Here is a 57,671-nt window from a genome sequence, read left to right as displayed (position 1 = left end):
TACAGCATATTCAAATTGAGTAGCCCACTCAGGAATAGGAATCCTAGAAAGAGCGGTTGATGAATGAAGTATATGAGCAGAGAATGTTGCCCCACTCTGGAAAACAGCCTGATGAGAGGATCTTTTCCAGTACAGGGAACTTCAAACTTCCTTTTTCCGCCTGCGTACAGGAAATTTCCCAGAATAACTCCTGCCAGCAATACCCCAAACCACGGAAATATAGGAAAGTAATCAAGGGTGCTGAAATTTTCGGGAGTGAAGCCCAACCAGAGCAGGCTGGAAAAATCAAAAGTTATATTCATGAGGTAAAGCCCTGACAAGCCGAAAAACAGGCTAAATAAAATATTTTCTTTCCCATATTTCAGGAAGGGATAGACGAGCACTGCCGAAACCCCAAAAAAGTGCAGGATCCCAAAGACAATATACTCTTCAGGTAAAAAGATCCAGGTTATACCTGTGAGTAAAAGCCCCATTAAATATAGTTTGATTCCTCTTTTCAGGTACCTAGAAAAGTTTTCTGTTCCGTTTCCAGAAAGCTCTTTATTAGGGGCTCTTGAATGGCTTATAGAAAGGACAGTTCCTGAGATCAAAATAAAAAGTAAAGCTGAGAATCTGCCTGCATATAAGATAAGGCCGGACCTGAGCTGAATATCCGCAAGCTCGAAAAAGTCCAAGTCATAAAGAAAATGATACAGGAGCATCAAGAGGACGGCAAACCCTCGTAGACAATCAATCTCCCAGAAACGATCTGCATACACGGCCATAAACTTTTCTCCGGAGCACATCGAATTACATTCATATAGAGTGGCAGTCTCCTTTTAAAGATATATATTTATAATTTCTGTTTATAATTTCTGGTTCTTCTAGGAAAAGGTAGCAGGTCTCTCAATCTTTAGTCTCTTATTTTCTTCTTATGCAGTGATAATATAGGTTCGGTCCTTTCCAGAATTCCGATCAGCAAGTCTGCTCTGCCGGATGATTTCTCTCTCGCAACAGGAAAAAACCTTGTAAGTAAAGAGCTCTGCGTAAGCGATCAGGACTGAGGTTTTACCTCACTTGTATTGAGACCGAATACGCTAACTTTCATGGCTTTTTCAAGGCATCTTTGCAGCTTTTTATATCAATCCAAGCATGGGTCCTGTATGTGGGAATATTCCAAATAAGAACACATTTATCGAGCCATGAATCATTACCACAAGGGGAAGACTTCGGGTTCTATAAAATAAGTATCCTAAAAAACCTCCTAAAAGGAAGGTATATGCCATTTCGTAGGGCGTGCCGTAAGCAGAATGCATTATCCCGAAAAGGAGACTTGAAAGGAAAATTCCCCAGGCTGATCCCATAAATTCTTCCAGGCTCGTCTGCAGAATCGACCTGAAGATGAGTTCTTCTATAAGTCCTACAATGAAGAACATTATAATTATAAGTATCAGCAGGTTTGTTGGTGAGAAATCCGGTATAAGTTCTCTGGCCCCTATCAGTGTGTATTCTACCTGGCCGAAAACCAGGCCTGTAAGGATAGATAGAGGAAGGTAGATCCATACCTTCTTCAAAGTGTCTCTTTTTCTTTCATATTCCACTTTCTGATGAACGGTAGCAAAAGTTATTGGAATTGCCAGAGGTGCGTAAATAAACACGAAAGAATAAAGATTACTCTCAAAAAAAACTGGCATTGAAAAATTTACCAGCCTGAAAATTGTCAGAAGCAAGAAGGCCTGGTAGATTTTACGTATCTCAGGCTTTTTTATAACTGCTATTGAATATGAAAGCGAGAGCAGAAGCAAGGTATAAGCTATTGAGGCTTCTCTTAGCCTTCCTCCGAAAATCAACAATTCGATAAGAGTAATTGCAGCTATAGGGACTCCTGCATAAATCATCTTTTTCAGAAATCCGGTTTTTTCTTCAGTTTGCATTTTAAGCATTTTCCCGAGCTCCGGCAGAGAGACCTTTCCTGCTTCCAGCTCTGAGGATGGAAGGTCCAAAATTGCCATCTTCAGGCCTCCTTAGTAACATTAATCCAGAGATGAAGGTTCCTGTAAGGTATGGTTTTTTCAGTTTCATTAAAGAGCAGAAACTCTAGCTTCATATTCTTTCCTTCAAGAGGTGGAGTAAAAGTAACTGGTTGTTCCCAGGACATATTCTGCCCAAGGCTTATTTTTTTCTGACTTCCCGAGAGAGACCTGTTTTCAAGCCTTACGTCTATTGTATAATCCACTGGCCTGTACTCGTGGTTTACGATGCCTACAGTGACTGTTCCTTTTTCTCCCTGTACAAACTCAGTAGGATAGTCTCCTATCGTACTGTTGTTTCCAAGAATATAAAATTCGGTAAAGTGCTCTCCCTCTTTAGGGTTTCCTATAATGTAAGCGAGGCTCCCCATAGAGGCCAGAATAGAAAGAACAAGGATAAACGTAATAACCTTATCAGTTTTCGATTTAGAGTTTTCAAAAGTTTTGGCCTTCATGCTAAGGTAACATGTTTTGAATGAAACTCCAAAGGCTTCGGTTTCAGACAGCAGTCTTCTTCTGTAATACGCAATTGCACACATAAGGAGAGTAAAAACTGAAAATTCTGTCAGCAGAGGAATCTCTCTGATCCCCCAAGTGGAATAGTTCAGGCCAAGTCCCAGTAACGGGGCAATTGCAATACTTAGTCCGAAAGAGATTGCAGCTCTCTCAGCTCCTTCTAAATCTTTTTTTGCCGGGAAGAGAGCTCCAGTGAGGGCATAGCCTGGCAAGAAAAGCACCAGAATAATGCCCAGGTACGTGCGGAGGAAACTGTCGCTAAGTACAGGCACGAGTATGAAAATGTTAGTAATAAGCACAAAACCTGCAACAAGCAACAGGTCCATAGAGAGTTGTCTATTTCCGGCCATTGTACCACTGATATAATTATTTTATATTGTGTCCTCTTTGAATTTATATCTATGTGATCCTTCTATCAACCAACTTTGTGTATTTTATTCCAAAGGTTGGATTATCCTTTCAGGTGGTCCTTTCAGGTCGCTCTTGCAGGAAAAATAAGGGAGAACATACCTTTACTTTTGAATCTAATCTTTGCTGGTATCATTCTCTATTTCCGAAATTTAGTTTCGCGGATGATTCAGTTCTTTATCAGGTCCAATTTTCTAAAAATACCCTCAAGTTTCCAAATTTTTTAGATCCCCCTTTATCCATAAGGTTTCTTTGTATGAGAAATTTTCCCTCTTTTGAAGGACGCTTTTCCTCTTTTAAAAGAAACCCTTTCCAGTCTGTACCATATTTTGCATACTTCAGGAACTTTCAACTTTACCTTATAAACTCCTGGGCGCGCACAGAAAATTTTATTTTGTATTTTTCCCTTTCTGCAAGCATGAAAGTGCTGGTTACTGGAGGAGCAGGTTTCATAGGCTCCCATATAGCTGAATATTTTGCAGAAGCAGGACACACTGTCAGGATTCTGGATAATCTTGCCACAGGTTTTTTCAGAAATATCCCGCAGTATAAAAATATCGAGTTCATTCAGGGAGATATCTGTGACCTTCCCTCAGTTGAAAAAGCGATTTCTGGCATGGATTATGTCTTTCACGAAGCTGCCCTTGTATCCGTGCCTTTAAGTTGCGAAAAACCTTCTGAAGCTTTCCAGATTAATACTCTTGGAACCCTTAATGTGCTGCAGGCCTGCGTTAAAGCCGGAGTCGATAAGTTTGTGACAGCGTCTTCAGCTGCGATCTACGGAAATAATCCAATCCTTCCAAAACGAGAGGATATGTATCCTGAACCGGGTTCTCCTTATGCTATTTCCAAACTCGATGGAGAGTATCTGGCAAGGATGTTTTATGAGAATTATGGGCTTCGTACCACTTGCCTGCGTTATTTCAATGTCTACGGCCCTCGCCAGGATCCAAAATCCCCGTACGCAGCCGTTATTCCAATTTTCCTTGAGAGGGCGAAACTGGGAAAGGACCTTGTTATTTATGGAGATGGACTTCAGAGCCGAGATTTCGTTCATATTAAAGATGTAGTCAGGGCAAACGCCGCGGCTCTTGATTATGGTGATGGTCAAGTCTTTAATGTGGCTATGGGAAAAAGCGTGACAGTTTTGGAACTTGCTGAAAATATTATTAAGTTAACTGGCTCTTCTAGCAGGATTGTACATGCCGCTTCAAGGGCAGGTGATGTTCGGGACTCAAAAGCCGATGTCTCAAAAATCTCAGGCTGGTGGAGAGGAGAGGTCGAACTCCAGGAAGGGTTAAAAAGCCTGGTTTAAGCCTGATTTAAGCGATTTAAAGGCTTTTTACGTTGGAGTAAAGAGGGTTGACTTTCTTAGCTACAAACCAGATTATTATGTAGTTTTAAAAGCAACTCTCTCTAAATTTTGAAAATAAATTTTTTAAAAAAAGAATAAAACAGAAGATTTTTATCTCCTGTTTTTACTGTTTAGAACACTACCTTTTATTGCTCAGGTCTTTTTTCGAATTACAATTATACCAATAACGAGGACTAAAAGGAATCCTAAAAACAAACTGGTAATTTTCAACATCACCTGGTTTTTATTTTCCTGAGAAGCAACTGCAGTCTCAGCCTTTGTCCTTTTTTCGTTCTCTGCCACCGTTTCATGAGGTAGCTGACTATTCCCTGTTTTCTCCTCTAACATCAATGCATTCTTTTGGGCCGTAATCGCAAACGGAGAAAAGCTAGGAGGTTTAGCTTCGAAGTAAATATATTCTTTATCTTCGTTTATTTTTGTGGTTGGAAGCGAGTTCCATTTTTTGTCACTGAAATGTTGAAGGGTTAATGAATCAGTATTGATGTTGTTTTCATTAATCCATTCCTTACTAACCTTAAAGCCTACTGTGGCGTTCTCAATATTTTTCAAATTTGCAAAATCGCTATTTCCAATCCGGATATTTAAGTATTTGTAAATTTCTCCTACTGGCTCACTAGATGTAAGGGCAGACTTTCCTTTTAGTTCCTCAACAATTGCTGTTATCTTTCCGACAGTTTTCTTGGCCGTAAACCCTACATATCCGACACAGGTAGCTCCTTTTGTGAACTCAAACCTTATTCTATTGCCTTTTGAAATAGATTGCTGGCAGAGCTCTTTTGAATCGATGTTTTTGGTAGATTCAGGAGAGATGCTGCATCCAGAGCTACCATGGCTTCCGGAGCTTCCGCCACTTCCAGACCCGTTATTTCCAGATTCATCATCTCCTCCAGATCCGTTGTCTCCAGATTCATCATCTCCTCCAGATCCGTTGTCTCCTCCAGAGCTTTTTGATACAATCGCAACTTTAAGCTGAGTAAGCCCTACAAGCCCTTTTCCCGGATAATATGCTCCCACAAAGAGGTAATAGTTGCCCTTAGACAAATCAAGAGTGGTAAGTGATAGTATTTTCTGGCCTCTTTCTCCTATTGCTATGGCACCGTTTTCTTCTCCTATCAGGGTTTGGATTTCTTTCTGCAGCTCGTTTTGAGTTAGCTTTGACCTATAATTTGAAGAGTTTATGCCAAACTTATCAATGATGTCCATGTCATTTACTATTACTGATGTGCCGTTTCTTTTGCCGTCGGTATCTACCTCTATTTTTGCCTTGTATGCCTGTTTACTGATCAGTACTGCTCCATAGGTACAGTTCCTTTCATCGGAAGCATTTACAAGATCAACATTTATTTTCAAGTCTTCCTTTTTTACTACGCTTTTTGGACTTGAGACTAACAATTTGTATTCTGCAACCATAAAAGCTGTCGTGGAAAGAGCTGTCAAGCTGCCGTCTTCATTTTCCTGAATCATAACTATGTTATACTGTCCAGGACCGAGCGGTCCTAAACTATAATTTAGCAAATCCCCATCCTTTCCGAGTACAGCAGAATATTTTTTGTAACTTTCTTTCACACTGCTGTTAAAGAGTCTGTTTAGGTTTCCTGTATCTTTTGCTTCAAAAGCGTTAAAGACTCCAAAAGCAGTTTCCGGTGTCACTTTGATAAGGAATATATTTACCTTTCCTTCTAGGCCGGATTCCCCATAGAAAGACATCGTTGCTTCTTCCCCGGGCAGGTAAATAGGAAGGGTGCTATAGGCATTAGCTGATGGGTAATCTATAGTGAAGCTTTTATTCTCGTCTTTATACAGAGTTCCAGAAGTTCCCCCAAATTCAACATGTTTCGGACCAGTGTATGTGAGTTTTATCGGGTGGGGAAGTTTGATTCTTGTCCCTGTATGTGGGTTTCCCATTATAATCCAGTTTCCTTCTTCCGAGCTGCTGGTATGATCTAGGACGTTAACAACACTATCTGTAAAATTTATACTTCCAATAGGGCTAATATTTTTTTCATTACTGTCGGCAATTGCTGTTGCAGAAGTTAATATGAACACAGTTAGCGCAATTATTAATAGACTATTTTTCAAATATATACCCCCATTCTATTTACCAAATATTTTTAACCGATCCATTCATGATAGCAAAATTTCTTTATGTTTTATCACCAGGGATTCGCATCTTTTACCTCATTTTTTTCTTAAATACACAATTAGGATCAGGACTCCTGCTCCCATTCCTGTCAGCAGATAAAACTTATCTACAGATGATCCGAAAAATTCGTGTTTTTGGATGCTTTCTTCCGAGGCCTGTACAGGAGTGTTCCTCTTTTCTAAATTTTTGTCTGGAGCTGAAACTTTGGAATTATTTTCGCCTTCCAGGGTTTTGGAAGCAACTGATTCTGGAGAAGGCTTAGTCTCTGGCAAAAGAGACAATTTGTTTTCAGCAGATGGAGAAAGCTTGGTCTTTTTAGAAGATGAGCCTGAGCTTGAATCTGAGTTTGAGTCCGATTTATAGTCTGAGTTTGAATCTGAGTTTGAGTCTGAGTTTGAGTCCAATTTATAGTCTGAGTTTGAATCTGAGTTTGAACCTGAGCCTATTTCAGAGTGAATAGTTACTTTTTTTGTTATGTCCCCAACTTTTATCTCAAAGTCTCCAGAGGGGGCAGCTTTTGTATTATAAGAGTAACTGAAATCTCCATTTGAATCAGCCTCTATTGCTTGAAAAGCTGTAATCTTCAGATTAACCTCTGAGGATCCTTCTCCAGCATCTCCATCGATCTTTATTGTATAGGTTCCCGGAGGTACTCTTGATTGAGATACGGTTGCAGTATCTCCTGAAGCCTCTGAACTTTTTGTTACCCAGACAACCATTTTTACCTTTACATTGAGGTTTTTGACTCCTCTGGCCTCAACTGTAAAGAGATTATTAAAACCCCCAGGAATTTCTACGTCTTCAAGGACATATTCAAACTTTCCCGATGACACAGGAACGGTTTTCTCAAAGTTCACGAAAACATCGACTTTCTCTTCCGGAGATGCATTCCCTTTTATGCTAATGGTGTCTCCACAAACAGGCTCCTGAGGAGAAAACTCCCAGTTATTAACGGACGCAGCTGCAGGAAAAATTAGTAGTAAACCCAAAATCGAAATGTAGGTAACCATCAAGGCCAATTTATTCCTTTTCTTAAGGAGATTAGTTAACTTGCACACTGGAGTTGCCTCTTTTCAAATTAGATTTAATTTAATTTCTAAACATGTATTGCTAACTTAATTACAATTTATTCACAGAGTAATCTTTCCGAAGCACAGTACTTTCAAAAAAACTTTGTAATCTTTTTCAATAACATACTATATATTTTTATCTATTCTACTCTGACTCTGTGGCAAAAACAGAAACTTTTCTAAGTTTTAAATTTGAAAACAGTTTAACTAACAATAACCAGTGAACACTCAAATCCTCAAGGTAATTTTATACTTATGCTGCTAAAGAATTCTCATAACTATTTTTCATAATTGATAAGTTATCTTTCACTAATTTCCAATATAAATTTCAGAATCTTTACATCACCCAACTTATTCAATTACTTATAAAAGATAACGGTTAACTCTTATATTTAATTTAGAATTTTATCTTTTCTTACTGGTTATTTTAATGATTAATAATATACTATTGAGCCATATACACACATGAAAAGTTTTTTATATGTTGTGGTTATTTTATACAATGCTTTTTCAATAAATAAAACAAATTCCTTTATTTATGGGGGCATTAATATATTATTGAGCGTTATTTCATCAAGTGCTATCTCTGCAAGTGCGATTTCCATGGTCACAACTCCTGGACTTCCTCAGTATGGAATTTCAGCTGCCGTAGGACTTATAGGCTTTCTTTCTTTGAAAGAGGTTCTTTCAGCGTCCCCAAAATGGAATAGCTCCCTTAGCAGTTCGTTAAATTTGGTAATACTGCCTTTACTTTTAGTTTTTGCAGGAGGTATCCTTTTCAAAATCTCAGAGATTATCTGATCCTGGATTTCCGTCCGGGGTTTACTCTTTAATTTCTTATTTTTATACGACTGATTGCTCTAATTCTTATTTTTCTAATTTTTATCTTTTAGACCTTTTTACAAGTTTTTCTCTCTTCATGCAATCAAATTATTCATTGAGCCTGTCCCAAAAGCCACTTTATTCTTAATCGTTGGGAATTTTCAAAGTTGTTTTCATGATCTTGGGCTTGATTGATTATTCGAAATACAAGGCTCAAGAAGCGAGTTTTAAGTTTTGGAATAAGTTCCTTCAAATTTTATACACAGTTTTTAACTTTTTGCATGTCTTTTAGGTTCTCAAGTTCAATTTCCAGTCTCGGTATTCGCAACTTTTCAGATTTTCTGCGGGTGACAAAAGTTGGGAATGAAGTGCATCGAGAAATTGAGAAAAACTCAGTTACCAAACTCTCTGGAATTACATAAATAGAGTCTATCCCATAACTCAAAACTGCTTCTGTATATCTCAAATTAGGAAATAACCAATAAGTTTCTGATTACGGAAAAAGTGAAAAGTGTTCTGAAATTCTTATCGACCTGAGGATAAAATTAGTTTTGGGATGAGTTCATAATGAAAAAAGGATTGAAATAATTTAAGATTAATTTACAAGCTAATTTTGGAAAGTATTAAAATCCTATCCCGCAAAATCCTACCCCACCAGTCATATAGTGAGGCAGGATCCCGAAAAGAAAAACATTGATAAAGCCGTGCATGACCACAATAAAGGGCAGGCTTTTTGTTTTGTAGAAGGCCAGTCCTATAAAGAATCCTACAAATCCGGTATATAATATTTCATAGAAGGTGCCGTATCCTGAGTGCATAAGTCCAAACAGGAGAGTTGTAATTAACAGTGACTCACGAATACCTAACGTCTGTTCAAGCCTGGTCTGGAGGATTGACCTGAAAGTAAGCTCCTCAACTAAGCCCACGAAGAAAACCATTATAAAAGTTAGTTTAAGTAAGTTTTCGAAAGTGAGATCCGGAATCAAGTATCCTGCTCTTATTGTCAGGTATTCTCCAAATCCAAGAACCAAACTTAAAGGGATTGAAAGAACCATATAAGTTTTTATATTCTTCATGGAGATCCCTATCTGCTCAAGAGAATAACGCTGGTGAATAATTATAAATGCAATCGGGATTGTCAGGGAACCATAGATAACAATAAATGTATAAAGAGTTGTCTCAAAAAAGACAGGCATTGAGAGATTTATAAGTCTCAGGAGAGGGAGGAGGATCAATACCTGGTGGATTTTCTGAACTTCAGAATCTTTTATGAACACGTTGGAAAGAGAAAGTGCAACCATGATTCCAATATGTATCCATATAGCAATTCCCACTTTTCCCAAAAACATTAAAATCTCGGCAAGGGCTATACACAGGATCGGTATTGCAGTAAGGAATCTACGTCTCTTGAGCTCCAAACTCTTCTGAGTTTCTTCTTCAGCTTCGGCTATTTTCCAGATTTTAAGCGAATTATGAGAGTTAATTGACTTTTGCATGAAATAACTCCTTTCAATGGGCGACTTTAGGTCTATTTGTATACTCCTTGACCATAATTTTGTTTTTTATAGGGAGTTATCAACGATTGTACACACCGATAACTGTCTAAACTATTAAACTATGTATATATAAGTTTTTTCACCAGTCATCGCTTCAATAATAACCTAATCATGAGGCTCTCAGACATCTATAAAAATAGAGTTTTTTACCGGCGTTTTTCGGTAGATCTAAATAACTTTTCTTATTAGCTCTCGCGAGAAGTAAAGATTCCAAGGATAAGTCTTAGTTTTATTATTCAAATTATTATTAAAAAATTTTATATAATTAAGTGAAATTTTTCTTAGAAAAAAGATTTAGGCTAATGATTAAACAGTATGAGCAGAAACTCTTAAATTGCAGGTTTTTAACTGAAGGGTATGTGGATTAAAAACCTGCATCAGAGGGTATTACTTCAAAATTTAAAAGCTCTTCCTATTAAATTGCCTTTTTAGTCTAACATTCAAGTTTCCAGTTGTTTCGTTGCATTTACATTTATCCACAGATGAAGGTCTCTATAAGGCACACTTTTCTCAGTATCATTAAAGAGCAGGAACTGAAGCTTCATGTTCTTTCCCTCAAAGGGAGGCATAATAGTAACCGGTTCTTCCCAGGTTTCGTTATGGGCAAGATTGATATACTTCACATTTTCCGGAAGGGACAGTGATTTATTTTCAAGCTTTATTTCCATTGTATAATTTACAGGCCTGTATTCATGGTTTACAACTCCAACTATTACGGTTCCACTTTGTCCGAGCGTGTAATTTGTAGTATAATTGTCTGCTTTTCCTTCAGATCCAAGAAGATAAAACTCTGTAAAATGTTCTCCTTCTTTTGGGCTCACAATCACATAAGCCAGGGTTGCTACAGACAGGAGAATGGAAATAATCAGGAAAACCGTGAGAGCTCTATCCAGTCTTGACTCTGAGTTTTCCATAACCTCGGCTTTGAGTGAAAGTGCTGCTGCTCTGAAGGAGATATCAAAAGTTTCGATGTCTGGGAGACTTGCCCGTCTCAGATATGCAAGCCCACACATGATAAAGGTGAAAACGGACAGGCTTGTGAGAATTGGCAGAAGCCTGATTCCCCACGGAGTATAATTAAGACCAAGGCCTATTAATGGCACAACCGCAATACTCAGCCCGAAAGAGAGAGCCACCCTTTCAATCCCGTCAAGATCAGATTTTGCAGGAAAAAGTGCTGCAATCAGAGCATATCCTGGTAGAAACAGCACAAGAGGCAGCCCAAGTATATTCCGGAACATTGTTTCATTTATTCCGGGAGTGAGCACAAAGATATCTGTTAGGAGCACGAGCCCCATAACAATAAACAGATCTGAGGGAATTTTTTTTCCAGTCATGCAGGTCATCCAGCTTATAATCAAAATTATATTTTTTAGTTTCTTTTAGATGAGTAAGTATTTTTCTAATCCATTTTATTCTTTCGATCTTTTTTTCCAGAACATGGGATACTCAGATTTTTCTCTAATTTTTGTGCCCATCTTTTTCTATCCATTCCAGTTATCTGCCATTCTACTACATGCACTTTCCTCTTTATTTACAGCTTCCCTTTTATTTCTTTTCCTAAATCTTTTTCTCAACTTCTCTGGCTTATACCTTTCTAATTAGATAGCTTAATTATTTTACATAAAACATTTTTGATGCTGCTTCACTTTTAATAACTCTCTTCTACTCCAGCTAAAACAAGCTCCGTAATTTGTCTTATCTCTTATAATTTTCGTCATTTCTTATTCTTAAATCTTAAAAATTGCGGCAAGTGGTGAGCAGGAGTAATATAGTTTTAAGACTTATAGTATTTCTAAAAAAATTCTCAAGGAGATCATAACTTTGCGGGACTCAAATCCTGAAGGTCTGAATTTCCGTAATATTGATTTTCAAGTATACTTTTCTATCCATTTATTTATATTTTTTATAATCTTTTAGTTAATACAGATTTTCAACAGCCAATATTTCAATTATCCAATTTTATATCTGTTATTGTATAGAGTCGCAGCATATCGATACATATTATACCTTATTTTACCAAAGTTGAACTATCAATAAATTTATATATGTATTTTCCAGATTTCACTTTAAAAAACTAATATTGTGGTAGCGTTAAAAAAGATCTAATCTCTTCCAGATTTAACAACTTTAAGGATTTTCATACCTAAACTTACTCTAAATATATGCGTAGCTACACAAGGGGGTTATAAAGAATGAGTGATCAGCTACTTATGGGAAATAGCACAGAGCCCATAATAAATAAAATAAATAAATGTACCATAAGCAGAGCCTCTAAAAATGTCACAGTGGTTCTTTCTGCCTACAATGAAGAAACGTCTATAGGAAGCATTATCCTTCTCACGAGACTCTATGCTGATAGAGTGATTGTAGTTGATGATGCCAGTTTAGATAAAACAGCCGAGATAGCAAAAAAAGCCGGGGCTGAAGTAATTATAAACAAGACTAATAGGGGAAAAGGTGCTTCTCTCGAAACAGGTTTTAAAGCTGCAGTTCATCTAGGCGCTGATATAATTGTGACAATGGACTCAAGAGGTCATCATAACCCTGATGACATCCCTAGGCTCATTGATCCGATAATAACAGGAGGTGCAGATGTGGTTCACGGGGCTCGGTATTTAAACAGCATGAGTGAGGGTGCTCCTATTTACCGCCGTGTTGGGCAGACGATTTTGGGCAGATTCGCCAATAAAAAATCGGGCAAAATTAGAGATTCTCAGATTACTTTTAGCGCCTTTGCAGCCTCTACAAAAGATACTATCCACTTCGATGCCCAAGACCTGGAAATAGAAAGCGAAATGCTTGCAGATGCAGGTAAATCCGGCCTCCGCATGAAAAAAGTCGAAATAGGTACACATTACAACTTTGAAGATCCTGTACAAGCTCCAATAAAGTATGTTCTTGGAGTCCTGAAAACTGTAGTCAGGGATATAGAGGTCAATAAGCAGCTGTACTTCTATGCAGTGCCAGGTTTTGCCCTTGCTACATGCGGTTTCTACATGGGTTTGAAATTTCTTGAAGCATCCTTCCTTGGAATAGAAAGTCTTCATTTCTGGTCTATATTTCTGATGGTTTTTCTATCTATTGCCGGAGTGTATATGACAGTGAGAGGAATTGTAATGCATTCCCTTATAGAGGTGGCCCAAACTGAAACTACATAATGCACAATTATTTAGGAGCATATTCTGGGGAAATCGTCAAGAAGAGCCTGTTATAACGAAAAAATGGATAAGGGAGCCGCTTTTAACAATGTGGGAAGTAAAAGAGTTAGTTCTCTTTGGTCCGCTTGAACAGAAGAAGCGAGTGAAACTGACTGTCTCCAAGTTGAGGATCCACCACATCAGGCTCGAAATTCTCTTATCATTTTTTTTATTTGTTTATCGGTTTTCAAAATATAAAGGTAATAAATGCCGATTATTATGCCGGAAAAGACAACAAGCAGAATCTGATTTATTTCTGCTGTTTTCAGGGCAATAACGACAATTCCTGCAGGCACAAAAAGAATAAAATTTGAGAATACGATTTTCAGGGCTCTTGAAGCTTTAACTCCGGAATAGGACATCATCTTCAGGCAAAGGTAACCATATACCGCAATTCCTGATATTGAAAAAAGAATAAGTGCTGTACGTGCACTTCCAAGCAAGCCGCCTATTGTAAGGGAAAGGAGGCGTGTGATTAGGTTGAAAAAATTATAATGAAAACCGAAGTGATATTTTTTTACTACTACGTATATAGCAGTTAATGGGGAGGAGATAAACCATACAAAAGCCCAGAGGCTAAGAATCTGGGCGTAGACGCCTGCTTCTGCCCAGGCTTGTCCGAAAATAACAGTAAAGACATCGCTGCCGACAATTGTCAGGATAAGTATCGGGAACATGCCTATAACCACAAGCATTTTGAACACATTTTCAACAAGGGTCGGAAGAGTACCCTCGGAGAAAGCTCTTGAAGCTCTCTGGAAGAATACCTGTGAAATCGAACCTCCAATAAAACTCATTGGCAGCTGCAGGAGGCGAAAACCGAGGGAATAGAAACCTACCACCACAGGCGTGAAGAAAGCCGAAAGAAGGAAAGCAGGAAGCTGCCAGGAGATTGAGTTCATGAGGGCAGCCCCGGTATCTACAAGTGAAAATTTGTGGTACTTCTTAAACCCCTCATAGATTTTTTCCCAGCTCAGGCTTTTCACAATTAGTTTCTTATCATCTCTCCAGATCTGTCCTCCAAGCACAAATGTTGCAATAAATTGACCGGCAAGGCTTCCAACTATCAACCCGCCTGCCCCAATTTTTTCTATAAACCCTAGGCCTATCTGTGTTGCAGTACTCGAGACCGAACTGAAGACTCTTGAAAGGGAAAGCCTTTTAAAAAGTTTTGTTCTTGAATTCCAGCTATTCAGTGCAAGAAATAACCCATTCACAAAAATAAAAGGAGGTACAAGCCAGAGATAGTCTCCTATCTGCTGAGAATTCAGAATATTAACTATAGGCTCTTTAAAATACCATATGATTGGGAAGGTTAAACCACCTACAAACAGTACTGCCAGAAAACTCAACCCTAACAAATTTACAGCCTCTTTATCCGATTCAGGCAGCATTATGGAGTATTCGTACCTCATACACGCGATGACACTAATTATACTGGTAATAGAAATGTATAAAGCCCATATTCCGAAATCCTCAGGCCCATAAAGGCGGGTTAACACAGGAGCAGATAGAATTGTGAGGATTTGAGCAAAGGTTGTTCCTCCTGCGAGTGTCAGCACATCGAAAGCAAAGCTTTTCTTCTTACTGTTATCAGATCGTTTCTCTAATGCATCTGCTGTTGTCTCATCCATATCAAGTACCTTAAATGAAGTTTCCTTAAGAGCTAAGCTCCATATATTCCTGGTTTTTCAAGCTGTTTTTATGGTGAAAACTCAGTTTCTGGGGGATGAAATTTTCAAACTGATGTTGGAGATCTGACTTTTCCCCTTCTAAGCCCCCCTATAAATAAACCTTCTTGAAATATATTTGTCTTCTTCCTTACTTTATATACACTATAATAACTGAGATAATTTGACCTATTTTCACTTCTCCTTAACATTGCTTTGCCATGGGTCTTTATGGGTTCTGAAAAGGAGTGTCATTTATGAGCAGAATTTGAACAGAATGTTATTGTTATTTTAAACTAACTAAGTCTCCCTAAACTGGAATTAATCTCTTTTCTACTTTAAAAACTTCACACAAATATAAAAAAAGTTTATTAACCAACCTATCTGTGGTGTTGATTAATGTTATTGATTTGATTATATGTCTTATTCCTAAAGAAAAACTTAGTTTATTTTAGTGTCGCTGGTAATTATCAGCGGAATATTCTCCGTGCCGAGATACTTTTTCACTCTCTTGGTTCAATGTTAGTAGACCACCAATTGTATATTTCCTCTCCGCTTGCAATCCAGGCTTTTTTGTCGGAAACATATTTGAGGAATTTCTCGTAATATTTAAGACCTTCTCCTTCAATTGATGTATTGTTGTGCCACAGAATTGTGATTACACCGTTATACTGTTCAACCTTATTTGTAAGGCTTTTTATGAGCTTCCATGCCTTTTTAACGTCAAGTCGCATGTAATCTCTTAATAAAGTCCGATCCATAACTATGAGAGGAAGCTCAATGATATCGATCTGTTTTCCGGTGCTTATATTGTAAGGCCTGAAAGGATGGCACATACCATTTCTAAAGCCGGCACAATCCGGATACCCGAATGTTGTGTCATATTTAAAGTTTGCTTTGCTTAACAGTTCCCATGTATCCGGTACTTTAAACCTTAAATAATGATTCCTGTATCCTATAATTTCTTTGCCTAATACTTTTTCAAGTCTCTGTTTTTTTTCCTTTATATCTTCCAAGTTACTGTAAGATTTGTGCCCTCCATGCAATCCGACTTCCCACCCATGAGAGGATATAAACTTCAATTCGGCTTCAAGATCCTCAATTTCATAGTTGAAGTCTTTCTCTCCAGGCCTCAAGGCAAGAAAATAAAAGCTGGATTTTGCATTATATTTTGCTTCCAGCTCCATTATTTCTCTAAAGTTCCAGTAAGGGTTCCACTTCTTGTTAATTCTGCAAAAAGGTGTCTTTATAGCATCCCTTATATTCCCTTTAACAAAGGCTTTGGCAGTTCCAATGATAGGATAGAGCTTTTCCGGATATACCACATCAATATCATGAGTAAGGCAAACCGCGAATTTTTTCCCGTCTGGATACTCAGGATGTAACCCGTTTTCTACCAGAAATCTAGAAATACTGGGGTCAAAAACATTCCTCTGGCGGCTTAAATAGTAAGGAAATCTATCGTACTGGTCAGAAAAGGTCAGATTGTATTCCTCTTTTTTGCTAAACAGATCCCAGAGTTCCTCGTTTAGTTTTAGTTTTTCGATCATTTTTTCGCCCCTTTTCCCAGATTCGAAAGACTGAACTAATCTTTCAGAGAGAGTTTATGTTCGAACTATTACATGTTCGTTCTTATCGCCCCTCCCAATCCCCTTATAGACAAATCCCTTGCCAATAAACTCATCCGGTTCAATTACATTTCTTCCGTCCACAATAACTGGGTTCGCCTTACCTGTAACTTCCTTTACCCAATCAGCCTTTAGACTAAGGTATGCGCTGTGCCCTGCAAGAACAACCACAGCATCTGCATCCCTGATAACATTTTCAAGATTATCTGAAATTTTAATTCCTGGGTAGTTCACAACATAAGGGTCGTGTACCGTAACTGTCGCACTTGCCTTAAGGCAGAGGTCTCTGTAAGGTTCTGAAGGTGTGTTCCTCGCATCGTCCGAGTCCCGAATGAAAGCCCAGCCAAGCATTGCAATCTTTGATCCTTTCATCTCCTTTCCAATCCTTTCAAGGGCTGCAACAGTCAGGTTGTACATATGGACAGGCATGAAATCATTGACTTTTCTTGCGAGTACGTAGATTGAATCTGCACCTTCCGGATAGTCAAGCTGCCCGTTTCCTATCTTAACTCCTCTTTCCAGGTGGTACGTGTCCTTAGTAAGGCAGTGACCTCCAACGCCTGCCCCTGGCCAGAGTACCGCTCTTGTAATACCTTCTCCTTTTAGACTGTCCACTCCAGTCCGGACATCATACACGTTTATGCGCATGGCTTCACAGTAAAGGGCAAGCTGGTTGATTGCTGCGATCTGGAGGTCGCGGAAAGTATTCTCTGCAGTTTTTGTAACCTCGGCTGCAGTTGCACTCATAGGAATTACTTTCCCCACAGTCAATACAGGAGAATAGAGCTCAATAGCCCGCCTGGTACTTGCTTCATTGATACCGCCCACGATCCTGTCATGTTCCCTGATATTCTTCAAAAGCCTGCCTACCATTACTCTTTCAGGGGCATGGGCAAGGGCAAAATCCTCTCCTGCTTTCAGGCCTGACTCTTCTTCAAGAATCTGTTTTGCCATACCTTCGGTTGTGCCAGGGGTGATTGTGGACTCAAGGACTACGAGCATTCCTGGTTTCAGGAATTTTCCTACGTTTCTTATACCTTCAGTAAGTGCGGAAAAGTCAGGTTCCAGATCTTTGGGATTTGCAAAAGGAGTTTGGATTGCAAGCGTGACGGCATCAAGTTCTGATATTCTTGAGAAATCGGGAGTGCACTTGAACTTGCCGGCTTTCACAACTTTGCTAATAAGGTCTTCAAGGCCTGGTTCTTCTCCTTTGAGAGGACTTTCTCCACGGTTGAGCATATCGATTTTGTAACTTGAACTCTTTGAGTTGCGCTGGAAGCCGAGAACTTTATTGAAACAAGGGGCATCTGCGAAAAGAACGGCTGAAGGAATACCTACATAGCCCATTCCGAGTACTCCTATCTTTTTGATTGGGCCTCTTTCCTCGATAAGTTTTTCTAATTTACTCATATTCACCACTTTCCAAATTGTTTTTTCAGATTTTCTCAAAATCTTTTCTAGTTTTAAAGTTTTTAAGATATTACTTCTTCAGAGCTTTTTCCGGTTTATTGTCCTACTTCAATTAATCTTTCTTCCTCGTAGGACTTTATGGCCGCCATTGCCACTTCAAGGGCATGTTTTCCATCTTCTCCGGAGGGGTTAGGGTTTTTACCCGTCGCAGCACAATCTACGAAATAGGTAAGTTCGTTTTTCAGTGGCTCACTATGTTCTACTTTGGCTTTTCTTATCCATTCGTTATCATGTAACTGTACTGTCTGATTAATGTAGTCCAAATAGGCAACACCCTTAACTCCTATTGCTGTCAGCTGCCTTACTTTGTGTGGAGTCAGCCAGTTTGTTTCCACAACTCCTGCAAAATTATGGTCCATACGCAGGATAATTGAGGCGTGATCTTCAAACGAGTGAATGTCGGCACCTGCAATTGCATAAACACTGTTTATTCTCTTACCGTAAAGGTATGAGATTACGTCTATGTCATGGACACCAATATCCAGGATTACTCCTACGTCCCTGATCCTCGGGTTATAGGGTCCGACTCGTTTGGTTGAGATTGAGACTATCTTTCCCAGGGTGCCTGAATTTATAATCTCTTTGAGCTTTATGACCGCAGGGTTAAAGCGCTCAATGTGCCCAACCATAAGAATTTTTCCCGCCTTTTTTGCGGCTGCTATCATCAGGTCCGCGTTTTCAGTCGTATCTGCAATCGGCTTTTCTACAAGGACATGTATCCCTGCTTCAAGGGCATCAAGTACGACCTGCTTATGCAGCTTGGTGGGCACAACCACACTTACCGCATCAAGCCCTTCGGCAAACATTTTCTTATAATCTGTAAAGGCTTTTGTCTTGAATTGCGTAGCCATTGCTTCAACACGCTTCTGGTCTACATCCGAGATTCCGGCNNCCTGTACCTATTACTCCTACTCTAATCAAAAGTCTCACTTCCTGGTTCTGAGAATGCAGTGGCTGGAAAACGAATCAATCCTTTGCATAAAATTCTTTGGTCGCTTCGACGATTTCCTGCAAATCGGTTCTGGATAATGCAGGGTGCACAGGGAGAGAAAGAACTTCTTCTGTTGTTTTTTCTGAGACCTGTAGGGAGTCTCTGTATCCAAGTTCCCTGTAGAAAGGCTGCTTGTGAATGGATATCGGATAGTGGACTCCTGTTCCAATTTCTTTTTCTTTTAGGAAAGCTGCCAGTTGATCTCTCTTTTCTGCTCTGATTGTATACTGGTGGAACACGTGGGTACAGTCGGGTTTTGTCACTGGCGGCACAATTCCGGATATGCCTTTTAACCCTGCTGAAAGAATCTCTGCATTCTTTTGTCTGGTTGCGGTGAATCCATCTAGCTTTCCAAGCTGTACAAGCCCGATTGCCGCTGCAATATCAGTCATGCGCAGGTTGAAGCCCAGCATTTCATGAAGATAGCGGACCTTTGAGCCGTGAGCCCGGATCATTTTTGCCTTCTCTGCAATTTCCTTATCATTTGTGGTGAGCATTCCGCCTTCACTGGTTGTCATATTTTTAGTAGGGTAAAAGCTGAATGCTCCTGTTCCGAAGCTACCCACCTTTTTTCCAAGGCATTTTGCGCCGTGGGACTGACAGGCATCCTCAATTACAATAAGCTTATTATCATCTGCAATTTCCATTATCGCTTTCATATCTGCAGGGTGTCCATAGAGATGAACAGGCAAAATAACTCTGGTTTTTGGAGTTATTTTCTCCTGAATTCTTTCAGGATCTATATTATATGTATCTGGTTCAATATCTGCAAAAACAGGTTTTGCCCCAGTATAAAGGACGCTGTTTGCTGTTGCAATGAAACTGAAGGGACTTGTAATCACTTCATCTCCTTTTCCTATGCCATGGGCAAGAAGCGCAATGTGCAGGGCTGCAGTGCCAGAGTTCACAGCTACTCCATACTCACAACCAGTATATTCAGAAAAAGCAAGCTCAAATTCTTCGACTTTCGGGCCCTGTGCAATCATTCCTGATCTCAGAACCTCTGTTACTGCATCAATCTCTTCCTTACCCATTAGGGGCTTGGCAATTGGAATCATTTTGGAACCTCTTTTAATAATTTTGATAAAACTAATCTTACTTAACCTTGATTTTTTGATAAGTTTATATTCGATTCAATTCCTTTAAATCTTTTGGGAGTTCTTGTATTCTGGCAGGCACTCCAACTGCAAGTTTCCAGGCGGGCACATTTTTTGTCACAAGTGCTCCTCCTGCAACCATTGCCCCCTCTCCTATTTCAACATCAGGGAGCAGGGTAGCGTTTGCACCTATAGACGCACCTTTTCTCAAGAAAGGACCCTTCAGTTCGTATTTTTTTCGAATAGGATATTTATCATTGGCCAGAACTGCACAGGGCCCGATAAATACATTGTCCTCGATAACAACATTGGTTGGAATGTAGACATTACCCTGAATACTTACATTGTTTCCTATCTTTACATGTCCATCTATAATGACATTGGTTCCAATGAGAACATTGTTTCCAATTTCCGTATTTTCTCTGATCATTACGTTATGCCCGGTTTTGAAGTTTTTTCCGGTTTTTACGTTGGAAAATATCGTTGATCCAGCCCTTACAATTGAATCAGGGCCTATTATACACCCTGGAAAATCAAAGTTTTCAATTTCGATATTTTGCTTCAGGATTTCCATCAGAATCCTATGTTCAGGGTACCCTAGAATCACATTTTCCATTATTACTGTGTCTTTCCCAATTACAGAGATTCCGTATATCTTAGAAGAATTGTGAATTTTAAATTCAGTCGAGTTCATTGTTCCCCCCGTTTTTCTGGTTTTTTCTTAGCCAGAAAAACTTTCTTTTGGAGCATAAGAACATCTGCTTACTTTTTTGCAGTTTTACATAGCTCTTCATTCTACATAGTTTCTCATTTTTATATTCCCGATAATCAGGCTAATTCAAACTCTCAGGACAAGCCCCATGATACTGTTATTACTTTTTCCGATGTTTATTCCCTCTGGTTTTTCTAACTATTTCTACATTTTCAAATTATATGACTTTTTAATTATTTAAATGATTTGGTCTATTTTTTACTCTACTTTTCTATATTTACCTAAAATTCTTCCATTTATATTTTTGCATTTATAGTTTTACAATACAATTTTTAATTTTATTTTGGTCAATAACTCACGCACTGATACTTTGATTGTGAATTCAAACCCATAATATTTTCGTCATCTATTAAGGGAATTTGTCGCCTTTTTCCAAAAATTGGGTTTAGTATTTCTTCTCTTGATATTTATCAATGGTATGAGGAGGATTTTTATATCTTATCGCGTATTTGTTCCTTTAATATGCTAATCAATTCGAGGAGTGCTGACTACGCTTACAAGTTTAATCACGTCTAACTCCGTTTCTTCAGGTGCGCTCTCAGTAACCACTGTAATACCAGGAATTTCTGAAGGCTCATCTGTGGCTACGGCAGTTTTACTTTTATTGCTTTTGCTCAGGGATTTCCTCCCTGCGTCGAAGCACTGGGAAAGTACGGTGAAGGTTTCTTTAAATATGGGAATTATTCCACTGATGTTTTCCTTTGGTGCAATCATTCTCTTTAAGGTTGTCGCACTATTTCAATAACTTTTCAGAGCGCTGCCGTCCAAGTGTCCGCCCGAGTTCATCTTCGGGAGCACGGGATCTTTTCGGTAATCAAGTTGCGTTTTGGCATCCCGCTGCCCTTTTTGCTACCCAGTTCTATCTCGGAAAGACATTGTCCTCTACCCTTAGCAACAGCATGGTCACACCCCTTCTTAAAAATTGCTTGTCTGCAAGCCTTTTTTGAAAAGGCTTGAGCGAAAACCCGAGAAATATTTGAGGATCTTATCCCAAACCCTATTGGCGTGATCAACTGGCGCAACGCTTGCGTTCTCAAGAAGAATAATTTCTGGATAAAATAATTTTTTGTTTAAAATCAACTTTCATAATTAATTCCATTTCGACTACAGTGATCAATCTCGATTATGGCAGTTGACGGTTTCATTTACTTTTTGCTCTGGCGGAATATAGTTTATACCTAAACTCTCTGGTTAATTTTAAAAAATGTGAAAACGCGAAAAGCATGAGGAACTGCTAATATTTAATCTATTCTGTAATTCTTTTTTATATAAACCGGAGTGAGTTTTCTGTTTTATCCTAATTATATAATCGAGAGTAGTCAGGAAGGAGGTCCCAACTATGTCGAAGCTTTCGAATTTAGCTTAATTTCCTTTGATCAAACCTTCTTTTCTCTTTTTCGGAATATGTTAGTGGACGTCGAGAATTTAATGGAGAAGGGGAATAATCCCGAAAAAGAATACATTCATAAATCCATGAATTAACGCAACTAGCGGGAGGCTTCGGGTCCCGTAAAATAGGTAGCCGATAACAGCACCTACTAAAGATATGTACAAAATTTCGTAAATGCTCCCATATCCTGAATGCATTAACCCGAATAAAATACTTGTAATTATTAGTGCTTCACGGCCGCCTAATACTATTTCTAACCGATTCTGCAGGAGTGACCGGAAGATCATCTCCTCTATAGGGCTCACGAAAAAGACCATAATTATGGTGAGACTCAGGAGGTTAAGGATTGATAAATCCTGAATAAGAGGATTTTTCCCCACTATAATGTATTCCCCCGCTCCTAATAAAAGGCCCATTAATACAGATAATGGAATATATATCCCTATTTTTTTGAAGGTTATCCCAAGCTGCGTGCGCGTAAAATCCTGATTAGTAGCTGCAATGCTTACAGGAATTGCCATAAGGCAGTATACGAAAATAAGGTTGTAAAGCTTCTCTTCATAAAAAAGAGGCATTGAAAAATCTACCAGGCGCAGGATCGGCAGAAGGATGAAAGCCTGATAGGTTTTCTGAATGTCCTTGTTTTTTATATATATTATGGAAAAGGAAAGCCCAAGCAGAATTAATGCATGTATTACTATGCCTTCGAGTCTCCTTCCCGAATATATCATCAGTTCCGCAAGAGCAATAACTGCAATCGGGATTGCTAGATAAACCCATTTGTTTTCTATCTCAGGTGTTTTTCCCTTCAGATTTTCAGACATCTTCGTTCTCATGCCTTCCGGAATCTTCACATTTGGACTCTCAAATGTTCCCATCCTCACACCTCCTCTCCAACATTTATCCAGAGACGCAGATCTTTGTAGGGTATATTCTTTTCAGTCTCATTGAATAGCAGGAACTCAAGCTTCATATTCTCTCCTTCAACAGAAGGCGTAATCTCAAGAGGCTCTACCAGAGTCTCATTATGGGCAAGCCTGATATGACGCAGATTTTCCGGAAGAGGCAGTGATTTATTTTCAAGCCTTACTTCCATTGTATAGCCCATTGTTCTGTGCTCTTTATTTGCTATTCCTATATAGTAGGTTCCACTTTCTCCCTGTATGTAATTTGTTGTATAGTTATTAGCCGTCCCGTTGGTCCCAAGGACATAAAACTCCGTATATGGCTCTCTGTCCTGAGGCACCAGAACAATGTAAGCTACAGTTCCTATCAAGATCAGGAAAGAAAGGACTAGAATTATCCTGAGGTTTTTTTCAGTTTTTGATTCCGGCTTTCCAATAATTCCTGATAGCAGGGTGAGGGCAAGAGTCCTGAAAGGTACCTCAAATTTCCTGTCTGCAGGTAGATAGTTTCTTCTAATGTATGCTGTTGCCAACATGAACAAGGTAAATATCGAGACAGTTGTAATAAGAGGTATCTCCTTAATTTCCCAGGGGGTATAACTGAGTGCAAGTCCTATCAAAGGCACAACTGAAACACTCATTGCAACAGAAAGAGCCATCCTCTCCATCCCTTCAAGTCCGCTTTTTTCCGGAAAAAGCGTGGCTATGAGGGCGTATCCTGGAAGGAAGAGTATTAGGGGCAGACCAAGAGCTGTGCGAATAACACTTCCGCTAAGTATAGGAATTAGTACGAAAATATCCGTAAGAATTACAAGGCCTGCTGCTAACAACAGGTCAGATGGGAACTTCTGGTTTCCGGCCATATAACTCCTCATAAAATGGTTTTATGTTTTTTGGCTTCCCAGCCGTTTCGTTATTCGGGCTAATCTGCCAATTTTTCTGTTCCCTAATGAGGTTTTTCGGAAACCTTCCGATTCCCTCTTACCGGCTGCTTTAATCTCCAATTGCGAAGAATTAAGCCGGAAAGGTGAAAGCTGTCCGAGCTTTAATCTCTCTTCTGATTTAGCAGAATATATTTCCTGAATTATATTCGTTTTCAAGAATGTTTTAACCCGATCTACTCAATTACCTAGTTGTATAAAATATCTTTCCCTTTTCCTGCATTGTATTATAAAATACTTTTCCCTTTTTTTCTATCTTCCTGAAAGAAGTTTTAGCCTTCTAAGTCTCTATCATTCTAATATTTTATATAACGTCTTGGGGTTGAGCTCACAGGGTTGTAAAAGTTGACATATAATAAGGAAGTCTTTAATTTCCTATATCTATGCAATTTTTTTTCTTTTATTGTTTATCTATACTAGTAAATAACAGATGTCTTCTAAACTATTATTCTGGTTAACAGGCTTTCACATGGGTTTAATTATTTTTCTTTCTCAAAATCACTGGCTAATTATTTTTCATGTCTAAATGCTTATATAGCTCATATATTAAAACACATACAGGTCTTCTATTAAATGCTGTGACTCACTTACGGAGTGTTTATGTTCATCCTTTTGGGTAAAAAGAGGAGAACAATTCCCCCAACTGATTCTCTGTAAGTGTAGCCGTAAAAGACCTTTTGAAACCCTCTAAAAATTATGGAGCGATGACTCTGAAAAATATATTTGTAGAATTTGGAATTTTTACTGATCCTTCTCTAATAAACTACGTTATCAAGGAGACTTCTTACCTTTATCTTCAAAGAGGTAGATGATTGCATATGGCCATTACGATTGCAGCCATGCCTGCCTATAACGAAGCCCACGCCATTGCAGATGTTATCAAGGGTTGCAAAAAATACGTCGACAGAGTAGTAGTTATAGATGACGGAAGCACCGATAATACTGTCGATATCGCCGAATCTCTTGGCGCCTATGTAGTTCGTCACGAAACAAATAAGGGATATGGAGCAGCCCTAAGAAATTGCTTTGAAACCGCCCGTAAGCTCGATGCAAATGCTATGGTTATAATTGACTCTGACGGTCAACATGATCCCTCCGAAATTCCCAAGCTTCTTGAACCCTTAAGAAATGGGTTTGATCTGGTAATTGGCTCAAGATTTGTCAATGGCAACGGCAAAAATGTTCCTATTTACCGTAAATTCGGAATGAAAATCCTTGACGTTGCAACCTATATTGCAGGTGGTCTGCATGTTACTGATTCCCAGAGTGGTTTTCGAGCTTATGGAAAAAAAGCTATTGAAAATATAAATTTGAATGGTACAGATATGTCTGCAGGCTCTGAAATTCTCATTCAGGCCAAAGATCACAATTTGAAGTTTACTGAGGTGGAAATCTATTGCAGGTATGATCTTGAGGAATGCTCAAGCGAGAATCCTTTCATACATGGGCCCAGAGTCCTGTTCCGCATCCTTAAAGATATGGAGTACAGGCGGCCTCTGTACTATTTCTCCGTTCCTGGCCTGATTATGACGTCTACAGGCTTTCTTATGGGACTTATATTTTTACAGGATTTTCTTCTAGGAGGATCCCTGCGCTTCGGGCCAACACTCCTTATGGTAATGCTGACGGTTATAGGAGCCTTCATGGTATTTACCGGAATAATACTGCATGCCATCTCAAGGATGATTTTTTTAAACGAGCATATCCGAAAACAATAATGTTAAAACGGGGTCAATTTGCATGAAATACCCTTTTGTTTCAGTCGTAGTAGGTATTCGTAACGAAGAAAAATTCATTGAAGAATGTATTGAGTCACTTCTTAATCTAGATTACCCGCGAGATTCTTACGAGATTATTATCGTTGATGGTATGTCCACCGACAAAACGCGGGATATAATACAGAAATATCCTGTCAAACTCTTTTTGAATGAAAAAAAGAATGTTGCTGCGGCAAGAAACCTTGGTGTGAAGAATGCCAAGGGAGAACTTGTTGCGTTTACTGACGGAGACTGTAAGGTCGATCCCCAGTGGTTGAAAGCTCTTGTCCATGAAATGCAAGCCTCTCCAGATGACGTTGTGTGTTTTGGAGGCCCTAACCTGATCTTTGATACTGATCCTGTATTTGGCAGGGTGGTGGGATATGCCCAGGAATCTTTCTTGGGGTCTGGAGGCTCGGCTCAGTCCAAAAACTCCACAAAAAAGCATTATGTTGGCTCTCTTCCTAACTGCAATGCAATGTACAAAAAAGCTGCAGTTCAGGAAGCTGGGGGTTTTGACGAACGGTTTATAGTGGGCCAGGATTGTGACCTAAACTACAGAATTGGTAAGAAAGGCAACAAATTTCTGTACATTCCGAAAGCACAGGTCCTGCATCATAGAAGAGGTACTTTCAAATCCTTTTCCGTAAGGATGTTTAAATATGGAATGTGGATGGCAGAACTTTTCAAGAAGCATGGAGAATTTGTCCGTTGGTACGCTTTTCTGCCTTCGATTGCCATCGTGTTTGCAGTCACTTTGCTTATCGCTTCTATCAAATATTCTACTCCAATCGTACTTCTTCTTGCACTCGCTGTCATGTACTTTATTCTTGTCTTTGTTACCTCAATCCAAGTTACCTATAAAATGAAATCAAAATACGGTCTTTTTGCCCTGTTTATTATTCCTGTGCAACACTTTGCTTATGGGCTGGGGTTTTTGTACAGCTTTACAAATTCTCCTCTGATCTCAAAAGTCAGTTCCTGCTCGGATATTTAATAATCACGAATTATTTCATTTACTTATAAATAAACCGAAATATTTGAATATCTTGGAGGCTTTTCAGGGCAAAATCTTCTTAATCAATAAAGCCCTGATGAACTCCCATTGATTTTCAAACACAGAAGTTTGGATGCCAGGTTCATTCAATTTATTAAATTACGATTATTTAAGCCAGGGAGATAGTATGCTCGGATTAAGCAAAGAAGCAGGATTCAAATTAGATAATGACCGTCTAATGAGGTCAATTTCTTTTCTGTTTCCGCTAGCTATAATTTTCGCAGTAATATTTGCGTTCTTATGGATGTTTGCAACCGGAAAGTTCGCTTATGCACTTCGGGGGCTATTTACAGGAATACCTGCAATCCTTTCCTGTCTTTTCATACTGTTCCTTTACAAAAAAGATGTAAGTTTGCACGATATCGATCTCTTTCCATCACTTAGTACAAAGTCCCTTACGTACCTTTTCGGGATATTTTATATTGGTTCCATAGTTGTACTTTTGCTGTCTCCGGGAAGCAGGCCGCTGTACTATTTCTTCTTTATTTTAGGGCTTTATCTGTCAGTATTCTTCCAAATTTTCTCTAAAAATGTAAATCCTACCCTTATTCTGGCAGAATCTATCTTAATCGCAGGTAATTTAATTTTCAGTGTGACTTTAAATTATGATTTCTATGTCGGTACCACAGACATCCTACCCCACATATTTATTTCGGAAGTTACTTCATTTACCGGAAAAATAATTCCAACTTCTTTAAGTGATTACGCTTACTTCCCTCTTTATCATGTGCTTATTGCAGAAGCTTCTGAGATCCTGAAAATAAGCATAAAGAACTCACTTTTTCTGGTAACTGCACCTATCTATGCAATAACCATAATTTTCCTTTATTACCTTTTTAATTACATAACAAACAACAGGCAGATCTCACTCCTTTCATGCGTACTGTTCTCCGCAAGTTCTACTGTACTCTATTACGGTACAAATGTAATCACCCGCACAATGGCATTCATAATGTTCGTTGTATTATTGTACCTGATTTATAGTGTCAATTTCAAAAAGGACAAATTTTCCTTAAAAACCCTCTCAGTAATTGTTGCAGTTTTTATAACTTTAGTTCACAATGTCTCCCTTCTACAGTTTGTCCTATTGCTGATCATTCTTCTTGCATCGGAATATATGATAGGGAATGGCGGCTACATTAGCAAATCATATTTTATATTGCTTAATGTCATTTTTACTACTTACTGGTTCTTTGCAGCATATGTATTTGTACAGAGGAGCCTGGCTCCCCGTTTGCAGAGCCAGTTTTTGGATTCTATGGTTCTGACTGCGGGAGGTTCAGAAGTTCTTCAGGAAAGCTTGATTGATTTGATAGGGCTTCTGGATAAATCGATATTTTTATTTTTTGCCTTGATAGGAATAGGTTTTCTCCTGAAAAATTACAAAAAAAATTATGCTTCTGTGCTAGGGTTATTTGCTCTGTTGACTCTAATACTTTATATTCCCAATCCCCTCAATACGATCTGGCAATTTAAAGTCCTCTTCAGAGTTGATCGGTTTATGCTTTTCGTCAGTCCCTTTATGGCTTTCGTAATGGGGTACGGATTGTATATCTTCTGGAATTATATGGCTAAGTATTCCTCTAAGAAATTAAACTCCGCTTTCTTAGTGATCTTATTGTTCTCTACTTTTGTTTTAGTCTCTTCGATCTACAGTGTTTCAGATTCGAATTGTCTTGGTCAAGAAGCAAAACACGAATACTTTACTTCCGAAGAGTTAAGTGGCTTTAATCATATTTTCAAATATGTTCCTATCAAATCCTCAACTAATTCAGTTTATACCGATTATTATGCTTCAAGATTCTTTTATGTCCCGTTGATCCCTGCAAAATCTGCGGCATTGAATATCTCGTCTTACAATAATTACAGAATCGGTGATGTAAATAAACTCCCAGAATACAAAGGTTATATAGTTCTCAGAAACAAAGAATTTCTAAGGAGTGGATTATACTTTGGCAGTGAGGAAAGCACCCTGAAAGACACTGCCAATTATTTTTATCAGTCGCTGCCCGAAAACAAGCTTAAGCTAGAAAACAACCTCAAGGGCCTTGACAAAATTTATTCAAATCCATCGATAGACATTTATATTCCACATCAGGGATTGACTGATTCCCTGAAATCTATTACATCGGGAAGAAGCGGGGTCACAAATACCTCGTCCGTTAACAGGGTGTCCGACGATTCAATTTTAGAGTAAAAAGATAACGAAAAGAAAGATTTAAGATCTTTAAATTGAAAGAGCAGGCATTCGTTTATTACTGTTAGTAATTATCGGACAGCCTGTTTAGGGTGGGGTGGTCACCCGCAATTTGATTTTACTACTTTTATAAGAATTAAATAAACAAAAATCGGTTTGTTAACTGATTTTAAAAGCTCCTATATTAAGAAGCTTTATGACTGAAAAAAAGAAAAAAAGAAATCAAGTCCTTTTTTATATTTTTTGACTCAGTACGGATGGTTCAGCCTGAATTAAAGCCTTTGGAGATGCCAATGGTTATCTATGAATTAGGAAGCTGCTAAGTCTTTAGCTTAACGGTAGTTCACTTCGAAGCTTTCTCCAAAAGCTCTGAATATATATCCACAGTCTTTTTGGCATGAGCTTCCCAGGTAAGTCCTCTCTGAATTATGCTTTTACGCCCGAGCTTCCCCATGTTTTCTCTCTGGCTTTTATTCTCAAGCAGTTTATTAATTTTTCTGGATAACTCTACAGGATTTTTTGCAGGTACCAGGTAGCCTGTTTCTCCATCGACCATTAGTTCAGGTATCCCGCCGACATCGGTTGCTACGACCGGGATTTCACAGGCAAGGGCTTCAAGTACTACGTTTGGCCTACCCTCTGAAAGGGAAGGCAATACTAGGATATCCGAAGCTGAGATCCAGAGCGGGATGTTCTCATGGTTTACGGGCCCAGTGAATTTAATGCGATCTGCAATTTTGAGCTCTTGTGCTCTTTTTTCCAGACTTTTTCTCAGGCCGTCGTCCCTGCCTACCATAAAAAGATCAGTATTCGTATTCACAAAGTCCTTTGCAGCCTCAATCAGATAGTCCACACCTTTTATTTTTCTAAGTGCTCCTACAAATAGGACAATACTCTTATCTTGCGGCAGATTTAGTAGATTCCTTGCATGTGCTTTTCCTACTGGTTTGAACTTTACGGTATCAACACCGTTTGGAACCACATGAACTTTCTCTTCGTTTATTCCCAGATTTACTATGTGGAGTTTGAGATCCTCGCTAACAGAAAGAACCTTATCTGCAAAGTTCATTGCTTCTATAATCTGTTTTGATGTGTAGGAGCCTTCATAAGCGACTTTCCTTTCTATTGTGCCAAGTGCACTTATTACAAGAGGAACTCTCCATTTCTTTGCAAGCTTCATCATTCCGTATCCATCTGGATATGAAAAGTGTGCGTGGATCAAGTCTGGCTCTGGCTTTATATTTTTAATCGCGTATTCGAAAACGAAGTGAGAGTATGAAAACCCTGTTATGGGATAAAAATATTTTTTAGGAACGGCATATACATAGCGTGGATAGTGAAGGTCATATTTGTCGGTATGCTCAATCCGTGGCAGTTTAAAAAAGTTATGATACGGAAATGCGGAAAAAGGAAGGACGAAAGGTTTTGGGGAAATTACAGTAACATCTACGCCCTGGTTTGCAATTGAGTCTATACTCTGTTTTATGAATGTCCCAAGTTGAGGATAATACCTGTTAGGAAATTCCTGACATGCTTCCAATACTTTCATAATCTTTTGCTCGTTTTCGCTTCGGATGCATCAAAAGCAGACAGAGGAGAGAATTAATCCTATAAATACTTCTCTCCAAAATGCATTAAATTCTTGTCCATGGGTTTTATACTAAACTGTCGTTGCTGAACTGGAATAAATAATAAATAAAGCTATGGGATAAACTAATTAACTACTTTTGCTATTCTGGTAACCGGCTACCATTATGTTTAAAAAAGTAAGTAATATTTTCCTGGTTTATTACGGCTCTTTCAATACTAAATCAGGTTCGAATGTTCACATTCTTGAACTTCTAAGGAATTTGAAAAAATATACTGATATAGTCCTGTTTGCACCCGGACAGAAGAGCGTAGACCGTGCTCTTCCAGGGATAAAATACGTGCCTGTAATAGACAATAAATATCTTGTACAGCCTTCTTACGAATTTATGCTTTCCTTTTACCTTCTTTATTCGTGCATAAAAAACAGGCCTGACGTGCTTTATCTTCGCCAGAATTCTTTTCCGTTATTTCCCATATTTCTATGTAAAATTCTAAAGATTCCTTCAATAGTAGAAGTCAATGGGATAGTTCTGGATGAGTTAAAGGTCGATCCGAATTCACAGTCTTTCGCATATAAAGTTTTTTCTTATTTGGCACTCTGCTCTGAGAATTTTAATTACAGGCATTGTGACAGAATTATTTCTGTCACGGATAAGCTCAAGGACGAGCTTGTGAGACTATACTCTGTTCCTGAGAGCAAAATCTATGTTATTAACAATGGGGCAAATACCGATGTATTCAAGCCTCTAGATTCCGAACAGACAAGAGCGAAGTTGCAGCTTGAAAACTCGAAAAAGTACGTATGCTTTGTAGGGAACCTTGCAGCCTGGCAGGGAGTTGAATTTCTCATCCATGCCTCTCCTTTAATTCTGGAGAAATGTCCTGATGCTCATTTTCTTATTGTTGGGGACGGAGTTATGAAGGATAAACTGATGGAAACAACTTCCAGGTTAGGGCTTTCGGATAAATTTACTTTCACCGGAAGAATCCCCTACGAACAGGTTCCTCTCTATATCAACGCGGCCGATGTTTGCGTTGCTCCTTTCATTAAGGAAAGGAACTCGAAGATAGGACTTTCAGCGTTGAAAACGTATGAGTATCTTGCTTGTGGGAAGCCGATTGTGGCAAGCAGTATTTCAGGAGTCAAAGATTTAATTGAAGCTTCATGTGGCGGAATTTCAGTAACTCCCGAGAATCCTAAAGAACTTGCAACTGCTGTAATAAGGTTACTTCTCGATGAAAATACCCGGGCCTTTATGGGAAAGAAAGGTCGAAGATATGTCGTTGAGAATCACAACTGGGATGGAGTTGCAAGAAAGATCTTGGACATATGCAAAGATATCGTTTAATTCTTTATGACTCGCAAAAGGAAAATCTGCAGCTTTATTCTATAGCTGCGTTTCATAAAACAAACGCAGGCTAAAAGGGTAGTTTTGTAATTTACGGCATTTTCCGACTTGAGTAGACTACTACCCTCCAATCCTGTAGTTCTTCATTAATTTAACATATTACAGCTCTGCGTAACAGAGTCCGGCAATTATATGATATTTATCACACATGATATTTATCACACTGTTTACTGCAAGGAATTAAAAATGGACAATAAATTTCTTTCTCAAGAAGAATTTGTGTAAGTTAGAGAAATTGGCCTGAGAAGTAGGAGATTTATTCCGAATTCCTATATCACACCTAATTTGATTCAGTAGTTTTCACTATGAATAATTTTTTTAGCACTTTTTTCTACAGTCTTTAAACTCATATAGATATCATTTACAAGATTTGTCTAAATTATATACAAATTAATTAATTTGTAAAGATTCTTAACAAACTATTCCAAATTTTGTATATGTATAACAGTGTTACTTCCCAAATATCTATCTACCAGAGATAATTACGAACTTGTTATGATTAATATTAAATAATTTCTATGTTAGAACAAAAATTAGGAATCTTTTTATTGATAAGTTGCCTTACCCTTAAAAACGTTCTTACATATTTACTCTCTACGCTTTCAGAAAAAATTTGTGTATATAAAGCCTTCAAATTCTGAAAGTATATAATCTTTGCAACATCTTGTCCAATAGGTCTGAAAAACTGATACACTTACTCAAGTTCTTAACAATCAATCATACATTTTGCGGAGTTGTGAATACGTCACTGCACGAATATTTAACTATCAAAGATATTAATGAATTTTATTCTGATCACCTTCAAATGATATCGATGTTAAAACGAGAATTAGGAATCCTTTTATTGGTAGGTTGCCTTATTCTTGCAAGCGTTCCTGCCGCTTTATGCCGAAGTCCCGCACCAACTGTTTATGTTGCAGGAGACGGCAGTGGAGATTTTAACTGTGATGGAAAAGATGATCATATACAGATAAATCAGGCCCTTAAGTTTGTAGCAGATAACTCTGAATATACCACTGTCCACCTCAAAGGTCCTTTTACGTATGTTATTGATGATACTCTTCTAATCGGCAGCAATACTATTCTTGAAGGGGATTCGACTGCTGTGATCAAACTGGTTGATCACGCAGGCTGGGTTCCAATGAAACCACTGATCCAGCAGATGAGCAATTCCGGAAATAACAACATTGTAATAAGAGGATTCGAGGTTAATGTGAACCATGACGGTAACACCGAGTTCGCTAAGGGTGACGGATACTATAATGTGATTTACTTTCTCCATTGCAAAAACGTAAAAGTATACGGTATGTATATGCACGATGGTCACGGAGACGGGCTCAGGATAAAATATGGCGAGAATGTCCGATTTTATAACAACAAGATCTATAAGCTCGGACACGACGGTCTGTTTGCAATTCAGTGTCAGAACGTAAAGGCCTGGAACAATACAATAACCTGCAGGACTAACAGCGGTCTTAGAATCTGGAACTCAAACCATGTAAAATTCCACGATAACGTAATCGATTCTTTCTACCACTGGAGTGCAGGCGGGCCAGGCATTCAGGTCGAAAAGTCTGCAGGTACTATGGATGACATAGAAATCTACGATAATGTTATCCATAACACCTATGGACCTGGAATCTGGCTTTTTAACTATGATTCTTCTGCTACCAAAGATAAGGGGAAAAATGTCCACATCCACCATAACGTCTTCTATAGTACAGGCACTAACCCTAGCATTACCTGGGTTGGAGGTATTGTAGCTAGTGGATTCCATGACACACTAATTGAAAATAACGTCTTTGACAGCGCATATCATGTTGCTATTGTTAATATGTATCCCGATGGTTATTCTCCAGATTACTCGTCAAAATACAAAACAATTGTTCGTAACAACATAATCGTAAACACCCAGACGCGTACAAAGTCCCCAAGTGGGACAGGATATGGAATTATCAATTATCTCCCTGAAACACACTCCTTTGCGATTTCGTATAATTGCCTTTACAAGAACTTTGCAGGTAACTATAAAAACTGTGTCTCAAAAGCTGATATCTACGTAAACCCACTATTTGTAGACCAGAAAAATCACGATTATCATCTCCAGTCAGTTTCAGGTCACTGGAATGAAAAAAAATGGGTAAAGGACAACGTGCATTCTCCCTGCATTGATGCCGGTTACCCATCCTCTGACTATTCCAAAGAACCTGAGGATAATGGAAACAGGATTAACATAGGAAGGTATGGGAACACAATCTATGCATCAAAATCAAAGCATTAAGCGTTGATTTCTGTGTTGCTACTTCTATCGAGAATCCCAAAGAACTGAGGTTGCAGTAGTAAATTAACATCGATACAAGTACCTGAACCGTTATGGAGAAACCAGATACATCGTTGAGAATTATATCTGGGAGGGAGTTGAAAAAATTCTGTATAGATGCAACGACATCAGTTGATAATATCCTTTTATGATAGTGGAGCAGACTGTCTCAATGGAACAAACTGTTTCAAAACTACATTTGATTCTACAATTGGATAATTTATTTGACGATAAAGTTAACTCATTATGACTTACGCGATTGAAACGAGAAATCGATAGCTTTAAACCTTTAACCGTCTAAGACTAATATTTAATTATAACGTCTATTGTTCTTGGTTTTGTATGTGAAGTGCGTAAGTCCTAGTCATAAATAAATTTGGAATAGTTTGCTATCTGAATTAAAGTCAAAAATATCCCTATCCAATTGTAGAAATTGTTAGAATTTTGAGGCCATCAGTGAATTTTAATAAAGCTATTTTTGACTTGTTTTGTCCAATATTTTCACTGACTTTTCTTATAATTTTAACCACTGGATAAAAATTTAAAAACACTGCACAAATATTTTTATAACATAACGATATAATTTACGATGTTGACTATAGAAATTTAATTACAGACCGAAAACCGATTTATTCACTATGGTTTCATGGGGGGACTAGGTGAATTCGAGGGATTGGCCTGAAAAACAGGGAGATTTATTCTGAATCTCTTGTTTATTCATATGATAGGATTCAGTAGCGATTGCCATGAATTATCTCTCCAGGGATTTCTATAGCCTTGAATGCCGGAGAGTGGATACTATTTGAAAAATCTCATCCACTATTCAGAGGACAGCGTAAGAAATTTGTCTAGTTACTAGTAGACAGTTTTTATTTTTGTAGACAAATGAGTCCTTTCCTACCTGATTCTTCTCTCCTATTAAATTAATAAATTTCTTTTAGTAGTCTCAGGTGATATAGATGCTGAAAAGAGAACTAGGAATCCTTTTATTGGTAGGTTGCTTTATTCTTGCAAGCGTTCCTACTGCCTCATGCCGAAGTCCTGCACCAACTGTTTATGTTGCAGGGGACGGTAGTGGGGATTTTAACTGCGATGGAAAAGATGATCATATACAGATAAATCAAGCCCTTAAATTTGTAGCAGGCAACTCTAAATATACCACTGTCCACCTCAAAGGTCCTTTTACGTATGTTATTGATGATACTCTTCTAATCGGCAGCAATACTATTCTTGAAGGGGATTCAACTGCTGTGATCAAGCTGGCTAATCACGCAGGCTGGGTTCCAATGAAACCTATGATCCAGCAGATGAGCAGTTCAGGAAATAACAACATTGTAATAAGAGGATTTGAGGTTAATGGAAACCATGACGGAAATTCCGAAAAGGATAAGGGTGACGGATACTATAATGTGATTTACTTTACTAAATGTAATAACGTAAAAGTATACAATATGTATATGCACGATGGGCTTGGAGATGGACTAAGGATAAAATCCGGAGAAAATATTCAATTTTATAACAACAGAATATATAAGCTCGGACACGACGGTCTGTTTGCAATTCAGTGCCAGAATGTAAAGGCTTGGAACAACAAAATAACTTGCAGGACTAACAGCGGTCTTAGAATCTGGAACACAAACCACGTAGAATTCCACGATAATGTGATCGATTCTTTCTACCATTGGAGCGCAGGTGGGTCGGCTGTTCAAGTCGAAAAGTCTGCAGGTATTATGGATGACATAGAAATCTACGATAATATTATTCATAATACCTATGGACCTGGAATCTGGATTTTCAACTATGATTCTTCTGCTACCAAAGACAAGGGGAAAAATGTCCATATTTATCATAATGTCTTCTACAGCACAGGCACTAATCCTAGCATTACTTGGGTTGGAGGTATTGTAGCCAGTGGATTCCATGATACTCTAATTGAAAATAATGTTTTTGATGGCGTATACCATGCTGCTGTTATTCATATGTATCCAGAAGTTTATTCTCCAAGTTACTCGTCAAAATACACAACAATTGTCCGTAACAACATAATTGTAAACACCCAGAAACGTACAAAGTCACCTAGTGGAACAGGGTACGGGGTGATCAATTACCTCACCAAGAACCATAACTTTGTGCTGGAAAATAACTGCCTCTACAACAATGCAGCAGGCAATTATAAAGGCTGCACCTCGAAAACTGATATCTATGTAAACCCACTATTCGTAGACCAGAAAAATCATGATTATCATCTCCAGTCAGTTTCAGGCCACTGGAATGGAAAAAAGTGGGTTAAGGACAAAGTTCATTCTCCCTGTATTGATGCCGGTTATCGATCCTCTGACTATTCTAAAGAACCAGAACCCAATGGTAACAGGATCAATATAGGAAGATATGGAAATTCAATATATGCTTCTCTGTCGGCTTCAGGAGTAAAAACTATACAATCCTCGTTAACGGACTCAAGCTCCGAGGCTACAAATGAAACTGGAGGAGATCTTAACTTTACAGCGGAAGTTCTTGACGCGGATGAAAGTAACTTTACATACTCCGAAGATCTTTCTGTTGAGATACAGGGTCCAGTTATTGAATCTATTCCCGAAGCTACAGTTAAGATTGGAGACAATTTGAACTTTACAGTGAAAGCTTCTGATGCGGATGGAGATAACCTTACATACTCAGCTTCAGGTCTTCCTGAAGGTGCAAGTTTTGATGAAAAAGGGGCTTTTAGCTGGATGCCTTCAGACGGACAGGAAGGAAACTACACAATATCTTTTGAGGTAAATGATGGTATGTTCAATGATTCTGAAGTTGCAATAATAAGCGTGATTGAAGAGACAAGCGTGGTTGAAGAGACCTCTTTAAATCTCTCCGCAATAATAAGCGTGGTTGAAGAGACTTCTTCAAATCTCTCTGACGTATACAACAACTACCTTTACGAAATTTCTTCTGAAGGTCTCAGTTTTAATAATTTATCTGCATACTGGAGGAATAATTAATGAATCAGTAAATTCTAATAAACCCAAAAAATTTGTGACTTGTGGTAAAATAGCTTTAGACAAAAAAGCTTTTTGGAGAGAAAAAATCAGGATATTTTAAGAATGTAGCTAGAATGGAATTGAAAGAAAGATACTAGAGAGGTGTAATCTGACAGTATTCTTATGAATATCAGATGTTTACGCTTAACTTCTATGCTCCTTTCTAGCTTCTATACTCCTCTTCTATTTTTCAATCTTTTTTCTTGGCTAATCTTCCATCGTTTTATAGAATCTTAATCTCTACTTTTTGACTTTTACTAATTTGTAAAACTATTCTTTAAATTGTATGATTCTCATTTTTATGGCAGTAAACAAAAGTCGATTTTGCCAACAAAATCTAAAATATTACTAAAAGTAACGATAAATTTTACTTCGGAAAATTTCTTTTTGCATAGATTTAAAAAAAATCGTATTTTTATTTGGTTTTTCTCGTTCCAGGCACTTGTTTTTTCTCTAAATATTTAAGAAACTATCTAACTATTTTAAAAAACCGTGCAAATACTTTTATAACATTGTGGTATAATTTACAGTGTTCACTCCATAAATTTAGTTACAGACCAAAAACTGATCTATTCTCTATGTTTTCATGGGGGGACCTAGATGAATTCGAGGAATTGGCCTAAAACAGGGAGATTTATTCTGAATCTCTTATTCATTCATTTGATAGAACTCAGTAGCCTTCGCTATGAATAATTTCTCCAGGGACTTCTATAGCCTTGAATGTCGGATAGTGAAGACTATCTACAAAATCTTGTCTATCATTCAGGAAACAAAGTAATTAATTTCAGTAAAATTTTGACAAACAGTAATAACTTTTGTGGGGGTATTGATACGTCACCACATGTATATCTGTCTAAGAAAAGTAGCAATATGCGATGTTGTGATCAAGCTCAGGTAATCTCGACAAGTAAAGGAGAATTAGGATTACTTCTCTTGGTAGGTTGCCTTATTCTTGTAAGCATTCCTACCGCTTCATGCCGAAGTCCTTCACCAACTGTTTATGTTGCAGGGGACGGTAGTGGGGATTTTAACTGTGATGGAAAAGATGATCATATACAGATAAATCAGGCCCTTAAGTTTGTAGCAGATAACTCTGAATATACCACTGTCCACCTCAAAGGTCCTTTTACGTATGTTATTGATGATACTCTTCTAATCGGCAGCAATACTATTCTTGAAGGGGATTCGACTGCTGTGATCAAACTGGTTGATCACGCAGGCTGGGTTCCAATGAAACCACTGATCCAGCAGATGAGCAATTTCGGAAATAACAACATTGTAATAAGAGGATTCGAGGTTAATGTGAACCATGACGGTAACACCGAGTTCGCTAAGGGTAAAGGATACTATAATGTGATTTACTTCCTTTACTGCAAGAATGTAACCGTATGCGATATGTACATGCACGACGGACACGGAGACGGGCTGAGGATAAAATATGGCGAGAACGTCCAATTTTACAACAATACTATCTACAAGCTCGGACACGACGGTCTGTTTGCAATTCAGTGCCAGAACGTAGAGGCCTGGAACAATACAATAACCTGCAGGACTAACAGCGGTCTTAGAATCTGGAACTCAAACCATGTAAAATTCCATGATAACGTAATAGATTCTTTCTACCACTGGAGTGCAGGCGGGCCAGGCATTCAGGTCGAAAAATCTGCAGGTATTATGGACGATGTAGAGATCTACAATAATACTATCCATAATACCTATTGTCCTGGAATCTGGCTTTTCAACTATGATAGCTCTTCTGCTACCAAAGACCAGGCAAAAAATGTCTATATCCATCACAATACTTTCTATGACACGGGCACTAATCCTAGCGTTACCTGGGTAGGTGGCATCATAGCAGGCGGATTCGAAGATACTGTCATTGAAAACAATATCTTTGACGGAATATATCACACTGCAATTGCCAATATGTATATCAATAGTTATTCGCCAACCTATGTACCAGAAGGTGACGGATTCACAACAATTGTTCGAAACAACATAATTGTAAACGCCCAGAAACGTACAAAGGATCCTAGTGGGACAGGGTATGGAATTATAAATTATCTGCCTGAAACACATTCCTTTGTGCTGGAAAATAACTGCCTTTACAATAACTCAGCAGGTGACTATAAAAACTGCACATCGACAACTGATATCTATGTAAACCCTCTTTTTGCAGACTCGGAAAAGCATGACTATCATCTTCAGTCGGTTTCAGGCCGCTGGGACGAAAAAACCTGGGTTAAGGACAAAGTGCATTCTCCCTGTATTGATGCTGGTTATCCATTCTCTAACTATTCTAACGAGCCTGAAGATAATGGAAACAGGATCAACATAGGAAGATATGGAAACACTATATATGCGTCTCTTTCAAGAGATAATCACGCTCCTGTACTGGACTCTATCCCCGAGACTACAGTTAAGATTGGAGATAATTTGAGCTTTATAGTGAAAGCTTCTGATGCGGATGGAGATAACCTTACATACTCAGCTTCAGTTCTTCCTGTAGGTGCAAGTTTTGATGGAAAGTCAAGGCTTTTTAGCTGGACGCCTTCAGACGGACAGGAGGGGCTATATGCAATATATTTTAAAGTTAGCGATGGTAAGCTCAACGATTCGGGGGTTGCAAAAATAAGTGTCGTTAAAGAAATTCCTTTGAATTTCTCTGGCGAGATGTATGACAACCGAATGCGTGAAGCTTCTCCTGAAGATATCTTTTCTGATAAACCATTTCTCGACGTCGGAGGAATGAGCGGTGTTGGCAAATACAGAGACCTTATATGGTTTAACGTAAGCGAATACACCAATAATACTGAAATCAGTAGCGCAACTCTTTCCCTTTTCTGGTATTATCCTTCCAATTCACGACCAAATGATACTATTATCGAGGTTTACAAGCCTGTTGCTTGGAATCCTGACTATGTGAGCTGGAATAAAAAGAATAAGGATATTGCGTGGAACAACGCTGGAGGAGATTGGTATGATAAAAATGGTATCCTTTTGGGCAGTACTCCATATGCTACACTAACCCTGAAATCCAGTAGCTTGCCAGATAACAGGTACTATGAGCTTAATGTAACTGACCTCGTAAAAGAGTACGTCAGCGGCAAATCTGCAAACATGGGTTTCCTGATAAAAGCCCGCAATGAAAGTGATAACTATATCGCTTTTTACAGTGCTGACTGTGGAAACACGAGCCAGGCACCAAAGCTTAATATTACGAAAAGGGTAGCTACAAACGCAACTATTATTGGCGCAAAAGACAACCGCCTGCGTGAAACCTCACCCGAGGACGTCTTTTCCGATACATCATATATCGATGTAGGAGGACTGGGTAGTGTTGGAAGGTACAGGGATGTTATATTATTTAATTTAAGTGAATATCCCAGCGCCATAGAAGTAAACAGTGCAACTCTTTCCCTTTTCTGGTATCATCCTTCCAATTCACGACCAAATGATACTGTTATCGAGGTTTACAGGCCTGTTGCCTGGAATCCTGACTATGTGAGCTGGAATAAAAAGAATAAGGATGTTGCGTGGAACAATGCTGGAGGAGATTGGTATGATAGAAATGGTGTCCTCTTGGGCAGTACTCCATATGCTACGCTAATCCTGAAAGCCAGTAGCTTGCCAGATAACAGGTACTATGAGCTTAATGTAACTGACCTCGTAAAAGAGTACGTCAGCGGCAAATCTGCAAACACGGGTTTTCTAATAAAAGCCCGCAATGAAAGTGATAACTATATTGCCTTCTACAGTGCTGACTGCGAAAACAAGAGTCAGGTACCAAAACTGAATCTAGTGTACAAGTAAGGTTTATATTCTCAACGAAGATTTCCATCACTTCCAACCCAAGAATAAACTTCTGTTGTCGGATGTTTCGGAACTTTTTTATTTTAATGTGCAAAAAACACGAATTTTTAAGATTTTCCAGAAGGAATCTTTTTAAGCGAACTAGTGTGGTTTTTAGACCTACTAATCGGGATTAATTTATTTTTGCTCCCAAACTTATTCTTCTTTTTAAAAGTTTTATTATCAGGTCAAAATTAATAGGCCAGAACTTACGGCGTCTACATTCTTATTTCTTTCTACATCTTCTATCTGCTTTTCAGAAAGTCTTATCCAAACGCGCACTGGACTTCTACCAAAATTTATCTCAACGCAAAGGCTTTTATCTCTTGTAGAAATCTCTTATTGAGGGTAGTTGGAGTTTGGTTGTTGTTGAAAAAAATATGTCTAAATAAATTTAAAGTTAACACTGAATATAAGTATGATATATTGAAACTTTTGAATTCAAAATTAAAGATACTTTATATGAATGAAACTTATTATAATATAGGTATAAATAGAACCTCTACTGAGAGGTTGAAATTTGAGCAAGATGATCAGCGTTCAAAAGGATTTAAATATCAGGTTTTGGATAGTGAGTGGATTAAGTTGCGAGATAAATTCTAGTAGGTTATCTTCGTGAATTCATAATCCAGGTAGTTAAAAATAGAGTCTTTTTAGGTGATATGGTGTCATATCGAAAGTTTGTAAAGGACGTTGGTCTTATCGGGACAGTTCAGATACTTACGAGCCTGGGCACTTTTTTCCTACTTCCGATAATCACAAAAACCCTTGGAACATATGATTACGGACTTTGGGCGCAGATCAATATTATTGTATCTCTAATATCTTCCCTTGCACTTATGGGTCTTTCCGCGGGCTTTGTCAGGTTTTTGTCTGCCGAAACTGATCAAAAAACGATAAGAGAAGCCGTATATTCTATTCTGTCCTTTGTGACGATCTCCGGCTTTCTGGCCTCTTTATTGGTCTATATGTTTGCAGAACCTCTCGCGACCTTTGTTTTTAAGGACCCTAAAGCAACTTATTTTATCCAAGCAGGTTCCGCCTTGATTCTCTTGAGTGTAGTTGAATCAATATCTCTTTTTTATTTCAGAGTCTTCAGGCAGATTAAAAAATACTCTTACTTTACTCTTTTCGAAACGTTTGGAAAGCTATTTTTTATTCTAATCCTTGTCAAAGTGGGATATGGGCTTTTAGGCATCATAGGTGCAACCATACTTGTACAAGGTTCCATTGTGTTAATTTCCCTTGTGATAATGGTATCGCAGATAGGATTTATTATTCCTAGATTTACTCACATAAAGGAGTACCTGCAATTTTCTCTTCCTTTAACTCCAAGTTCTCTTGTGAGATGGATCACAGAATCAAGTGACAGATTTTTAGTAAATTATTTTCTGGGTCTTGGGAGCGCGGGTGTATATTCAGCAGCTTATTCCATAGGAACTCTTATCCAGCTTCTTGTAACTCCTCTTCAGGTTATTCTTCTCCCTGAACTTTCAAAGTTATTTGATGAAAATAAACTTGATCAGGTAAAAATCTACTTATCGAGTTCATTGAGATATTTCCTTCTTATTACCGTTCCAGCTGTTTTTGGCCTTTCTGCTCTTGCAAAACCTCTTCTTGGAATTTTTACGACTCAAGACTTCCTTTCAGGTTGGCTTGTAATCCCGATTGTTGCATTTTCGGGCCTTTTAGCAGGGGTTTTTCAAATTTTTGTCAATATAATGTTTCTTGTAAAAGAAACGAAATCTACGACTTACATCAATATCATTGCTGCAGTTTCGAACGTACTACTCAATCTTTTGCTCATACCTTCTATTGGATTTATAGGAGCAGCACTATCAACCTTGATCTCTTATTTTTTAATGATTGTACTCTGTATCTACGTATCTAGAAAGCATTTTGTGTTTGACTATTATTATTATGACATTGCAAAAAGCATCCTCTCCTCTTTTGGGATGTATCTGTTTGTTTCTCACTTTGCTATTTCAAGTATCTTTGAGCTTTTTGAGATTGCAGGTATGGGTGTACTTATCTATGTGGTTATGATGTTTATGGTAGGTGGATTCAGCGACCACGAACTTTCTTTAATACGAAAGTACTTATTCAAAGTCAAAGGCGAAGTCAAACAGTAATCTTACATTTATTTTTATACTGGCCAATAAAATATTGTTTAGGAAAAACTGGAATAAAAGTTATTCTACTAACTTTTCCCCAAGTAGTGCCCTCACCGTTTCCCTAATACTTCTCTCCGATGTATAGACTGGTTTCCAGCTCAAACTTTTCATTTTTTCAATCCCTAATCTCATCCTTGGCACATCGCCTTTCCAGCCCCTGTTCCCTCCGGTATAGGTAAATTCGACATTAGAAAGCCCCATCTCTTCTGTGACAGCCTTTCCTATTTCTGTAGCACTGATGGTGTCCTCGGAGCCAATATTAAAAATATTTACTTTTTCTCCACTGTTCTCAATTAAAAACAATATCGCATCAACGCACTCCGACACATGCAGGTAGGATTTTTCCTGCTTGCCGTCGCCCAGGATTTCCAGAAGATTAGCGTTTTTCCGCAGCTTTTTTATAAAATCGATCGTAATTCCATGTGTACTGCGTGGGCCAACGATATTTGCGAAGCGAAATATCCAGGTCTGCATATCAAAGGTATGAGAATATGAAGTAATAAAGGCTTCACAGGCCAGTTTAGAGGCACCGTAAAGAGATATAGGAATAAGAGGGCCGTAATCTTCTGGAGTAGGCATAATGCTCGCTTCCCCATAAACTGTCGAGGTGGAAGTAAACGCAATTTTTTTAGTATTATTTTTCCTCATTGCTTCCAGAAGATTATAGGTCGCCATAATATTCTGATCTAGATGGACTCTTGTATCCGAGGCTCCGAGCCTGACATCAGGATTTGCGGCCACGTGACAAACAAAGTCAATACCTTTACAGGCTTTCTCTATCGCATCTTGGTCAAGAAGGTCTCCTTTTATTAGGGTAAATTTCGGGTTTTCAAGATGATTTTCTATAAATTTCATTTTTCCTGAACTCAGGTTATCAAAAACAGTAACTCTGCTTCCTTTTTCTATAAAGTGATCTACAAGGTGGCTCCCTATAAAACCGGCTCCTCCTGTCACAAGTATTTTATTCTTTGCAGCCATGGAAAATTCTCCAAACAATCTTTCCAAACAATCTTTAGATTAATACTTTATAATGTCTTAAAATAATCAGAAAATACTTTTATTTCATTTCCTATATGTGGGATGAGTAAATAACCAGGGAAATTAAAGATGTTCCGGTTAAGAAGTATTTTTAACTCAACTATATGAATAACCTTTTCACAGAATTCCTTTCACCGGAGAGTTTATCTTGACCGTTAAAAAAGCACTTATTCCTGCAGCAGGCCTTGGAACCCGTTTCCTGCCTGCTACCAAGTCGATGCCTAAAGAAATGCTTCCTATTATTGACACGCCTGTGATCCAGTATGTTGTAGAGGAAGCTATTGCCTCGGGAATTGAGGATATTATCATTATCACAGGCAGGGGTAAAAGGGCAATTGAAGACTATTTCGACGATTCTCCTGAACTCGAGATGCACCTTGCTAAAAAGCATAATACTGAACTTCTTAAGCTTGTCAGGGACGTTTCTTCCCTTGTGGATATTCACTATATCCGCCAGAAAGAGCCAAACGGGCTCGGGGATGCAGTCCTCAGGGCAGAAAACCATATTGGAGACGAACCTTTCGCCGTGCTTCTCGGAGACGATATTATTGTAAATGACAAGCCCTGCACTGCTCAGCTCATAGATAATTTTGAGAAATATGGGAGGTCCACGCTCGCAGTGGAAGAAGTTCCTCATGAAAAATTAAGCAGCTATGGAATTATAAAGGGAAAGCCTCTTAATAATTCCCTCTATGTACTTGAGGATATTGTCGAAAAGCCGTCCCCTGAAAATGCTCCCTCCAATCTGGGAGCAATAGGCCGCTATGTTTTTACTCCTGAAATCTTTGACTGTATAAAAGAAGCCGGGACAGGGGTAGGAAACGAAATCCAGCTGACTGATGGGATTCGGGTCCTTAACAGGTCGCAGATGATCTACGCATGCAGGTTCAAAGGAAAAAGATTCGATACCGGCGACAGGTTAGGGTACGTAAAATCAATAGTGGATTTTGCCCTTGAAAACGAAAACCTTAGAGAAGACGTACTTGAATACCTAAGAGAAATTATAGCAACTGTAAAGGAACCTTCAGACAAATAAGATCCCATAAATAAAGCAGTTAGAAACCAGAAAAATTAAACTATTAAACTTATGTAAAAAGGGAAATAATTTCTGCCGGTTTTTACCAGCAGAGCCCTTCACAATCTACGTTTTTCGCTTTAATTACCCTCCTTCCATCAATTACTATCTTTTCTTTCATGACTTTAAATTCAGAGTCAAGTTGCTTGAATTCATCCCATTCTGTCATTACGAGGCAGGCATCAGCACCTTCAAGAGCATCCTTAGCTTTCCCAGAGTATTCAATTGTTGGAAAGATTCGCTTCATATTCTCGGTTGCCATTGGGTCATAAGCCGAAACCTCTGCTCCTAGTCTTAGAAGTTCAGCAATGACAGGGATAGCTCTGGACTCCCTTATATCATCTGTATCGTTCTTAAAAGCAAGCCCAAGGACTGCAATCTTTTTGCCTGCAAGGCTTCCTATTTTCTTCTGGAGTATTTCGGTCATCAGAATTGGCTGTTTTTCGTTTACTCCAATTACGGATTCCAGAAGTGCTGGAGAATATCCTATTTCTTTTGCTTTTCTTATAAGCGCTTTCACATCTTTTGGGAAACAGGAACCTCCAAATCCTGCTCCTGAATTCAAAAACCTCGGGGATACCCTGGAATCCTTACCTACCGCTTCCATAACCTCGTAGGTATCAACGTTTAACTTTTTGCAAATATTGCCAATCTCATTAGCAAAAGATATTTTGGTTGCCAGAAGGGAGTTATTTGCATATTTGATCATTTCGGCTGTTGATAGATTCGTGTGGGTGACCTCACATTTAAAGGTCCGGTAAAGTTCCGAGACAAGATTTCCGGATTTTTGGTCAATTGCTCCAACAACTATTTTATCAGGATGCATAAAGTCGTAGACGGCTTTTCCTTCTCTGAGGAACTCGGGGTTCATTGCAACTCCAAAGTCTTTTCCGGCTATCTTTCCTGAAGTTTCTTCAAGGATGGGAAGGACAAATTTTTCAGTCGTCTCAGGCACAACTGTACTTTTAACAACCACTACATGGTATCCCTCTTTCTTTGCCAGTGTTGCTCCTATACTTGCTGTCGCCGCACGAACAATTGAAAGGTCTATACTTCCGTCCTGTGCGGAAGGAGTTCCTACACAGATAAAAGAAATGTCCGTATTCCTGATCGCAGATTCATAGTCATTGGTTGCAGTGAGACTTTTTCCGGCATGTTTTTGCAAAAGCTCTCCAAGTCCCTCTTCGTATATCGGGGGAATGCCTGCATTTATTTGATCCATCTTTTTTTTGTCGATATCTACGCAGACTACTTCATGCCCGACTTCTGCAAAACATGCGGCTGTGACCGAGCCCACATATCCTGACCCTATAACGGAAATTTTCATAAATTGAACCTCTTTACTGAGAATTGGAGAGTAATCAATTCCAATTCTTATTTATTTTTTGATAGGACCTCCTTCTAGGTCTACTATAGAAACCGCCAATCTATACGGCTTTCTGCACTAAGTTTCCAATAATTCTTCATAAGTTTATATAGTTTAAAGGCTTATACCTTGTATAGTTAGGATTTAACACATGTTTTGATAATTCCTTTACATAAGTTTTGGGGGATTTTATATTGTTTTCAATACTTGGCCTGAGTGCAGAGTTTGCAGTGGGAAATTCTCTTCCAGATTTAGGCATCTGCTTTCTCTCGACGGATTTTGGAATCCCTGTATATTATCGGATAACGGTCTTGGGACTAATTGCTCTTGTGGGTATGAAGGAAATGTTGCTGGCTTCCAGAGAAGAAGATGAGTTTTCTGTGGATTCGATGGATATGGGAATTTATCCTCTTGTAATATGCTTTATTGCTAGTTTCCTCGTCGCAGGCTTCAAAATAATTTTTACTAAGTAATCTCCCTATTATCAATAAATTTATTTATCCAGTGTTTCTTTTTTCTCCCAGTAAGTCTATTTTCCTGTCAAACTAGAAAAAGCTTTATAACGTTTATTTTCCTATTTTTGAGGATATAATGTCTATATTTCTCAACACTGAAAATTTTAATTATCTTAGTTCAGTAGTTTTGTTTCCATAATTATTTATCTTTGAGCCATTTATCTTCTAATCATAATATTGTCTGTTAATGGCTCTAACTGAGTTAAAAAATTAAATTTTATAACGGTACTATTAAGGGGGACCTCCAGCCGCTGGAGAAGGATAGTTATTAATTTTAATGTAGAGTGAGGTGGGAGAGGTCTATCTGACAGAACAGTTTGAAATCGGGGTTGAGTGAAAATCAGGAAATCTCGAAAGACTACTCGAACAGACAGACTTTCTTTCGGTGTATTATAGTCGTAGGAAATATTAATTGGGGAGTGAAAAGTTGAGAGTTCTTGTCGATATAGGGCATCCAGCCCATGTTCATTTTTTTAAAAACACTATATGGAGTCTTGAGAAAAAAGGGCATCAAGTAATGGTAGTCTCGCGAGACAAGGATGTAGTAATAGAGCTCTTGAACGCCTACGGAATTCCACATACGGTTTTGAGTAAAGTAAAACCAGGAAAGATTAATTTGCTTGAAGAATGGTTCATAAGAGAATTTAAAACTTTTAAAATTACCCAGAAATTTGATCCTGACCTTTTTATAGGTGTTCTTTCTCCAGTTATAGCTCAGGTAGCTTGGATACAGCGGAAAAAATCCATAATTTTTAACGACACGGAACACGCGGTACTGGCCCAGAAGTTAACCTATCCCTTCTGTGACATAATCTGTACTCCTTCATGCTATCTAAAAAACGAAGGACGAAAACAGATAAGGTATAGTGGATATCATGAACTGGCTTATCTTCACCCATCTTATTTTACTCCCCGTCCTGAGATCCTGAAAGACCTCGGGGTAGAGGAGGGGGAGCCTTTTACAATCCTTCGCTTTGTTTCATGGGGTGCTCATCATGATTTCGGCCAACATGGAATTAAAAATAAAGTAGCACTTATTCAGGAAGCCGAAAAATTCGGAAAAGTATTCATAACTTCAGAGGGGCCTCTTGAAAAAGAATTTGAAAAGTATCGAATCTGGGTCTCCCCAGAAAAAATTCACCATTTGCTCTATTATGCCACTCTATATGTGGGTGAAGGAGCAACGATGGCTGTTGAGAGTGCAATCCTGGGAACTCCAGCAATCTATATTTCCACTCTTGCGGGAACTATGGGGAACTTTTCTGAACTTGAGAAGAAATACGGTTTGCTTTTTAATTATAGTGATTCGCAATCTGCCCTCACAAAAACTATAGAACTTCTCAAAGATTCGGAACTCAAGAAAACCTGGGGTCTGAAAAGGGCTGCTCTTCTCAGGGATAAAATCAATGTTACCGAGTTCATGGTCAAACTCATAGAAAGCCTTCCTGAAAAAAAATCTAAATATTCTTTATCTTCGGTTTCGGATGAGTCTTATGCATGAATTACTGATGAAAAACCAGGATATATGGGATCTTTTCACTCGAAAAGAAGAATATTATCCCGAAAAGCTGGATGAGCACCAGCGTTTTCTTTTCTCTAAAAAAGATCTCCAAAATGCCTCTGAGCCTGAGGTCTCCAGATACCTTATGGAAAACGGGATGCAGGTCGAATTTCCTGAAAATAAATCATTTGCTGTTTGTTTGACTCATGACGTAGACGATATTTACCCAACTGTTTCCCATAGCTTGTTGTCAGCAGCCTACAGCCTTAAGCAGTTAAATTTCAAGGATTCTGTAGCTCAGTTACTGTGGAAATTGAGGGGAATAGACTACTCCCCTTACCTTAATTTTTCTAAAATTATAGATATTGAAGCCAGTTTTGAAGCAAAGTCCTCCTTTTACTTCATTACTGCAGAAGCCGATCCAATACGATTCAGGTATGATATAGAGGACATAGAACATCATTTGGGGGAAGTTTCAGATAGAGGATGGGAAGTTGGTCTTCACGGAGGTTACTATTCATATGACAATCCAGAAAAAATAAAAAAAGAAAAAGAAAGGCTTGAAGCAATTCTCGGTAAAAAAATCATAGGTTTTCGCAATCATTACCTCAGGTTCAAAACTCCAGACTCTTGGGAAATACTTGCAGATGTGGGTTTCAGCTATGATTCTACTTTCGGGCACAGATACTCAGTTGGCTTCAGGAATGGAATGTGCCATCCTTTCAGGCCATATAACCTTAACACAGGAAAAGAAATTGATATCCTCGAAGTTCCACTTATCGTTATGGACGTTGCTCTTTTTAAAACTTCAAACTCTTTTGAGGAAGCCTGGGAACGCACAAAAAATCTTATTGATACTACAGCAAGCCTCAACGGTGTTATTACCCTGCTATGGCACAATTTTGTATTCGGCTGCAATTTTCGAAAAGATTGGGTGAGACTGTATGAGAAGGTGCTTCAGTACTGCTCCGAGAAAGACGCCTGGATGACAAGTGGGGAAGAAATTTACAGGTGGTGGGCAGATAGAAACTGACTTCAACGGAAAGTATCTGCTGGTTACCCCGGCAAAGAATGAAGAACAAAATCTGCCCGACGTTTCGAAGGCTGTGATAGAACAGGAATTAAAACCTGAGTTATGGATTATAGTCGATGACGGAAGTACAGATGGAACACCCCGTATTCTCGAAGACCTGCAGTCAAACTGCTCTTGGATCCAGAGCATAAGATTGCCTCCAAGGCCAAGAGATATTACTTTTCACTACAGTTATGTCTGCAAGCAGGGCTTTGACTATGCGCTTGAGTATTGTAGGAAAAATAATATCGAATTCGAGTATATAGGCCTTCTTGATGCTGATACGGTACTTGAAGAAAATTATTTTGGAAAACTTCTGGCTGAGTTTAAAAAGGATAATTCTCTCGGAATTGTAAGTGGGGGAATATATTATGATACTGACGGAAAACTTTCCTTGGAAGTAACTGCAAAAAACCTTCCTCGAGGCACAGGAAGGATCTGGAAGAAAGAGTGCTTCCTCGAGACTGGTGGTTATCTGGTTGAACCGTCTCCAGATTCAATTTCTAACATCAAGGCTCTTTTGCAAGGCTGGCGGCTAATGCAGTATGCTGATGTGGTTCAGATCCAGAAGCGTAAAACGAGTGCAGCTAACGGGCTCTGGAGTGGATATCTCAAAAACGGTTGGATGGCTTATTACCTTGGCAAAAACTCTTTCATGGCCCTTCTAAACGTACTTTATTTTTCCGTGAAGTCTCCCTACTATACAGGCATTGCCTACTGCTGGGGGTATTTTGGCGCGGCAATTAGAAGGGAGAAGAAAATCCAGGATCCCGAAGTAAGGACTTACTATAGAAACCAGGGATTTGGAGGACTGTTATCCAGAATGTCAAAAAATTCTAGTCGGAATTCGAGAAATATAAAGGAGAGAGAGTAGTGAATATCGGCAAACGTCTAGAAAGAGCAGTTCACTTACAGGTGATAATTTGAAGATGCTTTTTCTGGATATGGTAAGACCTCTTTCTCTTGCTGATGGCTCGCTTATCCACAGGTACGAACTTGTTAGCAATCTTGCGAGACTTGACAATGAGATCCATATTTTTACTGTTGGTAAGACTTCGATTTCAAATATGACCAATGTTCACAGCCATTATGTTCCTCCTGGGAACTTCCTTTCACTTACTGTAAACTATTTTAAAAGTTCTATACGCCTTCTGGGTTCCGAGACTTTTGACGTGTTATATACTCGCAATCCAAATTTTGGTTTTCTTGCTGGACTATTCTGTAAAAGCAGATGTAAAATAGTTGTTTATGAATTAAATGGAATTCCTGAAGACGAAAAGAACCTCTTCAGGGAAAAATCTGAAGAAAATAAATTTTTACAGTCCGAAATAAGAAGTAAGTTCTCAAACCAATATTTTTCTGCACATGCAAGGTTAAAACTGTTTATTCTCAAGAAAGCTCTCGGGTTTTCGGACAGAATCATTGCTGTGACTCCCGGGATAAAAGCAAATCTTGAGAAGAGTTATAACATCCCTGGAGAAAAAATAGTCGTGGTTTCCAATGGGGCAAACACTTTCCTGTTCCGGCCGCTAGAACAGGAAACCTGCAGAAGAGAACTTGGTCTGGACCTTAAAATTACTTTTATATGCTTTGTGGGCAATCTTGCTCCCTGGCAGGGAGTCGAGTATCTATTAAAGGCAGCTCCATATATACTTTCCAAGTCTCCGGAATGTCACTTCTTGATTGTCGGAGATGGAGCCATGAAAAACGATCTTATGAAGCTCTCTCGGGAACTCGGAGTTGAGGACAGGTTCACTTTTACTGGTGTGATTGCCTACGACCGCGTGCCTCTCTACGTTAATGCCAGCGATATCTGTACCGCTCCTTTTATATTTGCCAGAAACGCAAAAATAGGCTTGTCTCCTTTGAAGTTATATGAGTACATGGCTTGTGGAAAACCTGTAGTTGCGAGCAATATCAGTGGTGTATCCGACGTACTCGAGGCTTCCGGAGGGGGGATTCCTGTTTTTCCTGAAAACCCGGGCGCTCTTGCAGAAGGCATTTTTAAACTGCTTGAAGACCCCGGTTTAAGGATGAAATTGGGTTCAAAAGGTTTAAGTTATGTTACTGAAAATTACAGCTGGTATAGCGTTGCGAAAAAGGTTAACGAAGTCTGCAAATCAGCATTTGAGGCCGAGAAATGAAGGCTTGAAATCAGTCTTATGTTTTCCTATAATTCATCAGGATAAAATAGTTATTTATTTGTACGGGGCTTAAAATGGACGAAATTGAAGTTAGAGAATTAGCGCCATCTGAATATCATGAATGGGATTTGCTCGTAGAAAAAGCTCAGCCTGGTACACTCTTCCATACAAGTGAGTGGCTTGGAATTTGCAGGGATGTCCTGTCAAAAGATCTTAGAATTTATGGTTGTTTCAGAAAAGACGAGCTTGTAGGAGGATGTCCTCTTTTTGTTAAAAATATCAAAGGAGCTTTGACAGTAGCGAATTCTACTTGTGATATGACCAGCTACAGTGGGCCTCTTATAAAAGAGAGTGCCAGTTCCAAAGCGAGTAAACAGGTACAGGAAGTTCACGACATTCTTAATCCTCTCAGGGAATTCCTCTGCAAGCAGGGATTTGATAGTATTCACCTTACGTTTGCTCCAGGTTTTAAAGACGTAAGACCTTTTACGTGGTACGGATGGGATTCCACTGTACACTATACCCATTATTTGAATCTGAACGAAGATGTAGATAATAACATTTCAAGAAAGATTCGAAGGGAACTTAAAACTGCAAATGAGGCAGGACTTAAAACAAGGATATGGAATGATCCTGAAACATATTACCATCTCCTCTCAATGGTCTACGAAAAACAGAACTTAGCCCCTCCCCTTCCCAGAGGGTTCTTCGAAAGAGTGTTTAAGCTAATTCAGGAAAAAGATATTGGCTATATGTTTGTCACAGAGACTCCTGAGGACGAAGCTATTGCAGCTCATTTAAATCTGTATGGAAAGAAATGCACTGTAACCTGGACCTCAGCCCTGAACCCAGATTTTGGCCGTTTGGGTCCCAATGCTCTTCTGTATTATAATGAATTTCTTGACCTGAAGTCCCGAAATTTCGAGTACATGAACGTAATGGCAGCAAATATTTCCAGGTTTGCGGATTTCATTATGGGCTTTTCTCCTGAGTTAATTCCCTATTATAGTGTGACTCTAGAGAGCAAAAAATATTCAATCGCAAAAACCCTGTATAAAACTACTCACAAAGAAACTTACTGACAAAAATCATAATTTTAAGAATATGAAAGTCAGGAAAACCCCAAAATTACTTTTTTCATTTTTTCTAATAATCTTTCTTTGATTTATTCCTGACTGATACTCTACTTTTTTATGAACTGTATATAGATCCACGACTGGAAAGCGTTGGTTTATTCCTGACTGATACTCTGCTTTTCTCTATAAACGAGATTTCTTAAAAAAATCAGCTTTCAAGGTTTTTTTCTAAAAAGGGAATTAAACCTTTTCAGGTTCTATTTTTTATATTCACGAGAAAGGCCGAAAATATCTTCTTGAAAGTAGGATCATCACGAAGAGCTACCCCGTAATAGATAGGAGTTATGATGATAGCTGCAAGCATAATGATATAAAAACTCGCAGAAAGCGCTTCTAGCAGAATCAATGGGATTGAGATAACTACCCCGATTGCTGTATATTTAATGAGGATTTCCAAGCTTTTCCTTTTATTAATCCCTACAAGATTAAGTAAGTATGCATTATTCCATAGCGAGAATATAACTCCTGTGAGGCTAAACAAGCAAAGGGAAAACTCAGCACTTTTTCCGTAAATTCCCCCTATAGCAAGTACTATGAACCTTGAGATTAAAAGAGCCGTACTGTAAGTAAACCAGACTTTTTGCTTTTCAAATACACTGTAGAGAGTTGAAATGGGTAAGGCAAGGAAAACAAGGAATATAAACGGCACAAGGATTTTTACATAAGTGCCTGCTACATACCAGTTTTTTCCGAAAGCAAACGTAAATATTTCTTCTCCCAGAATTAGTAGGAGTATCATAGGGAATATTCCTATTAAAATTAGCTTTTTGTAAACTTCGCCTACAATAGTTTTCATATCGCCACTCGAATTCCCATTTTTCACTTCACTGATTTTCTGAAAGAAAACCTGTTGTATAGCTGTCCCGATAAGTCCCATGGGCATATTTACTACCTGATTCGCAAGTGAAAAATATCCGACAGCGCTTGTGCTGTAAAAGTATGCGAGCAAGAAGGTAGGCACCTGTGGCGAAATCGTATTTGCAAGTGTAGACCACGAGCTAAATAACGGAAAATTTTTATATTCAATAGCCATCTCCTTCATTTTTTTAACTGATACTTTACTGAAGACCTTTAAGTCTTCTCTTACGCCTTTAAGCATTGCCAAGTCTGCAAGTCCATATCCAAGAGTATAACCTGCTATTAGACCCAAAGGTGATGCGGTCCAGAAAGGAATTAACTGAAAAACTTTGGTCGATAAAGCGTTTAATACTCTGGATCCTGCAACAACTCCAAAACGTAGTTTTCTTGAAAGCCAGTAATTCTGCACGAAAAAAAGACCATTAAAGAATACTATTGCAGGAAGATAGATTAGATACTTTGAGGATCCCTTGGTATGAAATATATACTCAATAATATGCTCAATACCCTCAGGAAAGATTATCACTGCTACAGCTATGAGTAAGGATATAAAAGTGACTAAAATTGAGGAAAGGAAAAATATATTTGCAGAATCCTCTTCGGATTTTGGTAACATAATAGCAAACTGGTATGAAAAAGTAGAGAAAATTACCAGGATGCCTGATACTGCCACAAAAAGCTGAAACACTCCCATATCATCAGGGGTGTAAATTCTAGTGATTATTGGTACAAGAAGTATTCCCAGAATCTGTGAAGCAACACTTCCTGATACAAGTTTTAACACATTACCGATAAAGTTTGACATACTATTTCCAACTCTAAAACATAAACCCTAATAGGTGGGCTCTTTTTTCGTTCCTCAGTTAGTAAACAGAGACCATTTGGGGCTCTTAGTTTCTAGCCGCTTTTCCTTCCTTCATGTAAGCAAGTACCTCTTCGTTATCATATACCCGAGCGTAGTCATATGCTTCAAATCTATTGAAGAATCCTACTGGCAATGCCTGGATAAAATTCACTCCATAACGTTCAGGATCGTTAATAGAGACAGGTTCTTTTAATGTCGACTTCCTCAACAAAATCATAGGATTGCCGTCAATCTCTCCAGTCTGTATATGCTGAATGTTAAAATACGTTGCGTTACTGGAATCATATCCTCCGTCCCTGTAAAAGAGACAACTGTCATAGGGAGAATCCATCAGGATGTTTCCGGAGTACTTCAAGGTTACTGTTTGAATGGCATTAATTTCAATATTTTTAAACTGATTTCTTACGGTCGTGTCCTTTCCCACAAGTGGGTTGTCTTTATTTATACCTGGTGTCGTAACCATTACAAACGAAAATAGCAGAATGATTGTGAACATCACAGGAACCTTTGCTCTTTTTGAGTTAAAGAGACTTACTAATTTTAACATATATGAAGCGGATACAAGTACCAAGAACACTGCTATCAGTGGGAACCATCGGCTTGTAAGGAAATTCCTCATCCCAAGTAAAGGAATTCCATAAGCAAGACCATACAGAATTATAACAACTAAGGCAATAGAGAATTTATTGATTTTTTTGACATTTCCGCGAGAAAACCACGCTAATACCCCTCCTATTGCGAAAAAAGGTAGAGCAAGGTAGCTTATGTGGAGTAAGAGTGTTTCCAGTGTTTCCTGATTATTTGCGGGACCCAAAATCAGTTCCTCGCTTGAGTAGCTTGTTCCTATCTGAAGTACATCCATAAGAGGACTGAGAACCATTTCAAGAAAAGAGGTTTTAGGGTCGACAAATGTGAACATCCAGTATGTTTGTAAACTAATAACAAAAAAGAGTATATAATTAAAACTGGTTGTTCTCACGGAAAGACTCTTATATACATAATTATGCAGATATTTGCCTGCGCAAATTGAGACTATAGAAAGAAATACTACAAAAGTTGTCAACTGGTGAGTCAGAACCATTAGAATAGTAATTAGCAGGATAAATCCTGTATATCTCAAGCTCTGTTTCTCGCTAAATATCGCATATATGATGAATATAAAGTAGCAAAGAACAAGAGAACCCGGAGTTATGTTTGTAATGCCTGCAACGATATTATGATTATTTAAGTTTATTAGTAAAGTCGCCAGCAAACCCATCTGAACACCTTCAAGTTTCTTTCCTACAAGGTAAACGCCTATTGTACTGAAAATGCTGGCAAAGCCTATGGAATAAAATATTGCGTCTTTGATATCGGTTTCGCCTATTACCTGAACAATTGATAAAAAAATATGAAATAATGGGTAGTAGAAGTACTTACTGCTCGTTTCAATCGGCGCAACAAACCCGGTATCAGTAATTGCCCGTGCCATGCTTGCGTGGAAATAAGCATCATAGCCCATTAAACTCGGAAAATTGTAAAAAATTCCGACTCTGATGAGAATAGATAGCAGGAATATCTGCAATAATAAAGAGGTCACTCCGTCTCCCTCTCTAATGTAAAGAATTTGGGAGGCAATAATGGCTGCAAGAATACATATCAGTATAAAAGAAGATATAGGCCTGTAGTACAGATTCGTGCTATATATAAAAACACATGCTAGATAAATGAAATAAAACGAGACGCCCATTATACTTTTAAATCTGTCTTCTCGGGAAGAGATTGCGGCCTCACTCTTAAATTTATTTCTAAATATATAATAGATCAAACAGGAGGAAAGAATGGCAATTCCAATGTCTTTCTGGTTTAGGTTGATGATATAGTACAAAGAAATAATTAATAATCCTAAACCGAACCCTATGACGCTGAGAATCACATCAAGATTTGTTGTAAATCTCTCCGCGTATCCTTTTACAGTTTCCATACAACCCCACAACATAATAATTTTTATAACTTCATTTTTCAACTTAAAATATTTTTTGCCGTAAGTCCGGACCTTTTTTACGGATTGCTTCTCCTTTTATATCCTTTCACATCTCAGCCTGTCTTAATTTCAATATTTTTCTTCCAACATCTGTATATTTCAGCTCCCGATGACGCCCAGAATCGATGTCATGAGTCAGGCATACAGCAAATTTTTTTCCTTCAGGATATTCGGGATTCAGACCGTTTTTTTATTAGAAAGCTCGAGATCTCAGGCTCAAAAATGTTTCTTTGATTGCTCAGGTAATATGAAAATTTTCCGTATTTATCTAAAAGGATAGGGTCGTACTCTTCTCTTTTTGTAAACAGCTCCCACAGCTCTTTATTTTGTTTCACTTTTTTGATCAAAGTATCCCCCATAATCATACTTCTTAGATCTTCAACTTTATTAAATATTTGGTTAACTCTCTTTTGTCCTTCTCATTTAGGAACTTATCTTGATGAGCCTGTCATATCAATCTCTTCCCTACTGAAACCCCGTAACTTTTTCACAGGTATCTTATATCTCTCAAATTACAACTAAAAACTTTATTTTTTGCTCTGCCAAAGTCACTCTGGAACTTTCAAGTCCGGTTTACACATCATCCTTTGGATTACATAAAGTTGGAATGAAATATTATAATAACTGACTCTATCATCAATTCTCCTATTCCCCCAGAATCTCTTTCAGTACGGTTTCTTTCCATATTCTGACATCTTCTTAATCAGAATTGTTTTAATTACGCAAA

General features: G+C 38.4%; 38 protein-coding genes and 1 pseudogene (1 of these 39 running past the window's edge). 18 read left to right on the top strand and 21 right to left on the bottom strand.

The annotated features are described in order from the left end of the window. From BP621_RS08195 to BP621_RS08185, 3 genes are all read right to left on the bottom strand, one after another. On the bottom strand, positions 1-764 hold the 5' portion of the coding sequence (locus BP621_RS08195) for a heparan-alpha-glucosaminide N-acetyltransferase (RefSeq protein WP_292389072.1). 1 nt of this gene lie to the left of the window's left edge; the window shows 764 of its 765 coding nt (coding positions 1-764); it begins with the start codon at positions 762-764; the stop codon is cut by the window's left edge — 2 of its three bases fall inside, at positions 1-2. Positions 765-1,115: 351 nt separating this feature from the next. Beyond that, entirely contained in the window at positions 1,116-1,991 is an 876-nt protein-coding gene (locus BP621_RS08190; protein ID WP_292389071.1) for a CPBP family intramembrane glutamic endopeptidase, read from the bottom strand. Positions 1,992-1,993: 2 nt separating this feature from the next. Next, positions 1,994-2,875, bottom strand: coding sequence for a DUF1616 domain-containing protein (locus tag BP621_RS08185; protein ID WP_292389070.1), 882 nt, complete (start codon positions 2,873-2,875; stop codon positions 1,994-1,996). Between the two features lie 476 nt (positions 2,876-3,351). Between BP621_RS08185 and BP621_RS08180 the strand changes: the two genes are divergently transcribed. After that, positions 3,352-4,248 (top strand): NAD-dependent epimerase/dehydratase family protein, encoded by an 897-nt coding sequence (locus tag BP621_RS08180; protein WP_292389069.1) that lies wholly within the window; start codon positions 3,352-3,354, stop codon positions 4,246-4,248. A gap of 192 nt (positions 4,249-4,440) precedes the next feature. Here the strand turns inward: BP621_RS08180 and BP621_RS08175 are convergent, their stop codons facing one another. Then, positions 4,441-6,387: a TIGR04279 domain-containing protein gene (locus BP621_RS08175; RefSeq protein ID WP_292389068.1), complete on the bottom strand. Its 1,947-nt coding sequence runs from the start codon at positions 6,385-6,387 to the stop codon at positions 4,441-4,443. 99 nt (positions 6,388-6,486) lie between these two features. Continuing rightward, on the bottom strand, positions 6,487-7,461 hold the full coding sequence (locus BP621_RS08170; RefSeq protein ID WP_292389067.1) for a hypothetical protein: 975 nt from the start codon (positions 7,459-7,461) through the stop codon (positions 6,487-6,489). Positions 7,462-8,079: 618 nt separating this feature from the next. On the opposite strand from BP621_RS08170, the gene BP621_RS08165 reads away from it, so the two are divergent. After that, positions 8,080-8,322 carry a hypothetical protein gene (locus tag BP621_RS08165; protein ID WP_349682060.1) on the top strand — a complete coding sequence of 81 codons (243 nt, stop codon included), beginning with the start codon at positions 8,080-8,082 and terminating at the stop codon, positions 8,320-8,322. A gap of 644 nt (positions 8,323-8,966) precedes the next feature. Here BP621_RS08165 and BP621_RS08160 read toward each other — a convergent pair. Both BP621_RS08160 and BP621_RS08155 read right to left on the bottom strand, forming a co-directional pair. After that, positions 8,967-9,839: a CPBP family intramembrane glutamic endopeptidase gene (locus BP621_RS08160; RefSeq protein WP_292389065.1), complete on the bottom strand. Its 873-nt coding sequence runs from the start codon at positions 9,837-9,839 to the stop codon at positions 8,967-8,969. A 500-nt stretch (positions 9,840-10,339) separates the two neighbouring features. Further along, on the bottom strand, positions 10,340-11,236 hold the full coding sequence (locus tag BP621_RS08155) for a DUF1616 domain-containing protein (protein ID WP_292389064.1): 897 nt from the start codon (positions 11,234-11,236) through the stop codon (positions 10,340-10,342). An 858-nt stretch (positions 11,237-12,094) separates the two neighbouring features. Here BP621_RS08155 and BP621_RS08150 point away from each other — a divergent pair. Beyond that, a complete protein-coding gene (locus BP621_RS08150; protein WP_292389063.1) occupies positions 12,095-13,060 on the top strand; it encodes a glycosyltransferase family 2 protein in 966 nt (321 codons plus the stop codon). Between the two features lie 179 nt (positions 13,061-13,239). Here BP621_RS08150 and BP621_RS08145 read toward each other — a convergent pair whose 3' ends face one another. From BP621_RS08145 to BP621_RS08105, 9 genes and pseudogenes are all read right to left on the bottom strand, one after another. After that, the gene (locus BP621_RS08145) at positions 13,240-14,733 is read right to left on the bottom strand and encodes a lipopolysaccharide biosynthesis protein (protein ID WP_292389061.1); all 1,494 of its coding nucleotides are present in this window, start codon (positions 14,731-14,733) and stop codon (positions 13,240-13,242) included. Between the two features lie 539 nt (positions 14,734-15,272). Further along, positions 15,273-16,319: a polysaccharide deacetylase family protein gene (locus tag BP621_RS08140; RefSeq protein WP_292389060.1), complete on the bottom strand. Its 1,047-nt coding sequence runs from the start codon at positions 16,317-16,319 to the stop codon at positions 15,273-15,275. A gap of 54 nt (positions 16,320-16,373) precedes the next feature. Further along, positions 16,374-17,807, bottom strand: coding sequence for a nucleotide sugar dehydrogenase (locus tag BP621_RS08135; protein WP_292389059.1), 1,434 nt, complete (start codon positions 17,805-17,807; stop codon positions 16,374-16,376). Between the two features lie 95 nt (positions 17,808-17,902). Further along, positions 17,903-18,766: pseudogene (locus tag BP621_RS08130) on the bottom strand (UDP-N-acetylglucosamine 3-dehydrogenase); the annotation flags it as partial. A gap of 67 nt (positions 18,767-18,833) precedes the next feature. Then, complete coding sequence (locus BP621_RS08125) at positions 18,834-19,916, bottom strand: DegT/DnrJ/EryC1/StrS family aminotransferase (RefSeq protein WP_292389058.1); 1,083 nt, start codon at positions 19,914-19,916, stop codon at positions 18,834-18,836. Between the two features lie 64 nt (positions 19,917-19,980). After that, on the bottom strand, positions 19,981-20,649 hold the full coding sequence (locus BP621_RS08120; RefSeq protein WP_292389056.1) for an acyltransferase: 669 nt from the start codon (positions 20,647-20,649) through the stop codon (positions 19,981-19,983). A 543-nt stretch (positions 20,650-21,192) separates the two neighbouring features. Next, on the bottom strand, positions 21,193-21,441 hold the full coding sequence (locus BP621_RS08115) for a hypothetical protein (protein ID WP_292389055.1): 249 nt from the start codon (positions 21,439-21,441) through the stop codon (positions 21,193-21,195). 711 nt (positions 21,442-22,152) lie between these two features. After that, positions 22,153-22,995 carry a CPBP family intramembrane glutamic endopeptidase gene (locus BP621_RS08110; RefSeq protein ID WP_292389053.1) on the bottom strand — a complete coding sequence of 281 codons (843 nt, stop codon included), beginning with the start codon at positions 22,993-22,995 and terminating at the stop codon, positions 22,153-22,155. A gap of 2 nt (positions 22,996-22,997) precedes the next feature. Next, the gene (locus BP621_RS08105) at positions 22,998-23,885 is read right to left on the bottom strand and encodes a DUF1616 domain-containing protein (protein ID WP_292389051.1); all 888 of its coding nucleotides are present in this window, start codon (positions 23,883-23,885) and stop codon (positions 22,998-23,000) included. A gap of 896 nt (positions 23,886-24,781) precedes the next feature. Here BP621_RS08105 and BP621_RS08100 point away from each other — a divergent pair. The 3 genes from BP621_RS08100 (at position 24,782) to BP621_RS08090 (ending at position 28,974) form a co-directional block, all read left to right on the top strand. Further along, a complete protein-coding gene (locus tag BP621_RS08100) occupies positions 24,782-25,681 on the top strand; it encodes a glycosyltransferase family 2 protein (RefSeq protein ID WP_292389201.1) in 900 nt (299 codons plus the stop codon). 22 nt (positions 25,682-25,703) lie between these two features. Further along, positions 25,704-26,717, top strand: coding sequence for a glycosyltransferase family 2 protein (locus BP621_RS08095; protein WP_292389050.1), 1,014 nt, complete (start codon positions 25,704-25,706; stop codon positions 26,715-26,717). Between the two features lie 187 nt (positions 26,718-26,904). Continuing rightward, positions 26,905-28,974 (top strand): hypothetical protein, encoded by a 2,070-nt coding sequence (locus tag BP621_RS08090; RefSeq protein WP_292389049.1) that lies wholly within the window; start codon positions 26,905-26,907, stop codon positions 28,972-28,974. Between the two features lie 343 nt (positions 28,975-29,317). On the opposite strand, the gene BP621_RS08085 is transcribed toward BP621_RS08090, so the two are convergent. After that, the gene (locus BP621_RS08085; RefSeq protein ID WP_292389048.1) at positions 29,318-30,523 is read right to left on the bottom strand and encodes a glycosyltransferase; all 1,206 of its coding nucleotides are present in this window, start codon (positions 30,521-30,523) and stop codon (positions 29,318-29,320) included. Positions 30,524-30,728: 205 nt separating this feature from the next. Between BP621_RS08085 and BP621_RS08080 the strand changes: the two genes are divergently transcribed. The 5 genes from BP621_RS08080 to BP621_RS08060 all read left to right on the top strand — a co-directional run bounded on the left by BP621_RS08080 (position 30,729) and on the right by BP621_RS08060 (position 43,309). Then, positions 30,729-31,913, top strand: coding sequence for a glycosyltransferase family 4 protein (locus BP621_RS08080; protein ID WP_292389046.1), 1,185 nt, complete (start codon positions 30,729-30,731; stop codon positions 31,911-31,913). Positions 31,914-32,778: 865 nt separating this feature from the next. Continuing rightward, the gene (locus BP621_RS08075) at positions 32,779-34,254 is read left to right on the top strand and encodes a right-handed parallel beta-helix repeat-containing protein (RefSeq protein WP_292389045.1); all 1,476 of its coding nucleotides are present in this window, start codon (positions 32,779-32,781) and stop codon (positions 34,252-34,254) included. A gap of 998 nt (positions 34,255-35,252) precedes the next feature. Next, on the top strand, positions 35,253-37,286 hold the full coding sequence (locus BP621_RS08070) for a putative Ig domain-containing protein (RefSeq protein WP_292389043.1): 2,034 nt from the start codon (positions 35,253-35,255) through the stop codon (positions 37,284-37,286). 909 nt (positions 37,287-38,195) lie between these two features. After that, complete coding sequence (locus BP621_RS08065; RefSeq protein ID WP_292389042.1) at positions 38,196-41,138, top strand: disaggregatase related repeat-containing protein; 2,943 nt, start codon at positions 38,196-38,198, stop codon at positions 41,136-41,138. A 701-nt stretch (positions 41,139-41,839) separates the two neighbouring features. Then, positions 41,840-43,309: a flippase gene (locus BP621_RS08060; protein WP_292389041.1), complete on the top strand. Its 1,470-nt coding sequence runs from the start codon at positions 41,840-41,842 to the stop codon at positions 43,307-43,309. Positions 43,310-43,369: 60 nt separating this feature from the next. Here the strand turns inward: BP621_RS08060 and BP621_RS08055 are convergent, their stop codons facing one another. Continuing rightward, entirely contained in the window at positions 43,370-44,329 is a 960-nt protein-coding gene (locus tag BP621_RS08055; protein ID WP_292389039.1) for an NAD-dependent epimerase/dehydratase family protein, read from the bottom strand. 208 nt (positions 44,330-44,537) lie between these two features. On the opposite strand from BP621_RS08055, the gene galU reads away from it, so the two are divergent. After that, entirely contained in the window at positions 44,538-45,425 is an 888-nt protein-coding gene (gene galU / locus BP621_RS08050) for a UTP--glucose-1-phosphate uridylyltransferase GalU (RefSeq protein ID WP_292389038.1), read from the top strand. An 82-nt stretch (positions 45,426-45,507) separates the two neighbouring features. Here galU and BP621_RS08045 read toward each other — a convergent pair whose 3' ends face one another. Next, positions 45,508-46,791 carry a UDP-glucose dehydrogenase family protein gene (locus tag BP621_RS08045; protein ID WP_292389036.1) on the bottom strand — a complete coding sequence of 428 codons (1,284 nt, stop codon included), beginning with the start codon at positions 46,789-46,791 and terminating at the stop codon, positions 45,508-45,510. A gap of 233 nt (positions 46,792-47,024) precedes the next feature. Between BP621_RS08045 and BP621_RS08040 the strand changes: the two genes are divergently transcribed. The 6 genes from BP621_RS08040 to BP621_RS08015 all read left to right on the top strand — a co-directional run bounded on the left by BP621_RS08040 (position 47,025) and on the right by BP621_RS08015 (position 53,144). Then, the gene (locus BP621_RS08040) at positions 47,025-47,303 is read left to right on the top strand and encodes a hypothetical protein (protein WP_292389034.1); all 279 of its coding nucleotides are present in this window, start codon (positions 47,025-47,027) and stop codon (positions 47,301-47,303) included. A 469-nt stretch (positions 47,304-47,772) separates the two neighbouring features. After that, the gene (locus BP621_RS08035) at positions 47,773-48,846 is read left to right on the top strand and encodes a DUF354 domain-containing protein (protein WP_292389032.1); all 1,074 of its coding nucleotides are present in this window, start codon (positions 47,773-47,775) and stop codon (positions 48,844-48,846) included. Further along, positions 48,830-49,879, top strand: a complete 1,050-nt coding sequence (locus BP621_RS08030; protein ID WP_292389030.1) for a polysaccharide deacetylase family protein — start codon at positions 48,830-48,832, stop codon at positions 49,877-49,879. The genes BP621_RS08035 and BP621_RS08030 overlap by 17 nt, the downstream gene beginning before the upstream one ends. Next, on the top strand, positions 49,839-50,792 hold the full coding sequence (locus BP621_RS08025) for a glycosyltransferase (protein ID WP_292389029.1): 954 nt from the start codon (positions 49,839-49,841) through the stop codon (positions 50,790-50,792). The genes BP621_RS08030 and BP621_RS08025 overlap by 41 nt, the downstream gene beginning before the upstream one ends. 49 nt (positions 50,793-50,841) lie before the next feature. Then, positions 50,842-52,062, top strand: a complete 1,221-nt coding sequence (locus tag BP621_RS08020) for a glycosyltransferase family 4 protein (protein ID WP_394339290.1) — start codon at positions 50,842-50,844, stop codon at positions 52,060-52,062. A 74-nt stretch (positions 52,063-52,136) separates the two neighbouring features. Then, positions 52,137-53,144 (top strand): GNAT family N-acetyltransferase, encoded by a 1,008-nt coding sequence (locus tag BP621_RS08015; RefSeq protein WP_292389027.1) that lies wholly within the window; start codon positions 52,137-52,139, stop codon positions 53,142-53,144. Positions 53,145-53,388: 244 nt separating this feature from the next. On the opposite strand, the gene BP621_RS08010 is transcribed toward BP621_RS08015, so the two are convergent. Next, on the bottom strand, positions 53,389-54,840 hold the full coding sequence (locus tag BP621_RS08010) for a lipopolysaccharide biosynthesis protein (RefSeq protein WP_292389025.1): 1,452 nt from the start codon (positions 54,838-54,840) through the stop codon (positions 53,389-53,391). A 106-nt stretch (positions 54,841-54,946) separates the two neighbouring features. Then, positions 54,947-56,884: a hypothetical protein gene (locus BP621_RS08005; protein ID WP_292389024.1), complete on the bottom strand. Its 1,938-nt coding sequence runs from the start codon at positions 56,882-56,884 to the stop codon at positions 54,947-54,949. Between the last annotated feature and the right edge of the window lie 787 nt (positions 56,885-57,671).

It is taken from the genome of Methanosarcina sp. UBA5 (assembly GCF_002505485.1).
Classification (GTDB): Archaea; Halobacteriota; Methanosarcinia; order Methanosarcinales; family Methanosarcinaceae; genus Methanosarcina.
This window is presented reverse-complemented; position numbering and strand designations above follow the sequence as displayed.

What these genes read in the sequence shown, in the direction of transcription:
- BP621_RS08045 (WP_292389036.1), bottom strand. Translation starts at nt 46,791, where the DNA reads ATGAAAATTTCCGTTATAGGGTCAGGATATGTGGGCTCGGTCACAGCC.
- BP621_RS08140 (WP_292389060.1), bottom strand. Translation starts at nt 16,319, where the DNA reads ATGATCGAAAAACTAAAACTAAACGAGGAACTCTGGGATCTGTTTAGC.
- BP621_RS08170 (WP_292389067.1), bottom strand. Translation starts at nt 7,461, where the DNA reads ATGGTTACCTACATTTCGATTTTGGGTTTACTACTAATTTTTCCTGCA.
- BP621_RS08135 (WP_292389059.1), bottom strand. Translation starts at nt 17,807, where the DNA reads ATGAGTAAATTAGAAAAACTTATCGAGGAAAGAGGCCCAATCAAAAAG.
- BP621_RS08160 (WP_292389065.1), bottom strand. Translation starts at nt 9,839, where the DNA reads ATGCAAAAGTCAATTAACTCTCATAATTCGCTTAAAATCTGGAAAATA.
- BP621_RS08185 (WP_292389070.1), bottom strand. Translation starts at nt 2,875, where the DNA reads ATGGCCGGAAATAGACAACTCTCTATGGACCTGTTGCTTGTTGCAGGT.
- BP621_RS08005 (WP_292389024.1), bottom strand. Translation starts at nt 56,884, where the DNA reads ATGGAAACTGTAAAAGGATACGCGGAGAGATTTACAACAAATCTTGAT.
- BP621_RS08085 (WP_292389048.1), bottom strand. Translation starts at nt 30,523, where the DNA reads ATGAAAGTATTGGAAGCATGTCAGGAATTTCCTAACAGGTATTATCCT.
- BP621_RS08075 (WP_292389045.1), top strand. Translation starts at nt 32,779, where the DNA reads ATGATATCGATGTTAAAACGAGAATTAGGAATCCTTTTATTGGTAGGT.
- BP621_RS08080 (WP_292389046.1), top strand. Translation starts at nt 30,729, where the DNA reads ATGTTTAAAAAAGTAAGTAATATTTTCCTGGTTTATTACGGCTCTTTC.
- BP621_RS08095 (WP_292389050.1), top strand. Translation starts at nt 25,704, where the DNA reads ATGAAATACCCTTTTGTTTCAGTCGTAGTAGGTATTCGTAACGAAGAA.
- BP621_RS08155 (WP_292389064.1), bottom strand. Translation starts at nt 11,236, where the DNA reads ATGACTGGAAAAAAAATTCCCTCAGATCTGTTTATTGTTATGGGGCTC.
- BP621_RS08015 (WP_292389027.1), top strand. Translation starts at nt 52,137, where the DNA reads ATGGACGAAATTGAAGTTAGAGAATTAGCGCCATCTGAATATCATGAA.
- BP621_RS08145 (WP_292389061.1), bottom strand. Translation starts at nt 14,733, where the DNA reads ATGGATGAGACAACAGCAGATGCATTAGAGAAACGATCTGATAACAGT.
- BP621_RS08065 (WP_292389042.1), top strand. Translation starts at nt 38,196, where the DNA reads ATGCGATGTTGTGATCAAGCTCAGGTAATCTCGACAAGTAAAGGAGAA.
- BP621_RS08055 (WP_292389039.1), bottom strand. Translation starts at nt 44,329, where the DNA reads ATGGCTGCAAAGAATAAAATACTTGTGACAGGAGGAGCCGGTTTTATA.
- BP621_RS08125 (WP_292389058.1), bottom strand. Translation starts at nt 19,916, where the DNA reads ATGATTCCAATTGCCAAGCCCCTAATGGGTAAGGAAGAGATTGATGCA.
- BP621_RS08060 (WP_292389041.1), top strand. Translation starts at nt 41,840, where the DNA reads ATGGTGTCATATCGAAAGTTTGTAAAGGACGTTGGTCTTATCGGGACA.
- BP621_RS08070 (WP_292389043.1), top strand. Translation starts at nt 35,253, where the DNA reads ATGCTGAAAAGAGAACTAGGAATCCTTTTATTGGTAGGTTGCTTTATT.
- BP621_RS08105 (WP_292389051.1), bottom strand. Translation starts at nt 23,885, where the DNA reads ATGGCCGGAAACCAGAAGTTCCCATCTGACCTGTTGTTAGCAGCAGGC.
- BP621_RS08110 (WP_292389053.1), bottom strand. Translation starts at nt 22,995, where the DNA reads ATGGGAACATTTGAGAGTCCAAATGTGAAGATTCCGGAAGGCATGAGA.
- BP621_RS08115 (WP_292389055.1), bottom strand. Translation starts at nt 21,441, where the DNA reads ATGATTGCACCAAAGGAAAACATCAGTGGAATAATTCCCATATTTAAA.
- BP621_RS08190 (WP_292389071.1), bottom strand. Translation starts at nt 1,991, where the DNA reads ATGGCAATTTTGGACCTTCCATCCTCAGAGCTGGAAGCAGGAAAGGTC.
- BP621_RS08120 (WP_292389056.1), bottom strand. Translation starts at nt 20,649, where the DNA reads ATGAACTCGACTGAATTTAAAATTCACAATTCTTCTAAGATATACGGA.
- BP621_RS08100 (WP_292389201.1), top strand. Translation starts at nt 24,782, where the DNA reads ATGGCCATTACGATTGCAGCCATGCCTGCCTATAACGAAGCCCACGCC.
- BP621_RS08150 (WP_292389063.1), top strand. Translation starts at nt 12,095, where the DNA reads ATGAGTGATCAGCTACTTATGGGAAATAGCACAGAGCCCATAATAAAT.
- BP621_RS08090 (WP_292389049.1), top strand. Translation starts at nt 26,905, where the DNA reads ATGCTCGGATTAAGCAAAGAAGCAGGATTCAAATTAGATAATGACCGT.
- BP621_RS08180 (WP_292389069.1), top strand. Translation starts at nt 3,352, where the DNA reads ATGAAAGTGCTGGTTACTGGAGGAGCAGGTTTCATAGGCTCCCATATA.
- BP621_RS08030 (WP_292389030.1), top strand. Translation starts at nt 48,830, where the DNA reads ATGAGTCTTATGCATGAATTACTGATGAAAAACCAGGATATATGGGAT.